Source organism: Rhodococcus sp. BE178 (assembly GCF_050433545.1).
Lineage (GTDB): Bacteria > Actinomycetota > Actinomycetes > Mycobacteriales > Mycobacteriaceae > Prescottella.
Genome location: NZ_JBNPXA010000009.1, coordinates 172290 through 224914, shown reverse-complemented (window position 1 = coordinate 224914; position 52625 = coordinate 172290). Strand labels below are relative to the sequence as shown.

General features: G+C 69.2%; 51 protein-coding genes and 1 tRNA gene (1 of these 52 only partly in view). 17 read left to right on the top strand and 35 right to left on the bottom strand.

The annotated features are described in order from the left end of the window. Window positions 1-172: 172 nt before the first annotated feature. From J2X34_RS17600 to J2X34_RS17575, 6 genes are all read right to left on the bottom strand, one after another. Window positions 173-370: a hypothetical protein gene (locus J2X34_RS17600; RefSeq protein WP_031939866.1), complete on the bottom strand. Its 198-nt coding sequence runs from the start codon at window positions 368-370 to the stop codon at window positions 173-175. 342 nt (window positions 371-712) lie between these two features. After that, window positions 713-785 (bottom strand) — tRNA-Thr (locus J2X34_RS17595). A 60-nt stretch (window positions 786-845) separates the two neighbouring features. Then, entirely contained in the window at window positions 846-2033 is a 1188-nt protein-coding gene (locus J2X34_RS17590) for a DNA polymerase III subunit delta' (protein WP_114721027.1), read from the bottom strand. Window positions 2034-2068: 35 nt separating this feature from the next. After that, a complete protein-coding gene (gene topA / locus J2X34_RS17585) occupies window positions 2069-4975 on the bottom strand; it encodes a type I DNA topoisomerase (protein ID WP_174907901.1) in 2907 nt (968 codons plus the stop codon). Window positions 4976-5119: 144 nt separating this feature from the next. Further along, window positions 5120-5704, bottom strand: a complete 585-nt coding sequence (locus J2X34_RS17580) for a hypothetical protein (protein ID WP_114721033.1) — start codon at window positions 5702-5704, stop codon at window positions 5120-5122. Window positions 5705-5881: 177 nt separating this feature from the next. Next, a complete protein-coding gene (locus J2X34_RS17575) occupies window positions 5882-6085 on the bottom strand; it encodes a cold-shock protein (protein WP_005515803.1) in 204 nt (67 codons plus the stop codon). A gap of 376 nt (window positions 6086-6461) precedes the next feature. On the opposite strand from J2X34_RS17575, the gene J2X34_RS17570 reads away from it, so the two are divergent. After that, window positions 6462-8828, top strand: a complete 2367-nt coding sequence (locus tag J2X34_RS17570) for a DEAD/DEAH box helicase (RefSeq protein WP_114721036.1) — start codon at window positions 6462-6464, stop codon at window positions 8826-8828. Window positions 8829-8833: 5 nt separating this feature from the next. On the opposite strand, the gene J2X34_RS17565 is transcribed toward J2X34_RS17570, so the two are convergent. From J2X34_RS17565 to ssd, 7 genes are read right to left on the bottom strand one after another with little or no spacing between them, the layout of a single operon-like run. Then, window positions 8834-9190, bottom strand: a complete 357-nt coding sequence (locus tag J2X34_RS17565) for an Rv3654c family TadE-like protein (RefSeq protein WP_174907899.1) — start codon at window positions 9188-9190, stop codon at window positions 8834-8836. Further along, window positions 9187-9546, bottom strand: a complete 360-nt coding sequence (locus J2X34_RS17560) for a TadE family type IV pilus minor pilin (protein WP_258557807.1) — start codon at window positions 9544-9546, stop codon at window positions 9187-9189. The genes J2X34_RS17565 and J2X34_RS17560 overlap by 4 nt, the downstream gene beginning before the upstream one ends. Then, window positions 9543-9746: a DUF4244 domain-containing protein gene (locus J2X34_RS17555; protein ID WP_114721041.1), complete on the bottom strand. Its 204-nt coding sequence runs from the start codon at window positions 9744-9746 to the stop codon at window positions 9543-9545. Before J2X34_RS17555 ends, J2X34_RS17560 begins: the two co-directional genes overlap by 4 nt. A gap of 60 nt (window positions 9747-9806) precedes the next feature. Continuing rightward, window positions 9807-10418, bottom strand: a complete 612-nt coding sequence (locus J2X34_RS17550; protein ID WP_114721044.1) for a type II secretion system F family protein — start codon at window positions 10416-10418, stop codon at window positions 9807-9809. Beyond that, window positions 10418-11224 carry a type II secretion system F family protein gene (locus J2X34_RS17545; RefSeq protein WP_114721047.1) on the bottom strand — a complete coding sequence of 269 codons (807 nt, stop codon included), beginning with the start codon at window positions 11222-11224 and terminating at the stop codon, window positions 10418-10420. The genes J2X34_RS17550 and J2X34_RS17545 overlap by 1 nt, the downstream gene beginning before the upstream one ends. Beyond that, window positions 11221-12408: a TadA family conjugal transfer-associated ATPase gene (locus tag J2X34_RS17540; protein ID WP_397484641.1), complete on the bottom strand. Its 1188-nt coding sequence runs from the start codon at window positions 12406-12408 to the stop codon at window positions 11221-11223. The genes J2X34_RS17545 and J2X34_RS17540 overlap by 4 nt, the downstream gene beginning before the upstream one ends. Before the next feature lie 5 nt (window positions 12409-12413). After that, on the bottom strand, window positions 12414-13571 hold the full coding sequence (gene ssd / locus J2X34_RS17535) for a septum site-determining protein Ssd (RefSeq protein ID WP_114721049.1): 1158 nt from the start codon (window positions 13569-13571) through the stop codon (window positions 12414-12416). Between the two features lie 556 nt (window positions 13572-14127). On the opposite strand from ssd, the gene J2X34_RS17530 reads away from it, so the two are divergent. Next, window positions 14128-14946 (top strand): HAD-IB family hydrolase, encoded by an 819-nt coding sequence (locus J2X34_RS17530; RefSeq protein ID WP_114721374.1) that lies wholly within the window; start codon window positions 14128-14130, stop codon window positions 14944-14946. A gap of 405 nt (window positions 14947-15351) precedes the next feature. Here the strand turns inward: J2X34_RS17530 and J2X34_RS17525 are convergent, their stop codons facing one another. The 5 genes from J2X34_RS17525 to J2X34_RS17505 are packed head-to-tail and all read right to left on the bottom strand — an operon-like array spanning window position 15352 to window position 21191. Beyond that, complete coding sequence (locus J2X34_RS17525; RefSeq protein ID WP_114721054.1) at window positions 15352-16101, bottom strand: oxidoreductase; 750 nt, start codon at window positions 16099-16101, stop codon at window positions 15352-15354. A 23-nt stretch (window positions 16102-16124) separates the two neighbouring features. Continuing rightward, the gene (locus tag J2X34_RS17520; RefSeq protein WP_429518639.1) at window positions 16125-17783 is read right to left on the bottom strand and encodes a dipeptide ABC transporter ATP-binding protein; all 1659 of its coding nucleotides are present in this window, start codon (window positions 17781-17783) and stop codon (window positions 16125-16127) included. Beyond that, a complete protein-coding gene (locus tag J2X34_RS17515; protein WP_397484594.1) occupies window positions 17780-18649 on the bottom strand; it encodes an ABC transporter permease in 870 nt (289 codons plus the stop codon). Before J2X34_RS17515 ends, J2X34_RS17520 begins: the two co-directional genes overlap by 4 nt. Continuing rightward, entirely contained in the window at window positions 18642-19568 is a 927-nt protein-coding gene (locus J2X34_RS17510) for an ABC transporter permease (RefSeq protein WP_114721060.1), read from the bottom strand. The genes J2X34_RS17515 and J2X34_RS17510 overlap by 8 nt, the downstream gene beginning before the upstream one ends. A gap of 3 nt (window positions 19569-19571) precedes the next feature. Further along, window positions 19572-21191, bottom strand: coding sequence for a peptide ABC transporter substrate-binding protein (locus J2X34_RS17505; protein WP_429518634.1), 1620 nt, complete (start codon window positions 21189-21191; stop codon window positions 19572-19574). 346 nt (window positions 21192-21537) lie between these two features. Between J2X34_RS17505 and acs the strand changes: the two genes are divergently transcribed. The 3 genes from acs to J2X34_RS17490 all read left to right on the top strand — a co-directional run bounded on the left by acs (window position 21538) and on the right by J2X34_RS17490 (window position 26669). Beyond that, window positions 21538-23466, top strand: coding sequence for an acetate--CoA ligase (acs, locus tag J2X34_RS17500; RefSeq protein WP_429518632.1), 1929 nt, complete (start codon window positions 21538-21540; stop codon window positions 23464-23466). Window positions 23467-23843: 377 nt separating this feature from the next. After that, window positions 23844-26174 carry an ATP-binding protein gene (locus J2X34_RS17495; protein WP_429518630.1) on the top strand — a complete coding sequence of 777 codons (2331 nt, stop codon included), beginning with the start codon at window positions 23844-23846 and terminating at the stop codon, window positions 26172-26174. Window positions 26175-26303: 129 nt separating this feature from the next. Then, window positions 26304-26669, top strand: a complete 366-nt coding sequence (locus J2X34_RS17490) for a Zn-ribbon domain-containing OB-fold protein (RefSeq protein ID WP_174907879.1) — start codon at window positions 26304-26306, stop codon at window positions 26667-26669. Window positions 26670-26766: 97 nt separating this feature from the next. Here the strand turns inward: J2X34_RS17490 and J2X34_RS17485 are convergent, their stop codons facing one another. Continuing rightward, complete coding sequence (locus J2X34_RS17485; protein ID WP_429518660.1) at window positions 26767-28098, bottom strand: MFS transporter; 1332 nt, start codon at window positions 28096-28098, stop codon at window positions 26767-26769. A 321-nt stretch (window positions 28099-28419) separates the two neighbouring features. On the opposite strand from J2X34_RS17485, the gene nhaA reads away from it, so the two are divergent. The 3 genes from nhaA to J2X34_RS17470 are packed head-to-tail and all read left to right on the top strand — an operon-like array spanning window position 28420 to window position 31166. Then, window positions 28420-29628 (top strand): Na+/H+ antiporter NhaA, encoded by a 1209-nt coding sequence (gene nhaA / locus J2X34_RS17480; RefSeq protein ID WP_114721073.1) that lies wholly within the window; start codon window positions 28420-28422, stop codon window positions 29626-29628. Between the two features lie 58 nt (window positions 29629-29686). Beyond that, window positions 29687-30211: a phage holin family protein gene (locus tag J2X34_RS17475; protein WP_114721075.1), complete on the top strand. Its 525-nt coding sequence runs from the start codon at window positions 29687-29689 to the stop codon at window positions 30209-30211. A gap of 19 nt (window positions 30212-30230) precedes the next feature. Then, a complete protein-coding gene (locus tag J2X34_RS17470) occupies window positions 30231-31166 on the top strand; it encodes an alpha/beta fold hydrolase (RefSeq protein ID WP_114721077.1) in 936 nt (311 codons plus the stop codon). A gap of 26 nt (window positions 31167-31192) precedes the next feature. Here the strand turns inward: J2X34_RS17470 and marP are convergent, their stop codons facing one another. From marP to nth, 4 genes are read right to left on the bottom strand one after another with little or no spacing between them, the layout of a single operon-like run. Next, window positions 31193-32383 (bottom strand): acid resistance serine protease MarP, encoded by a 1191-nt coding sequence (marP, locus tag J2X34_RS17465; RefSeq protein WP_114721079.1) that lies wholly within the window; start codon window positions 32381-32383, stop codon window positions 31193-31195. Next, complete coding sequence (locus tag J2X34_RS17460; RefSeq protein ID WP_114721081.1) at window positions 32380-33147, bottom strand: NUDIX hydrolase; 768 nt, start codon at window positions 33145-33147, stop codon at window positions 32380-32382. The genes marP and J2X34_RS17460 overlap by 4 nt, the downstream gene beginning before the upstream one ends. Further along, the gene (locus J2X34_RS17455) at window positions 33144-33812 is read right to left on the bottom strand and encodes a TlpA family protein disulfide reductase (protein WP_114721083.1); all 669 of its coding nucleotides are present in this window, start codon (window positions 33810-33812) and stop codon (window positions 33144-33146) included. Before J2X34_RS17455 ends, J2X34_RS17460 begins: the two co-directional genes overlap by 4 nt. Window positions 33813-33817: 5 nt before the next feature. Beyond that, window positions 33818-34498, bottom strand: a complete 681-nt coding sequence (gene nth, locus J2X34_RS17450; RefSeq protein WP_114721380.1) for an endonuclease III — start codon at window positions 34496-34498, stop codon at window positions 33818-33820. Between the two features lie 175 nt (window positions 34499-34673). Between nth and J2X34_RS17445 the strand changes: the two genes are divergently transcribed. The 4 genes from J2X34_RS17445 (at window position 34674) to J2X34_RS17430 (ending at window position 37908) form a co-directional block, all read left to right on the top strand. Beyond that, window positions 34674-34955: a hypothetical protein gene (locus J2X34_RS17445; protein ID WP_114721085.1), complete on the top strand. Its 282-nt coding sequence runs from the start codon at window positions 34674-34676 to the stop codon at window positions 34953-34955. A 213-nt stretch (window positions 34956-35168) separates the two neighbouring features. Further along, complete coding sequence (locus J2X34_RS17440; RefSeq protein WP_005515884.1) at window positions 35169-35843, top strand: Crp/Fnr family transcriptional regulator; 675 nt, start codon at window positions 35169-35171, stop codon at window positions 35841-35843. 161 nt (window positions 35844-36004) lie between these two features. Then, window positions 36005-36862 (top strand): alpha/beta hydrolase, encoded by an 858-nt coding sequence (locus J2X34_RS17435; protein ID WP_114721087.1) that lies wholly within the window; start codon window positions 36005-36007, stop codon window positions 36860-36862. Window positions 36863-36975: 113 nt separating this feature from the next. Continuing rightward, on the top strand, window positions 36976-37908 hold the full coding sequence (locus J2X34_RS17430) for a LysR substrate-binding domain-containing protein (RefSeq protein ID WP_114721089.1): 933 nt from the start codon (window positions 36976-36978) through the stop codon (window positions 37906-37908). 59 nt (window positions 37909-37967) lie between these two features. On the opposite strand, the gene J2X34_RS17425 is transcribed toward J2X34_RS17430, so the two are convergent. From J2X34_RS17425 to J2X34_RS17395, 7 genes are all read right to left on the bottom strand, one after another. Continuing rightward, entirely contained in the window at window positions 37968-39311 is a 1344-nt protein-coding gene (locus tag J2X34_RS17425; protein WP_429518623.1) for an MFS transporter, read from the bottom strand. A 165-nt stretch (window positions 39312-39476) separates the two neighbouring features. Then, window positions 39477-40481, bottom strand: a complete 1005-nt coding sequence (locus J2X34_RS17420) for an amidohydrolase family protein (RefSeq protein WP_114721093.1) — start codon at window positions 40479-40481, stop codon at window positions 39477-39479. Between the two features lie 3 nt (window positions 40482-40484). Further along, window positions 40485-41006 (bottom strand): 3-hydroxyanthranilate 3,4-dioxygenase, encoded by a 522-nt coding sequence (locus J2X34_RS17415; RefSeq protein WP_174907864.1) that lies wholly within the window; start codon window positions 41004-41006, stop codon window positions 40485-40487. Continuing rightward, on the bottom strand, window positions 41003-41470 hold the full coding sequence (locus J2X34_RS17410; protein ID WP_114721097.1) for a RidA family protein: 468 nt from the start codon (window positions 41468-41470) through the stop codon (window positions 41003-41005). Before J2X34_RS17410 ends, J2X34_RS17415 begins: the two co-directional genes overlap by 4 nt. Then, entirely contained in the window at window positions 41467-42246 is a 780-nt protein-coding gene (locus tag J2X34_RS17405; protein ID WP_429518620.1) for a 2-keto-4-pentenoate hydratase, read from the bottom strand. The genes J2X34_RS17410 and J2X34_RS17405 overlap by 4 nt, the downstream gene beginning before the upstream one ends. 47 nt (window positions 42247-42293) lie before the next feature. After that, entirely contained in the window at window positions 42294-43769 is a 1476-nt protein-coding gene (locus tag J2X34_RS17400; RefSeq protein WP_114721101.1) for a 2-hydroxymuconic semialdehyde dehydrogenase, read from the bottom strand. Between the two features lie 127 nt (window positions 43770-43896). Further along, a complete protein-coding gene (locus J2X34_RS17395; protein ID WP_114721103.1) occupies window positions 43897-44715 on the bottom strand; it encodes a TetR/AcrR family transcriptional regulator C-terminal domain-containing protein in 819 nt (272 codons plus the stop codon). A 61-nt stretch (window positions 44716-44776) separates the two neighbouring features. Here J2X34_RS17395 and J2X34_RS17390 point away from each other — a divergent pair, with 61 nt between their 5' ends. Together J2X34_RS17390 and J2X34_RS17385 are read left to right on the top strand one after the other, a co-directional pair. Continuing rightward, complete coding sequence (locus J2X34_RS17390; RefSeq protein WP_429518617.1) at window positions 44777-46540, top strand: DEAD/DEAH box helicase; 1764 nt, start codon at window positions 44777-44779, stop codon at window positions 46538-46540. Next, complete coding sequence (locus J2X34_RS17385) at window positions 46540-47097, top strand: SWIM zinc finger family protein (protein WP_429518615.1); 558 nt, start codon at window positions 46540-46542, stop codon at window positions 47095-47097. Before J2X34_RS17390 ends, J2X34_RS17385 begins: the two co-directional genes overlap by 1 nt. 13 nt (window positions 47098-47110) lie before the next feature. Here J2X34_RS17385 and J2X34_RS17380 read toward each other — a convergent pair whose 3' ends face one another. Together J2X34_RS17380 and J2X34_RS17375 are read right to left on the bottom strand one after the other, a co-directional pair. Next, complete coding sequence (locus tag J2X34_RS17380) at window positions 47111-47896, bottom strand: MBL fold metallo-hydrolase (protein WP_429518613.1); 786 nt, start codon at window positions 47894-47896, stop codon at window positions 47111-47113. A 113-nt stretch (window positions 47897-48009) separates the two neighbouring features. Then, window positions 48010-48774 (bottom strand): SDR family NAD(P)-dependent oxidoreductase, encoded by a 765-nt coding sequence (locus tag J2X34_RS17375; protein ID WP_114721111.1) that lies wholly within the window; start codon window positions 48772-48774, stop codon window positions 48010-48012. Window positions 48775-48907: 133 nt separating this feature from the next. On the opposite strand from J2X34_RS17375, the gene J2X34_RS17370 reads away from it, so the two are divergent. Then, window positions 48908-49531 (top strand): TetR family transcriptional regulator, encoded by a 624-nt coding sequence (locus J2X34_RS17370; protein WP_114721113.1) that lies wholly within the window; start codon window positions 48908-48910, stop codon window positions 49529-49531. A 54-nt stretch (window positions 49532-49585) separates the two neighbouring features. On the opposite strand, the gene J2X34_RS17365 is transcribed toward J2X34_RS17370, so the two are convergent. The 3 genes from J2X34_RS17365 to J2X34_RS17355 form a co-directional block, all read right to left on the bottom strand. Continuing rightward, on the bottom strand, window positions 49586-50416 hold the full coding sequence (locus J2X34_RS17365; RefSeq protein WP_429518610.1) for an enoyl-CoA hydratase-related protein: 831 nt from the start codon (window positions 50414-50416) through the stop codon (window positions 49586-49588). Window positions 50417-50536: 120 nt separating this feature from the next. Continuing rightward, window positions 50537-51007 (bottom strand): RidA family protein, encoded by a 471-nt coding sequence (locus J2X34_RS17360; RefSeq protein ID WP_114721117.1) that lies wholly within the window; start codon window positions 51005-51007, stop codon window positions 50537-50539. Window positions 51008-51012: 5 nt separating this feature from the next. Beyond that, window positions 51013-51177, bottom strand: a complete 165-nt coding sequence (locus tag J2X34_RS17355) for a DUF4177 domain-containing protein (protein WP_005515911.1) — start codon at window positions 51175-51177, stop codon at window positions 51013-51015. Between the two features lie 54 nt (window positions 51178-51231). On the opposite strand from J2X34_RS17355, the gene J2X34_RS17350 reads away from it, so the two are divergent. Together J2X34_RS17350 and J2X34_RS17345 are read left to right on the top strand one after the other, a co-directional pair. Continuing rightward, a complete protein-coding gene (locus tag J2X34_RS17350) occupies window positions 51232-52272 on the top strand; it encodes an ArsA-related P-loop ATPase (protein WP_114721119.1) in 1041 nt (346 codons plus the stop codon). Beyond that, a protein-coding gene (locus J2X34_RS17345) for an ArsA family ATPase (RefSeq protein ID WP_114721121.1) crosses the window boundary here: on the top strand, window positions 52269-52625 show its 5' portion. 783 nt of this gene lie beyond the right edge of the window; 357 of the gene's 1140 nt are visible here — the first part of the coding sequence; its start codon is at window positions 52269-52271; its stop codon lies off the right edge, out of view. The genes J2X34_RS17350 and J2X34_RS17345 overlap by 4 nt, the downstream gene beginning before the upstream one ends.

The following is a 52625-nucleotide window of genomic DNA, read 5'->3' as shown; positions in this document are numbered from 1 at the left end:
AGATTCGCCAGGCGCTCTCCGTACAACCTCGTTTTCCCAGTCCCTCAGGTCCGGGTCGGTGTCCGTGTCGCTCTGACCTGGAATAAGTTACGCGAAGCTGTCACCGAATGCCAAACCGCCTGGTCAGAGGCCCCGAACGGCCCGAAAGGCCCGCGAATCGCGTACTGAGGGACTACGGGACCCAGTACTTGGCGGCCAACTCTTCGACGAGAGGGTCGTCCTCCGCAACTTCGTCGAGTGCGGCCAGGTCGCCGTCGATCGCGACGAGTCGCGGATCGTCTCCCTCGAACTCCTCGACCGGGTGTCCGCCGTTCTCCGCCAGCTGCCGCAACAGCTTCTCCCGGACGCGGACCTTCAGTGATTCGCTCACCTTCCGAGCATGGCGGGTCTCGACCCCCCTTGTCGAGCGGTTCAGACAGGTCAGTCGTCATCGTTTCGTCGGAACGCCCGTTTCGCGGTCGGGATCAGCATCACGAGCGCACCGATCAACAAGATCAACCAGAAGATCTCCATCAGCACTGCCAACCCTTCTGTCGGGAATGGACCCTCCCGTGCACTCCATTGTCCGCCGACAGAGGACCGCATCGGTGGTGATGGCGTCCGCGGCGGGCACGGCCGGCTCCGCTCCCTCCACCGGAGCCCGGATCGGCATGCGCGCTCACCGACGAAAAAGGGCCCCTCACCTGGTTTCCCAGGTGAGGGGCCCTTTCGGAGCTGCCTGCGAGAATCGAACTCGCGACCTTTTCATTACGAGTGAAATGCTCTACCGACTGAGCTAAGGCAGCGTGCCTCTCGGCGCGTGCGAGTCTAGCGTGTACCCCCGCCCCGAAAGCAAATCGGGGTCTCTACGCGAACTCTGCACCCAGTCGCGCCACGAGCGCGTCGACCGCGAACTTGGGCTTGACGTTCATGTCAAGCGCCTCCCGACAGTCGAGGATCGCCTCGATACAGCGCAGCAATCCCTCCCGCGACGCCCGGGACGCGAGGTCTGCGGCCTGCTCGGACATGTCCGGATGGTTGGGCGTTGCGCCCGACCCGAACGAGTAGGCCAGTGCGTCGCGGTACAAACCCGCAAGATCCATCAGCGCGCGGTCGAGCGAATCCCGGCCGGTTCGCGTGGCCCGCGACTTCTGGCGTCGTTCCAGATCCTTGAGTACACCGGCCGAACCGCGCAGCGCACCGGCCGCACCCTTGCCGGTGCCGCCGGCACCCAGCGCCGTCCGCAGTTCCTCGGTCTCCCGCTCGTCCCGTTCGGCGGTGAGCTCCTTGGCTTCGAGGTCGGCGGCTTGGACGAGTTCCTCGGCCGCGGCATAAGCAGTGCCCGGCCGCATCGCCGCCTTCGCCAGTGACAGCGCCCGCTTGCGGCGGGACCGCGCGTCCTCGTCACTCGCGAGGCGTCGGGCACGCCCGACATGGCCACCACAGATGGACGCCGCCCAGTCTGCGGTTTCGGGGTCGAGCTGATCGCGTTCGCGCAGAACCTGGGCGATCGCGTCGACCGACGGCGTCACCAGCGGAACGTGCCGACAACGCGACCGAAGAGTGACGGAAATGTCCTGCGGGTCGACCGACGGCGCGCACAGTAGGAACACGGTACGGTCCGGCGGCTCCTCGACAACCTTGAGCAGCGCGTTGGCGGCGCCCTCGGTGAGCCGGTCGGCATCCTCGATCACGACGACCTGCCACCGCCCGGTGCTGGGCCGGCGCGACGCCGTCTGCACGATGCCGCGCATCTCGCTGACGCTGATGCTCAGTCCCTCGGGCACCACCCGCCGGACGTCACCGTGGGTGCCGGCCATCGTCGTGGTGCAGGCCTGGCAGTGGCCGCAGCCCGGTGCGCCGTCGGAGGTGCACTGCAGTGCCGCCGCAAAGCAGAGCGCCGCGACCGAGCGGCCGGAGCCGGGCGGGCCGGTGAACAGCCACGAGTGCGTCATCCGCGAGCCGGCGTCGCCCCCGCGCGCGGCGGTGGCGGCAGCCGTCAGCTCGGCCTCGACATGCTCCTGGCCGACCAGTCGATCGAATACACCCGCCACGCGCCGAGCCTAACGATCCGTGCCGACGAGTCGGGTCACGGCTTCTCGGCCGTGGTCTTCTTCGCCGCAGCTTTCTTCGCGGGCGCCTTCTTGGCCGCCGTCTTCTTCGCGGCAGCCTTCTTGGCCGGCGCCTTCTTCGCCGCGGCCTTCTTCTTCACCGGACCACGAGCCCGACGGTCGGCCAGCAGTTCGGACGCGCGCTCGTCGGTGATCGACTCGACCTCGTCGCCCTTGCGCAGGCTGGCGTTGGTCTCGCCGTCGGTGACGTACGGGCCGAAGCGGCCGTCCTTGATCACCATCGGCTTGCCGGTCGCGGAATCGTTGCCGAGTTCGCGCAGCGGGGCCGCCGCCGAAGCCTGGCGTCCGCGCCGCTTGGGCTCGGCATAGATCTTGAGCGCATCCTCGAGGGTCACCGTGAACATCTGTTCCTCGTTCTCCAGCGAACGAGAATCGGTGCCCTTCTTCAGGTACGGCCCGTAGCGGCCGTTCTGCGCGGTGATCTCTTCCTTCGATTCGGGATCGACACCGACGACGCGCGGCAGCGACAGCAGGCGCAGCGCATCCTCGAGCGTGACGGTCTCCAGATCCATCGACTTGAGCAGCGAGCCGGTGCGCGGCTTGGGGCCGGCAGCCTTCTTCGCGGCTTTCTTTGCCGGTGCCTTCTTCGCGGCGGCCTTGGTCTTGACGGTGCCGTCGGCTGAGGTCTCGACCGGGACGATGTCCGGCTCCGGCTCCCGGGCGGGCTCGGGCAGGATCTCGGTCACGTACGGGCCGAAACGGCCCTCCTTCGCGACAATCTCGTGCCCGGTGAGCGGATCGACGCCCAGCTTGCGTCCCTCCTGCGGGGTCGAGAACAGCTTCTCCGCGTACTCCGGGGTGAGCTCATCCGGCGGCAGGTCGTCGGGCAGGTTGGCGCGCTGCGAGATCGGATCGCCGTCCGGGTCGTCCGGGTTCTGCACCATGCGTTCGAGGTACGGACCGAAACGGCCGACCCGCACGTGGACCTCGCGGCCCTCGGCGTCGTCGAACAGCCGGATCGAGTTGATCTCGCGTGCGTCGATGTCCTCGAGGTTCTCACCGACCATCTTCTTCAGGCCGCCGGCGCGCGCGATCGAGTCGTCGGCCGCCGCCGTGTCGCCGAAGTAGAACCCCGACAACCAGTTGCCGCGCTGTTCGCGGCCGCCGGCGATCTCGTCGAGGTCGTCCTCCATCGCAGCCGTGAAGTCGAAGTCCACGAGCCGACCGAAATGCGACTCGAGCAGGCCGATCACCGCGAACGCGACCCACGACGGAACGAGCGCGCTGCCGCGCTTGTAGACGTAGCCGCGGTCGAGGATGGTCTTGATGATCGACGAGTACGTCGACGGTCGGCCGATCCCGAGTTCTTCGAGGGACTTGATGAGACTGGCCTCGGTGTAGCGGGCCGGCGGGTTGGTGGTGTGGCCGTCCGGGTCGAGCTTGGTGGCGGTCACCCCCTGGCCCTGCGTCAGCGCGGGCAGGCGCGACTCGGCGTCGTCGGACTGGCCACCGGCCTCCTCGTCGACGCTCTCCACGTACGCCTTGAGGAAGCCCGGGAACGTGATGGTGCGACCCGACGACGAGAAGGTGCACTCCTCGCCGGTGCCGGCGGTGCCGGTGATCCGCAGCGTCAGAGTGGTGCCGCGAGCGTCGGCCATCTGCGACGCGACCGTGCGCTGCCAGATCAGCTCGTACAGGCGGAACTCGTCGTTGTCGAGACGCGAATGCAGCTGGCCGGGGGTCTGGAACACGTCGCCGGCGGGGCGGATCGCCTCGTGTGCCTCCTGCGCGTTCTTCACCTTGCGGGTGTACTGACGCGGGCTCGAGTGCACGTACTCGGCGCCGTACAGCTCGGTGGCCTGCGCGCGGGCCGCGGAGATCGCCGACTGCGACAACGTGGTCGAGTCGGTTCGCATGTAGGTGATGTAGCCGTTCTCGTACAGACGCTGCGCGATCCGCATCGTCCGCTCCGAGGTGAAGCGCAGCTTGCGCGCGGCCTCCTGCTGCAGCGTCGACGTCATGAACGGCGCGTACGGCTTACGGGTGTACGGCTTGTCCTCTGCGGACGAAACGACCAGGTCGACGCCCTCGAGCGCCTCCGCGAGCCGGCGCGCGTAGGCCTCGTCGAGCACGGTGACGCCGCTGGACTTGAGCTTGCCGTCGGGTCCGAAATCACGACCGGCCGCGACACGAGCGCCGTCGACCGCCACCAGACGCGCACCGAAGTTGCGGGGGCTGGTTTCGGCGCCCGCGTCGAGCGTGGCCGAGATGTCCCAGTACGACGCCGACCGGAACGCCATCCGTTCACGTTCGCGCTGCACGATGACGCGCGTCGCAACAGACTGGACACGGCCCGCCGAGAGCCGCGGCATGACCTTCTTCCACAGCACCGGGCTGACCTCGTAGCCGTACAAACGGTCGAGGATGCGGCGAGTCTCCTGCGCATCGACCAGATCGTTGTCGAGATCGCGGGTGTCCTCGGCGGCCGCGCGAATCGCGGGCTCGGTGATCTCGTGGAACACCATCCGACGGACCGGGATCTTGGGCTTGAGCGTCTCGAGGAGATGCCAGGCGATGGCCTCGCCCTCGCGGTCGGGGTCGGTTGCGAGGTAGAGCTCGTCGGCGTCCTTCAGCAGACTCTTGAGCTCGGTGACCTTCGACTTCTTCTCAGGGCTGACCACATACAGCGGCTCGAAGTCGTGGTCGACGTTCACACCGAGCCGGGCCCACGGCTCACCCTTGTACTTCGCGGGTACGTCGGCGGCGCCACGCGGCAGGTCGCGGATGTGCCCGACCGAGGCCTCCACGACGTAATTCTTGCCGAGGTAGGGCGCGATCTTCTTGGCCTTCGTCGGTGACTCGACGATGACGAGGCGGCGCGTGGCGGACGCTCCGTCCGCCGTGCTCTTCTCCCGTGATGCCACCAGCTGTCCGCACCTTTCATGCTCGATCAGTGCCGCTGCGCACCTGATGCGAATCTCGTCTCCGCCCCCGTTATACCGGGTCCGGTCAGTTACAGGGTGTCACACCAGGAAGATGAACGCGCATATCCGTCCCGCTCCGTTCGCTCAAATGTGCGGCCAGTTACGTCGGGCATCGACATCGTCGGGCGGCAGACCGATGTTCTCCGCGAGATGCATGAGCCGTCTTCGACCCGAAATGCGCAATCCCGGGGAGGCCCCCCGAATTCCGACGATCGTCGGCGCCACCCCCGCCCGCATCAGCGATTGGGCGAGCACCACGTGCGTGTCGGGGGCGTGCGGGTCGAGGCCGAGCACGTAACGCTGGCCGTCCGCCTCGACCCGTCCCGATGCCAGTACCCACGCTCGTTGCTCCCGGGATCCCGGAATCCAACCGTCCGGTACCGCTTTGACGGCGCCGCGTGTCCACTGCGTCGCCAGATCCGCCAGCTGCGGAACCGGGGCCGTGCGCACCAGCGGGCGCCCCTCCTCGGATGTACTGATCTCGGCGTCCAGGCCTGCGTCCCGCATCAGTTGGGCGATCGCCTCGGCCCGCCACCTGCTGTCGACAACGACGGATACCCGGGCCCCCTCCTTCGAGGTGACCACCTGCCCCTGCGCCGCGAGCAGGCCACCGAGGTCGGCGACCGCAGGCGGCACCGACTCGGCGGAGAAGAACGACAGCTGAGCCACAAGGTGGACAGTAGGCCAAGATCCCGCATCATTCCCGCGGATCGCGCATCTGCCACGCGGGACGGGGAATCACCCCACAACGAACTCGTCCCCCACCACCGTTGCCGGTGACAGGGGACGAGTCAGGCAGCGGTCAGTAGGACCGGCCTTGAATCAATCGTTCAGTTGGTGAACAGATCAGATCGCGCGAACGCCGGTGGCCTGCGGACCCTTGGTGCCCTGGCCGACCTCGAACTCGACGCGCTGGTTCTCCTCGAGGGTGCGGAAGCCGCTGCCCTGGATCTCCGAGTAGTGGACGAAGACGTCAGCGGAGCCGTCCTCGGGTGCGATGAAGCCGAAGCCCTTTTCCGCGTTGAACCACTTCACAGTGCCCTGTGCCATGCTTTTCCTTCTCTTTCTTACACCGGATTCGATGGACAGCACTTCCGGTCCATCGGGCCGGTTCCGACCGCTGTACTTTCTCGATTCCCCCTCAGGAACGCATAAGCACCGCGCTCGCAACATCGATCCTGCGGGCGTTTAAACGAACACAGAAGCTGCGACCAGGTCATAGTCAACCACGTCCGACGCGCCCGCAACAGTCGAAAGACGAACAAAAACTGCAAATAGTTGATCTTGCACCAAGTGCCACTCCAACTACTGTCGGGTACACCCCTCCCGAACACCCAGCCCCGGCCGCGGATAGGATCAAAACCGCAGGTCCAGCGCGCGCAACGCGCCCAGGACGCCGACCGACGACAATTCCGGAAGAGGCCCCGTGAACCCCTCGCCCCACTCCCGCGACACGGGAGAAAACGGCGACAACTCGTTCGGGCGGACACTTCTCGAGCGTGTACTGGCAGGTACACCGGCGGGCGAACAACCTCTGACGTTCACCGCCGAACTTCCGCCGCGGGTTTCCCGATTCGCCGAATGGCCCGAGTGGGCTGCCGATGCCGCAGTACGCGCGTTGCGGGCCGCCGGTATTCCACAACCGTGGAGCCATCAGGCCGAGGCGGCCTCGATCGCAGCGGCCGGCGAACACGTCGTCGTCGCGACGGGTACCGCGTCCGGTAAGTCGCTGGCATATCAACTCCCGGTCCTCACCGCCCTGGCGGGCGATTCCCGCGGGACCGCGCTGTATCTGTCCCCGACCAAGGCACTCGGCGCCGATCAGTTGCGCGCCGCGATCGCGCTCACCGAGTCCGAACCCGAACTCGGGTCGATCCACCCGAGCGGCTTCGACGGCGATACCCCGACCGAGGTCCGCCAGTGGGCGCGGGCGAACTCCCGCTGGATCTTCACGAACCCGGACATGCTGCACATCGGGATCCTGCGTTCACACCAACGCTGGTCGCACCTGTTCCGCAATCTGCGGTACGTCGTGGTCGACGAGTGTCACTCCTATCGCGGCGTGTTCGGATCCAACGTCGCCCTGGTGCTGCGTCGGTTGCGTCGCATTGCGGCACGCTACGGAGCGAACCCGGTGTTCGTCCTCGCCAGCGCGACCACCGCCGATCCCGGCGCGGCCGCGTCTCGGCTCATCGGCGCCCCGTGCGCCGAGGTCACCGAGGACGGCTCACCGCACGGGCCCCGCACCATCGCGCTGTGGGAGCCGCCGCTGCTCACCTCGGTCACCGGGGAGAACGGCGCACCGGTCCGACGGGCCGCGGGATCGGAGGCGTCGCGCATCATGGCGGATCTGCTCGTCGAAGGCGCCCGCACGCTGACCTTCGTCCGGTCGCGCCGCGGCGCGGAACTCACCGCAATGGGCACCCGTCGAGCGCTGACCGAGATCGACCCGGACCTGGCCGGGCGCGTGGCCGCCTACCGCGCCGGATACCTCGCCGAGGACCGCCGTGAGCTCGAGACCGCGCTGGCCGACGGCAGGCTACTCGGCGTCGCCACGACGAACGCTCTCGAACTCGGGGTGGACATCGCCGGACTCGACGCCGTCGTCGTCGCCGGCTTCCCCGGCACCGTCGCCTCGTTCTGGCAGCAGGCCGGGCGTTCCGGCAGGCGCGGCGAGGGATCGCTCGTGGTGCTCGTCGCGCGCGACGACCCACTCGACACCTATCTGGTGCACCACCCGTCGGCGCTGCTGAATCGTCCGGTCGAGGCGACCGTGACCGACCCGACCAACCCGTACGTCCTCGGCCCACAGTTGTTGTGTGCGGCGCTGGAGCTGCCGTTGTCCGATGCCGAGGTCACCGACTTCGGCGGGACGGAAGTGCTGACCGAGTTGGCCGCGCAGGGCCTGATCCGGCGTCGGGCGCACGGCTGGTTCGTCACCGCCGAGTCCGATCCGCACAGCAACCTCGACATTCGCGGCGGCATCGGCGGCCAGGTCGCCATCGTCGACGGCGAATCCGGGCGACTGTTGGGCACCGTCGACACCGGCCGCGCCCCGGCGACCGCGCACCCGGGGGCCGTCCATATCCACCAGGGTGAGTCGTTTGTCGTGGACCATCTGGATCTCGACGAGGGCATTGCCCTGGTGCATTCCGAGGATCCGGACTGGACCACATCGGCCCGCGAGATCACGGACATCGCGATCAGCGACGTCGCCGAACACAAGCCGTACGGCGACGTGGGCGTCGCGCTGGTGCAGGTCGAGGTGACGCACCAGGTGGTCGGCTACCTGCGCCGGCTGTCGTCCGGCGAGGTGCTGGACTCGGTGGAACTCGACATGCCCGCCCAGACCCTGCAGACCCGGGCCGTGATGTACACGATCACACCGGAACTGCTGGAGGAGTCGGGCATCGGTGCCGATCGCGTCCCCGGCGCGCTGCACGCCGCCGAGCACGCCGCGATCGGGCTGCTCCCACTGGTCGCAACGTGCGACCGCGGCGACATCGGCGGCGTCTCGACGGCGCTGCACCCGGACACCGGCCTGCCGACGGTGTTCGTCTACGACGGCCACCCCGGCGGGGCCGGGTTCGCCGACCGCGGCCACGCCGAACTGGTCCGCTGGCTCAGCGCGACCCGGGACGCGATCGACTCGTGCGAGTGCGCCGCCGGCTGCCCCTCGTGTGTGCACTCCCCCAAGTGCGGCAACGGCAACCATCCGCTCGACAAGGACGGCGCGGTCCGGGTTCTCGCCGCGGTGCTGGCGGCGGTGGACCCGGACCGCACGGTGGCCTGACGCGCTCACTCGGCCGGTCCGGCCCGCGCAATTGCGCGAGCGGGGCCGACGACGAACGACACCGATCCCACCCGCACCTCCGCCCCGACCACCACGTCCCAGCCGCTCACCGTGCACTTCGGCACCGTGGCGCCCATCCGGACTGCGATCGACACGGCTGCCTCGCAGGGCGATTCGTCGCCGTCGGACAGCGCGGAGGCCGCCGCGAGCGCCGCCAGATCCGCGGCCGCCTGCGCCCGATGACGAGCGGCGACCGCCCCGCCGACGTGTACGAGTCCGGCCGTGACTGCGACGAGCGCCGCCAGCGCGAAGCACGCGAACACCGTCGCACCGCCGGACTCGTCCTCCCGAAGACGCGTCACCCGTCCGCCACCCTCGGTTCGCGGACCGCGACCGCCTCGGCCGACAACTCGACCAGCGGCAGCAGCGATGCGCGCGCCCGCACGGTGGCCACGACGAACTCCCCGTCGTCGTCGAGCGTGATCTCCGCACCGGATGGCGCGACCCGGCCGGCCACGGACACTGCGTTGGCGCGGTCGTCGCGGGCGGCCAGTCTCGCCGCTTCCCGGGCCGCGTCGATGCATCGCACCTGCGCCGACACCGCGACGATCGCCCCGACACAGAGCACCACCACGGTCACGATGGAGGCGATCGCGATCGCCGCCTCCACCGTGACCGCACCGTGCTCCCGCCGCAGGACGGACCTGGCCGCCGTCACACCGACGTGGCCAACGCCTTGTCGATGATGCCGGTGAGCGCGGAGACGATCGAGTCTCCGGTCACGACGGTGTAGAGAATGGCGCCGAACGCAGCGGCGGCAATGGTGCCGATCGCGTACTCCGCGGTCGACATGCCGTCGTCCGCAGTCGCCGCGAGGACGAGTCGCGCCTGCATCTCCTGAAACTTCTTCCCCCACATCGGACTTCCCTTTCGATCGATTCCGGCACGGCCCTTCCGCGCCGGACACCCCTCCCCCGGTCACAGGAGCCCACCCTGGAGCACCTGACCGGCCAACCCGATCACCACCGGGACGATTCCCAGGCAGATGAACGCGGGCAGGAAGCACAGTCCCAACGGACCACTGATGAGGACGCCGGCCCGCTCTGCCGCGGCCACCGCGGCGTCCTCGGCATCGCCGCGCTGCTGCGCGGCCAGTTCCCCGATCGCCGCCGACAGTGCGGCACCCGATCGCGCCGACCGCCGCGCCATCCGGGCGAGCGCCTCCGTCGCGGGTTCCGCCGCCACGACATCCCACGCTGTCGCCGGATCGGCACCGAGCGCCAACAGATCCGCCGTACGCCGCAAGGAATCCGCGAGCGGGCTCGGTGCGGACCGCGCGGTGGCGGCGGCCGCCGTCGACACCGGCAGCCCCGCCTTGAGGCATGCCGCCAACAAGTCGAACGCGCCCGCGACCGCCATCGGGTCCGCCGGACCACCGGCCGCGCCCGCGTTCGGGATGTGGACGTCCGCCGTTCCGGTGTTCGATGTTCCGATGTTCGGCACCCCGGACGCCCGCAACCGCCGTCGTGCCCGACCCGATCCGGGTACGACGAGGACCGCCGCCGCCACCAGGATCAACGCCGGCCACATCAGCTCACCACCCGGCCGACGATGCGGTCTGTCCACAGCAACCCGACCGCGACCAGCACGGTGCCGGTCACGAGCAGCGCGCCGCCGAGGCCCCCACCGAGGAGGACCCGCACCGGGGACGCACCCATGAGTTGACCGAGCCCGATTCCGAGGGCCGGCAGCCCGGCCAGGACCGCCGCGGTGGCCCGCGCCCCCGCCAATCCCGCTTCGGCACGGGTACGGAATCGGCTGCGTCCCAAAAGGTCTGTCCGTGCGGCATGGAGAAGCTCGGCCAACGCGAGACCGTGGGCCTCGGCGACCGCCCACGCGTCCGCGATACGCCGCAGGTCATCGGCCACGATGCCCCCGTTCGCCACCAGGCCGCTCGCCGCGGAGCCACCGAGTCGGGCGCGCGCGGCCGCGCTCCGGAACGCCTCCGCGGCCGCCCCGTCGCATTCCTGCGCGGCGGATTCGCACGCCGCAGCGGGATGCGCCCCGACCCGCAGCTCACCGATCACGACATCCAGGCCCGCCAGCACGCTCCGTCGTTCCCGCTCCCGGTGCGCCGATGCGGAGCGCCGGCGGCGGCGTCCCCGCGCAGTGGCCGCCCCGACCGCCGCCGCGACTGCGGCGGTCGGCGTGCCCAGTACGGCCAGCGGAATGCACCCTGCGAGCGCGAGATCGAACGGCGAGAGCCTCAGCCGCGACATCCACGACGGAGTCGAGGGCTTGGGCATGACCGACGACATCGATCGCAGCCTCCGACGCGTGCTTCCGCTCGGGGCGGCCAGAATCGCCACCGCCAGGCACAGTATCGCCGCGATCACTGCGCACACCTGGCGTCCAGTAGCTCGCGCAACGCCCGGTACCCCGGTCCCACGCCGGATTCCCACGTCCACGCCGGGACGACGCGAACGACGCTCGACGAATCCCGTTCCAGGACCCCGATTTCCACGAGCCTGCGGCCTCCCGACGCATCCCGCCGGACATGCATCACCACCTGGACGGCTGCGGCCAGCTGACTGTGCAGGGCCTGCCGATCCAGCCCACCGAGCGCCGCGAGAGCTTCGAGCCTCGCCGGGACCTCCCCTGGAGAGTTGGCGTGCACCGTCCCGGCGCCGCCGTCGTGGCCGGTGTTGAGCGCGGTGAGCAGGTCGACGACTTCCGCACCACGGACCTCACCGACGACGATGCGATCGGGCCGCATACGCAGGGACTGCCGGACCAGGTCCCGCACCGTGACCTCGCCGACCCCCTCGACGTTCGGTGCGCGTGCGACCAGGCGGACCACGTGCGGGTGCGCGGGTGCGAGTTCGGCGGCGTCCTCGACGCACACGATCCGCTCCGCGGCACCGACCTGTCCGAGCATGGCCGCGAGCATGGTGGTCTTGCCGGCACCGGTTCCGCCGGTGACGAGGAACGCGAGCCGCGCCCGCACGATCGCGTCGAGCAGCGCGCGTGCCGCAGGGTCCACCGCACCGCCTGCGGTGAGTTCGTCGAGCCCTTGGGTCGCGGGCCGAAGCACCCGCAGCGAGACGCAGGTGCCGCCCTGCGCGACCGGCGCGAGCACGGCATGGAGGCGAACCCCGAAGTCGCCGTGGCCGATCGACGGAAGGCGTCCGTCGACCCAGGGCTGCGCGTCGTCCAGACGGCGCCCCGCGGACAGTGCCAGCCGCTGCGCGAGCCGCCGGACCGCGGCCTCGTCGGGAAAGGTCACCGCGGTCCGCTCGAGTCCGGTGCCGCGGTCGATCCACACCTCATCGGGCGCCGTCACCAGGACGTCCGCGACACCGGGCACCGCGAGCAGCGCCTCGAGCGGGCCCGCGCCGGTGAGTTCCGTCTGCAACATCCGCAGCGCGGCCAGCAGGTCGGTGTCCCCGAGGACCCCACCCGATTCGGCGCGGATGGCCGCCGCCACCGTCGCCGGCGTGAGCTCGCCCTCGGTGAGCGCGAGGCGGTCACGCACCCGCTCGAGCAGATCGGTGGACTCGAGCGTGTTGACCGCAGTCACCGCGTTCACGCGGACCACCGCACCGGCCGGGCGCCGAGCAGGTCGAGTACCGCGCGCGCCCCCGCGCCCAGCGGAGACCGGGAGCCGAGGTCGAGTCCGCCCCGTTCGAGCATCGCATCGAGGTGTGACTCCGGTCGCATCGCGGCGATCAACGGCACCCCGAGCGTCTCGGAGAGGTCGGCGCCGCGCAGTCCGCCCGGAGCAGGACCCCGAACAACGATGCCCTGATTGGGGTTTCGCTCGGCGATCCGTGCGAGGACCCGTTCGGCCGCCAGACCCGCCCGCACCGTGGCCGGCACCACGACCACGACGATGTCGGCGATGTCGAGCAGACTGTCGCTGGCCGCCGACGCCTGCCGAGGGATGTCGCACACCACCAGTTCGCCGGCCCGGCGGCCGGCTTCCGCAACTGCCGTCACCGCGGCCGGCGTGGGCCCAGCGACGTGGGCGCGGCCGCGGTCGCACGCGAGCACACCGACGCCGGGACGGGGCGACGGCAGCGCCGCGTGCAGGGCCTCGGCCGAGACCTGCCCGCCCTCGACGGTCAGGCCCGACCACCGCGGCCCCGGCGCGTTCTCGAGACCCAGGAGCAGGTCCACTCCCCCGCCCATCGGGTCGGCGTCCAGCAGGATCGTCGACGAGGTCGACGATGCGGTGGTCCTTCCGGGCCCGTGCCGCTGTGTCCGCCGGGGAGCCCGGGACCCGACCGATTCGACCGCGACGGCTGCCGCGAGCGTCGAGGCGCCGGCGCCACCGCAGCCGCCGATCACCGCGACGACGGTGCCGTCGCCCTGCCGTCCAGCACCCCGATCGCCGAACACCGTCACGAGCGCGGCCTCGTCTTCGGGGACGCCGAGGACACTCTCGGCACCGACCGCCGTGGCCGCCTGCCAGTCGGGCAGCGTGGGTGGACCGTCGCAGACGAGCAGCACCCGGTCGCGGCGCGGGAGTCGCGCCGCGCACTCCCGCGCCGCGGTCGTGTCCACCACCACCAGGTCCGCCTGCTCCCACGCTCGCCGTCCGGGCAGCCCCGACATCGAGTCAAACGTTTGATCGGTGGCGGCCGCGACCGAGCGCAGGGTCTGCACCACGGCGCGAGCACTCACCAACGCGAGCACTCCGGGCCGCCCGGAGGCAGACGGCGCGCGGGAATCGATGTCCATGACAGCAAGCCTGCGCACCACCGACCCGACAGAAAAGCAGGTTTCGGGGAATGTGCACAGAATCGGGGGCTGTGGATGAATTCTGGTACAGACGTACGATTTTTTGATCGGCACGGATGAGGCCGAATTACCGCGCCCGGCAGCGGATTGCCGCCCGCGGCCGCACGCCGGGAACCCGGGAATCCCGACGGAACGCTGCGAAAATGCCCCGGATAACGCCGGACGGAAACCTTGGTGAACCACAGGATCTGGAACCGCGGACGGACGGCGAGCGCGCGTCATCACCGCGAGTTCGAACCGGGAAAGGAGAAGTTAGGGGACGACCCCCGCCAGGGGGGGAGGAGGCGGGGGTCGTCAGAGTTCAGCCCCGGGGGGTCGGGCTGAACACGCCTGGATCGCGTCCAGGTAGAAGCAATAATACACCCAGATCCAGGTTTATTTGCAAGTTCATCAATTCGCAGGCCCGCCCGGAACGTCCGATTAGACCTCACCGCCCGCCCCGCCACATCCCGTGTCGTCGATCGCGGCGCGCAGCCCCTCGCCTATCCTCGGTCAGGTGAACGCCTCCCCGAGCGAACTCACCGAACGCGGCCGCGTGGCCGCGTTCTTCGATCTGGACAAGACCGTGATCGCCAAATCGAGCGCACTGGCGTTCAGCAAGCCGTTCTTCGCGCAGGGGCTCATCACCCGCCGCTCGGTGTTGCAGAGCAGCTACGCGCAGTTCCTCTTCCTCCTCTCCGGCGCCGACCACGACCAGATGGAGCGGATGCGTACGCATCTGACGAATATGACGGCCGGCTGGGACGTCGAGCAGATCCGCGGCATCGTCGCCGAGACGTTGCACGACATCGTCGATCCGTTGATCTACGCCGAGGCGGCCGATCTCATCGCGGACCACAAGCTCCGCGGCCACGACATCGTGATCGTGTCGGCGTCGGGCGAGGAGGTGGTGGCGCCCATCGCCGAGGCCCTGGGCGCCACGCACAGCACCGCGACCCGCATGGTGGTCGAGGACGGCCGGTACACCGGCGAGCTCGAGTTCTACTGCTACGGCGACGGCAAGGTCGAGGCGATGCACGCGCTCGCCGACCGGCACGGCTACGACCTGTCGCGGTGCTACGCGTACTCGGATTCGGTGACGGACATACCCATGCTGCAGGCCGTCGGCCACCCGACCGCGGTCAATCCGGACCGGGCTCTGCGAAAAGCAGCCGCCGAAAGCGCTTGGCCCGTATTGTCTTTCTCCAATCCGGTTTCGCTGCGCGCCCGGCTCCAGTCGCCGTCACGCACCACCGTAGCGGCGGCCGCGGCGGTGCTCTCGAGCGCCGCCGTCGCGGGCGTGTTCACCTACAGCATGCGACGCCGGAAGCGATGAACGCGCATCTGCCACAAAGGAAAATTGCCACTTGAAGTGGGTCGGAGCACGGGGTACAAAGGAGTTACGGAAGGCCGACAGGCCAGGACCGATCCGGAAGAGAAGGATCGATCCCCCAAACGGACTTCCCAGCACGGACACCAGGCACCCACGCGAAGCAGCAAGCCACTATAAGGGCAGAAGCGTTGTGGGCCTGCGTGACTCGGATGACTGACGGTGAGGACTCCGCACTGGTTGCGGGGACGACCCGGCACCGCCCGAGCCCACGCCGAGGCCGTTGACACACAACCCACATTTGCACGCTTGGTAACCCGGCAGTCCGTGCTAGCGGGTGGCGGCACCGATCATCGTCGGTGACACCACCCGCTTCGCATGTGCGGGCACGATCCCGCGCCCGATCACACCTCAGCCGGCGGCGGCCTCCGCGATCGACATCGCCTCCCGCGCTCCGGCCTCGAGCGCGCCGCAGCACAGGATCACCCAGCTGCCCACGCCCTCCGGCGTGCCCGACGCGAATCCGGTGATGCCGTCCCGGTACGCCGGAGCCCGCCGCATCCAACTCACCTCCGGCACACCCAGATTGTGCGGGTCCAGTCCGGTTGAGATGGCCACCAGTCGAGAGGCAGCGCGGGCGACGATGCCGTCAGCGACCCCGAACGGTCGGAGTGCGGCCAACTCGCCGTGGACGACGGCCGCGAGCACCGGCGCCGGAACCCGGGTGCCCCCGGTGATCAGCTGGGCCAGCATGTCCAGCCGCTCCCCCACTCCCGGATCGCTGCGCGGGCGTCCCAGCGCTTCCGGATCGTCGACGAGGTCCGCGGCCGCGAGCAGGTGCAGGCGGGCCAGGGCCTGTAGCGGGGCGCGCTGCCAGGTGGGGAGGATGACCGTCAGCGAATCCCCGTCCAGGGCCTGCGCGACGCGCAACGCACCGGACAGCACGGGATCGCCGACGGTCCCGGGGAGGGGCAGCTCGGTCGACCCGCCGTCGATCGACGCGGACGCGCGGGCGGCGCGGACGGACGCCTCGGTGGCGGTCTGCGGCCAACCTCGGCGGTTCGTCTTGTGCCGATGCACCTCGCCGAGCGCGTCGCGCGCGCGGTCCGCTGCCTCGCGCACACCGGGCAGGTCCAACAGCGGCTGCAGGGGATCAGTCACGGGATCACTCACGGTTGCAGACGCTACCCCGCCGCCCCGCCCGCCCCTCCGCGGTCCGGTCGCGGCCGCCGGCCGCTGGGGATCGCGTCGAGCAGCCGCCGGGTGTACTCGTGGCCGGGGCGCTCGAACACCTCCTCGGTCGGCGCGGACTCGACCACCCGACCCTCGTGCATCACCACCACCCGGTCGGCGATCCGGCGCACGACGGCCAGATCGTGACTGATGAACACGTACGTCAGACCCAGCTCGCGCTGCAGCTCGTCGAGCAGCCGCAGGATCTGGTCCTGGACCACGACGTCGAGCGCCGACACCGCCTCGTCACACACCACCAGATCCGGCCCGAGCGCCAGCGCCCGCGCGATCGCGACCCGCTGGCGTTGACCGCCGGACAGCTCGGCGGGGAAGCGTCGCATCATCTCCGCCGGCAACGCGACCCGATCCAGGAGTTCACGCACTCGGTCGACTCGGTCGCCGCGCCCAGCGATCCGGTGCACCCGCAACGGCTCCTCGACGATGCGAAACACCGAGTACGTGGGATCCAGGCTGCCGTACGGATCCTGGAACACCGGCTGGACCCGGCGTCGGAAGCCCTTCTCCCGGTGCTCCGGTGCCGCGATGTCCGTGCCGTCGAACACGACCGAACCGGCGTCGGGTGTCAGGAGTCCGAGGACCATGCGCGCGACCGTCGACTTACCGGATCCGGACTCGCCGACGATCGCGGTCGTGGTGCCCCGCTCGACGGCGAACGAGACGTCGTCGACGGCGGTGACGACGCCGCCGTCCATGTGACGGCCGCGTCGCGCGCCGCGATGCCGGAACACCTTGCGGAGGCCGGCGACGACGAGCAGCGGTGCGGCACTCAGCGCCGGCGGACGAGGCCGCACCGACCCCGCCGACAACGACGGCGCCGCGGCCACGAGCCGGCGCGTGTACGGATGCTCCGGGTCCTGCAGAATCCGTTCGGCCGGACCGGATTCGACGACCGACCCCGCGCGCATCACCACCACGTGCTCGGCACGCTCGGCGGCGACGCCCAGGTCGTGCGTGATGAGCAGCACCGCCGTGCCGAGTTCGCCCGTCAACTCCGCGAGGTGGTCGAGGACGCGCTGCTGCACCGTCACGTCCAACGCCGAGGTCGGCTCGTCGGCGATCAGCAGGCGCGGACGCGCCGCGAGGCCGATCGCGATCAACACCCGCTGACGCATACCGCCCGAGAACTCGTGCGGATACTGCCCGGCCCGCGCCTCGGCGTCGTCGAGGCCCGCCTCCCCGAGCAGTTCGGCCGCCCGCCGGCGCCCGCTTCGCCCCTTTGCAATCCCGTTGGCGGCCAGCGTCTCCCGTACCTGGAATCCGATGGTCCACACCGGATCGAGGTTGGTGGCCGGGTCCTGCGGCACGAATCCGATCCCGTTCCCGCGCACGCGCACGAACTCGCGCTTCGACGCCCGGGCCAGATCCACGCCGTCGAACAGGATCCGGCCCCCGGTCACCCGCCCCGAGCCGGGCAGCAGATCGATGATCGAGTGCGCGAGCGTGGACTTGCCGGAACCGGATTCGCCGACGACAGCCACCGTCTGGCCCGGATGCACCGTCAGGTCGACGCCACGCACCGCGTGCACCGCGCCCGCACCCGACCCGAAGGTCACCGCGAGGCCCTCGACCGCGAGCACCGGATCGGTCATCGTCGCCTCGCCGTGGTCGGGTCCAGGGCGTCCCGCAGCGCGTCCCCCAGCAGCACGAACCCCAGCACGGTGACGGCCAGGGCTCCGGCCGGATAGAACAGGATGGGCGAGCCCCGCCGCAGCGTCACCTGCGCGGTACTGATGTCGCCGCCCCACGACACGGTGCTGGGCGGCAACCCGATCCCGAGGAACGACAGCGTCGCCTCCGCAACGATGAACGTGCCCAGCGACATCGTGGCCACGACGATGATCGGGGCGAGCGCGTTGGGCAGCACGTGGCGCAGCAGGATCCCCGGACGAGTCATTCCCACCGCCCGCGCCGCGAGGACGTAGTCGTGCGATTTCGCCGAAATGACCGCTCCACGAGCAATTCTCGCCATCTGCGGCCACCCGAAGAGCGCCAGCACCGCAACCACCGTCCAGATGGTGCGGTCGGCGAACAACTGCATCAGCACGATCGCCGCGAGGATCAGCGGGATCCCGAAGAAGATGTCGGCGACGCGCGACAGCAGCGAATCGGCCCAGCCGCCGTAGTAGCCGGCCAACGCACCGAACAGCACACCGGTCACCGTCACCGCGACCGTGACGCACACGCCCACCGTCACCGACGGCCGCGCGCCGTACACCGTCCGCGCGTACACGTCACAACCCTGACGATCGAACCCGAACCAGTGCCCGGCGCGCGGCGGTGCGAGGCTGTCCGCGATCGTGCAGTAGTGCGGATCGACGTCCGTGAACACCGACGGGAACAGCGCCACCGCCGCCACGACGAACAGGATCAGGCACGCGACGAAGAACATCGGCCGCCGCCGCAGTCGCTGCCAGGCCGATGCCCACATGCCGCCGCCCCCGGACGGATCAGACATAGCGAATCCTGGGATCCAGCACCGCGTACAACAGATCGACGAGCAGGTTCGCCACCAGGTACACGACCACCAGCACGCTCACGAACGACACGACCGTCGGCGCCTCACCGCGGATGACGGCCTGGTAGATCGTGCCGCCGACGCCGTTGATGTTGAAGATGCCCTCCGTGACGACGGCACCGCCGATCAGCGCCGCGAGGTCCACGCCGAGGAACGTGACCACCGGGATCAGCGAGTTGCGCAGCACGTGGACCCACACGACCCGCGGCCGGGACAGCCCCTTCGCGGTCGCGGTCCGCACGTAGTCGGCCGTGAGGGTGACGGCGACCGATGTGCGCGTGAGCCGCAGGACGTACGCGAACGACACCGACGCGAGCACACACGCGGGCAGCAACAGTCGCGCGACGCTGGTGTCGGCGCCCACCGTGGGCGGGGCCAGGCCCCAACGGATTCCGATGAAGAACTGGGCGAGGAACCCGATCACGAACACGGGGACCGCGATGAGTACCAGACTCAGGATCAGCACCGTGCTGTCGAACAGGCCGCCCTGGCGCAGGCCCGCGAGCAGTCCGGCCCCCACCCCGAGCACCGTCTCGATCGCCACCGCCATCACCGCAAGCTTCAGGGTGATCGGAAATGCCTGTGCCAGAACTTCACTGACCGGACGCCCGGAGTACGACGTCCCGAAGTCCAGGGTGAGGATGCCCTTCAGGTATTCCAGGTACTGCACCAGGAACGGCTGGTCCAGGTGGTACCGCGCGCGCAGCTGCTCGGTGACCGCCGGCGTGAGCGCCCGGTCACCCGCCAGCGCGGCGACCGGATCCCCGGGCAGCAGGAACACCAGCGCATAGATGAGGAACGTGGCCCCGAGGAACACCGGGATCATCTGCAGGACACGGCGGCCGGTGTATCGCAGCATGGGTCACTTCTTCTCGACCAGGTAGTAGAGCGGCACACCGTCCCATCCGATCCGGACGTTGGTCACGTACTCGGACCACCCGCCGGACGCGTTGCGGTTCCAGTTGGGCACGGCAGGCAGGTCCCGCAGCAGGATCTCCTGGGCGCGGTCGATCAACTGCTGCGCCTCGACCGGATCGGTCGCGCCCGCCGACGCGCGCAGCAGGGCGTCGAACTCCGGGTCGGAGTACTCGCCGTCGTTGGAACTGCCTCCCGTCTGATAGTTCTGCGCCAGGAACCCGTACTGCTGCGGGTAGTCGGCCTGCCAACCGGACCGGAACGCCGTCCGGATCGTGTGCTCGGTGGCCTCGGTCCGCAGCTGCGCGAACGTCGGATACGGCGCACCCCGGGCGTCGATGCCGAGGGTGTTGCGAATGCTGTTGCAGACGGCGTCCACCCAGTCCTGGTGTCCGCCGTCGGAGTTGTAGGCGATCGCGAACGTCCCACTCCACGGTGCGATCGCGTCGGCCTGCGCCCACAGTTGTCGGGCGTGGTCGGGCGCGAAGTCGAGGTTGCCGACTCCCACCAGGTCGGGGGTCCAGCCGGGCACGGCGGGGCTGGTGAAGTCCCGTGCCGGTGTCCGGGTGCCAGCGAACAGCCGGTCGGTGATCTGTTGTCGGTCGATCGCCTGCGAGATGGCCTGCCGGCGCAGCCTGCCCTCCTCGCCGCCGAAGTGCGGCAGGCGTTCCGGGATCGTGAAGGTCTCGATCGTCGCGGACGGCTGGTTGACGGTGCGCCCCGGCAGATCGTCCTGGAACGTGTCGAGTGCGCTCGACGGCACCCCGTCCAGGACGTCCAGGTTGTTCGACAGCAGATCGGTGTACGCGGTGTCGAGATTGCTGTAGAGCACGAAGCTCACGCCCTCGTTGCGGGCGGAACGATTGCCGCGATAGTCCGGGTTGGACAGCAGATCGATGCGCACATTGTGCTGCCACGCATCGTCGTTGGCGAGCCGATACGGGCCGTTGCCGATCGGATGTTGCCCGAACGCGGCCATGTCGGCGTACGCGGCCCGCGGCAGGGGGTAGTACGCCGCGAACCCGAGCCGCATCGGGAACGCCGCCTCCGGCTGCTTCAGCGTGATCGTGAACGTGCGGTCGTCGACCACCCGAAGCCCGGACATCGTCGTCGCCGTGGGATTCGCGACCGCGACGTCGTCGTAGCCCTGGATCGGGTCGAAGAACGACGACTGCAACTGTGCGTCGGTCGACAGGGCGCCATAGTTCCACGCGTCGACGAACGACCGCGCCGTGACGGCGGTGCCGTCGGTGAAAGTCCACCCGTCCTCGATCGTCACGGTGTAGTTCTGCCCGTCCGCCGTCTCGATCGACTGCGCCACCTCGTTCTCGACCCCGCCGTCGGCGGTGTACGAGACCAGGCCCGCGAACAGCGCGTCGAGGACCCGACCACCGGTGTTCTCACTCGTGTCCGTCGGGATCAGCGGGTTCTGCGGTTCGCCGCTCCACGCGTAGACGATGCCCGTGCCCGAACCCACCCCGCCGGTGCACGCCGCGAGCAGCGACGCGGCCAGTGCCACCACCAGCGCCGACACCGCGGCGCGTGCGATCCGTCGTCGAACAGCCACTGCCCACCTCCCGAAGTGCTCGGTTGGTGGTTGCGACGATAGACAGCCTTCGATCGCGGCCGCCGGGGTCCGGTGGCCCCCGGTCGGATCGGCACCGTTTCGAAGCCCGATCGCAACGTCGTACCGAGCCGCGTCGCCGAATCCGCGGCGAGATGTCCGGGTGCAAACCGTGCGCGCGAACCATCCGTCGCAGAGAATCGACCGGTAGTCGCAGGCAGCGACCGCTCCGCGGGAGGCGACCCTGCGACGCCGGTCACGTGTGACTACCCTCACACGTGCGAGAACCGTCGCAGTGACATTTCCCGAGGCTCCGCCCGAGGACTCGACCGAAAGAAGGCAAGCCGAGATGACGAGCAGTGCTACCGACGCCCACGAGGTCTACCCGCCCAGCGCAGAGTTCACGGCCGCCGCGAATGCCGGCCCCGAACTGCAGGCCGCGGCCGATCGGGATCGGCTCGCCTTCTGGGACACCCAGGCACGCCGGCTGGACTGGGCGACACCGTGGACCGAGGTCCTGGACTGGTCCGACGCCCCCGTCGCCAAGTGGTTCGTCGGCGGCGAGCTGAACGTCGCCTACAACTGTGTCGATCGGCACGTCTTCGCCGGCAACGGCGACCGCGTCGCGATCCACTTCGAGGGTGAGCCCGGCGACAGCCGCGACATCACCTACAACGACCTGCTCGCCGAAGTCAGCCGCGCAGCAAACGCTTTCACCGAGCTGGGTCTCGTCGCGGGTGACCGGGTTGCGATCTACATGCCGATGATCCCCGAGGCGATCGTGACGATGCTCGCGTGCGCCCGCCTGGGCCTGACCCACTCGGTGGTGTTCGCCGGATTCTCGGCAACCGCGCTGCGTTCACGCATCGACGACGCCGCCGCCAAGCTCGTCGTCACCGTGGACGGACAGTGGCGTCGCGGCCAGGCCGCCCCGCTCAAGCCGGCCGTCGACGAGGCCGTCGCGGGCGCCGAGTCCGTGCAGAACGTGTTGGTGGTCAAGCGAACCGGTGCCGACGTCGACATCACCGACGGCCGGGACCTGTGGTGGCACGACACCGTCGAGAAGGCATCCGACAAGCACGAGGCGCAGGCCTTCGACGCCGAGCACCCACTGTTCATCCTCTACACGTCCGGCACCACGGGTAAGCCCAAGGGCATCATCCACACCTCCGGCGGCTACCTGACGCAGGCGTCGTACACGCACCACAACGTGTTCGACCACAAGGCCGGTGACGACGTCTACTGGTGCACCGCCGACATCGGCTGGGTCACCGGACACAGCTACATCGTCTACGGGCCGCTGAGCAACGGCGTCACACAGGTGGTCTACGAGGGCACCCCCAACTCCCCCGACGAGCACCGCCACTTCCAGATCATCGAGAAGTACGGCGTCTCCATCTACTACACCGCGCCGACGCTGGTGCGCACGTTCATGAAGTGGGGCCGCGAGATCCCCGACGCGCACGACCTGTCGTCGATCCGGCTGCTCGGTTCGGTGGGCGAGCCCATCAACCCGGAGGCATGGCGCTGGTTCCGCGACGTCATCGGCGGCGGCACCGCCCCGATCGTCGACACGTGGTGGCAGACCGAGACCGGCGCGATCATGATCTCGCCGCTGCCCGGCATCACCGCCACCAAGCCCGGTTCCGCGATGGCCCCGCTGCCCGGTATCTCCGCGAAGATCGTCGACGACGAAGCCCGTGAACTCGGCGCCGGCGGCAGCGGCTACCTGGTCCTCGACGAGCCGTGGCCGTCGATGCTGCGCGGCATCTGGGGCGACATGGACCGCTACCGCGACACCTACTGGTCCCGCTACGCCGAGGAAGGCTGGTACTTCGCCGGCGACGGCGCCAAGTACGACGAGGACGGCGCCCTGTGGGTGCTCGGCCGCGTCGACGACGTCATGAACGTCTCCGGCCACCGCATCTCCACCTCCGAGGTCGAATCCGCACTCGTCGGACACCACGCCATCGCCGAGGCCGCCGTCGTCGGCGCCGCCGACGAGACCACCGGCCAGGGCATCGTCGCGTACGTCATCCTCCGCGAAGGCATGGAAAATACTGGCGAACAACTCATTTCGGAACTACGCGCGCAGGTCTCCACCGAGATCAGCCCCATCGCCAAGCCGCGGCAGATCACCGTCGTCCCCGAACTGCCCAAGACCCGCTCCGGCAAGATCATGCGCCGCCTCCTGCGCGACATCGCAGAAGGACGCGACCTCGGCGACACCTCCACCCTCGTCGACCCCAAGGTGTTCGACGCGATCCGCGGCCAGTAGTCCGGCGTCCTGCCGGGCGTCCTCTCCGGTCCCGACCGGACCGGAGTGGACGCCGCTCGAGGATGTCAGATCGAGTCGAGTTCGGGGGCCGCCCCGGATGACGTCGACCCTGGTGGCGGTCAGGTCTCCGACTGGGGATCCACTGGCTCACCGACCTGATCGCGGGCGCACTACTCGCCGCCATCTTCGTGACGATCGGTTCCGCTGCGCTGCAGAGATCGACGACGTCTCCCATCGCGGCGGGCGGATCGACGCCGGCCACGCAGCCAAACCTCACCAGTACGACAGATCACCAGGTCACAGCACCGGTGCAGCGCACAGGCGTAGCGTGACCGGCAGGGAACCGGGAACGCAGGGTCCCGGAGACGAGGGTCACGATGGCGCCCGCGATGCGGGGCAGGATCGGAAACCTGCCCCTCGATCTGACCAGTTTCGTCGGACGTCGCCACGAGGTGACCGAGGCGAGACGACTCCTCTCTGCCTCCCGTCTCGTGACGCTCACGGGCATCGGCGGAGTGGGCAAGACACGACTCGCGCTCCGGGTCGCCGCCGACTCCAGGCGCGCCTTCGACGACGGTGTGTGGCTGGTCGAATTCGGTGAGCGGCGCGACCCGCAGCTGGCAGCCGAGGCAGTGGCGGCGACGCTCGGCCTGCGGGAGCAGTCGGCGGTCCCCACCACGCAGATCCTCACCGATTACCTGGCCTCCCGGAACAAGCTGCTCGTACTCGACAACTGCGAGCACCTGATCGATGCCGTCGCGAAACTCGCCGAGGCCCTGCTGCGGGCGTGTCCCGAACTGCGCATCCTGGCGACGAGCCGGGAGCCGCTCGCGATCAGCGGGGAAACCGTGTTCCGCGTCCCCCCGATGAGCTTCCCCGTCCCGGACGGATCGACGCCGACGCGGGCGTTGGCACAGTACGAGGCGGTGAACCTGTTCGTGGAGCGGGCCGCCGCGGCGGTTCCAGGATTCGAACTCACCGAGGACAACCGCGACACGATCCTCGCGATCTGCTCCGAGCTCGACGGGCTTCCCCTGCCCATCGAACTCGCGGCGGCCCGACTGCGGGCCATGTCGGTCAACCAGGTCCTCGAGCGGCTGACCGATCGGTTCCGCCTGCTCACCGGAGGCAGCCGAGCCGCGCCCGACCGTCAGCAGACCCTGCGCATGAGCATCGACTGGAGCCACGACTTGTGCACCCCCACCGAACAGGGGCTGTGGCGGCGGCTGTCGATCTTCCCGCGCGGATTCGAACTCGATGCGGCCGAGGCGATCGCGGCCGGCGACCTCACCGCGCACGATCTGCTCGACATCGTCGCCTCCCTCGTCGACAAGTCCATCCTGATCCGCGAGGAATACGACACCGTCGTGCGATACCGGTTGCTCGAGACGCTGCGCGACTACGGCCTCGAGCGCCTGCACGCGGCCGGCGAGCACGACGCGCTGCGCCGCCGGCACCGGGACTGGTACCAGGCGTTGACGCGACAGTGCGAGGACGAGTGGATCGGCCCGAACCAGCCCGCGTGGGTCGCACGACTCCAGCGCGAACGGTCCAACCTGCGCGATGCGCTCGAGTACTGCATGACCGAGCCCGGCGAGGCCGAGAACGGCCTCCGCATCGCGAACGTGCTCTACATCTTCTGGATCTCCCGCGGCCTCCTCAACGAGGGCCGTCTCTGGCTCGGCCGGGCCCTGGCGGCGCAGGCCGGCGATCCGACGCCCGAACGGGAGAAGGCGTTGGCCGCGGCAGCGCTCCTCGCCGCGAACCAGGGCGACGTCGCAGCGGGGGAAGCCCTGGTCGCCGAGGCATCCGACGTCGCCGCCCGGATCGGGGATCGCGAGACCGACGTCGACGTCATCCATGCTGCCGGACACCTGCAGATCTACGCCGGCGACCCGTCCGAAGCGATCCGGCTGCTCCGCAGCATCCTCGACACCGTCCGCGCCGGCCGGAATCGGCTCCGGCACGTCACCACCGTGCTCGGCCTGGCAACGGCGACCGCGGTACTCCGCGAGCGCGAGGAGACCGCCCGGTACACCGCCGAGGTCCTCGACATCACCAGCGCCCACGGAGAATCGATCTATCGCTCGTACGCCCTGAGCATGCAGGGACTCGCGCTGTGGCACGACGCTCCGGAGGAGGCGCGTCCCCTGTTCGAGCAGGCGGTGAAGCTGAGTGGCGATGTCGACGACCTGCTGGGGACCGCGGTCTGTGTGGAAGCGCTCGCCTGGACGGCCACGGCGACGCACGACTTCCCGCGGGGCGCGACCCTGCTCGGTGCCGCCGACACCCTGTGGTCCGCGGCCGGAAACCCGGGTGTCGTCATCCCGGCGCTGCGGTACAGCCGCGAGGAGGCCCGTGGCCTGTGTCAGCGCGCTCTCGGTGACCGCGCATTCGACGCGGCCGTCCGCCAGGGATCAGGGTTCACGCGGGACGAGATCGTCGTATTCGCGGCCGAGGGAGAGCTCCCCCGTCAGGGCTCCGCCGAGCGCGCCGCCACCGATCTGACGCCACGCGAACAGGAGGTTGCCGAACTGGTGGCGCAGGGCCTGACCAACAGGGCCATCGCCGAGCAGTTGGTGATCTCGCAGCGCACCGTCCACGGCCACGTCGAGCACGTGCTCGCGAAGCTCGGGTTCAATTCGCGCACCCAGATCGCCGCCTGGGTCGTCGAACAGGGGAAACAGGTCGAAGACGACGCCGTGTGACACGGGCCCGGGCACCTACCCGATCGGGAAATAGGTATGCCCCCCGGCAGTTCTACCGTCGTGCTCTTGCGTCGCAGTTGGAACTGTGGGAGTCGGACATCCCAAGCTTCACGAAGTCGAGGTATCCCGATGCAGAACCAACCTCCCCGCACCACCACCGTGGACCGTTTCACGATCGGCCGCTGCGACGACTGCGGCTCACTCCTGGCCCCGGAGGCGTCGACGTGCTCGTCGTGCCGCGGCACCGAGATCAGCCGGACGCCGTCGGAGGGCACCGGGTCGATCGTCGCCTGGACCGTCCTCGAGGTCTCCCCCAGCCGGACGTACACCGATGTCATCCCGTACACGATCGCGATCGTCGCACTCGACGAAGGACCGTGGACCTACGCCTGGATCGAGGGTGCTCCGATGGAGGGCGCCGAGCGTCCCCGCGTCCGCTACTCCCGCATGATGTCCGGCGAGCCCTACCCGCTGTTCGTCCAGCAGACGTGCTGATCTGCCTCGGCCGAGCCGGCAGAGGCAGGAACCTCGACAAAGAACGAAGGAGGGTGTGACCGCGACGGTCACACCCTCCTTCGTATCCCGGCCGGGATCAGATCTCGTCGAGCGACTCGTCCTTGGTCTCGCGCATCACCAGCAGCGCGACGAACGTGAGCACCGACGCGATCAGCAGGTAGATACCCACCCAGCCGACGCCGTAGCTCGTGGCCAGCCAGGTCGCGATGAACGGGGCCACCGCGGCGCCCAGGATGCTCGCGGTGTTGTACGCGATGCCGGAGCCCGTGTACCGGACATTGGTCGGGAACAACTCCGGCAGCACCGCACTCATCGGGCCGAACGTCAGGCCCATCAACACCATGCCGATGATCAGGAAGACCAGCATCCGGGCATCGGTCATGCCCTCGGTCCCGAGGAGGAGACCGAACGTCAGACCGAAGACCATCATGGCGGCGGTGATGACCAGCAGCGTGATGCGGCGCCCGTAGCGGTCGGCGAGCCAACCGGCGAGCGGGATGGTGGCCGCGAAGAACAGCACCGCCACCAACTGCAGAACCAGGAAGTCGCGGTACTGGAATCCGGCACCGTACCCGCCGTCAGCGGCGGTCTTGCCGGTCCCGTAGCTGAGCACCCACGTGGTCATGATGTAGAAGAGCGTGTACGTCGCGAGCATCACGAACGTGCCGATGATCAGCTGACGCCAGCTGGTCTTGAAGACCTCCTTGAGCGGGGTCTTGACCTTCTCGCCGTTGGCGACGGCCCGGGCGAACACCGGCGTCTCCTCGAGCTTGAGGCGCACGTACAGACCGATCATCACCATCAGCGCGCTCAACAGGAACGGAATTCGCCAGCCCCACGACAGGAATGCGCTGTCGAGGTCGGGATCGGAGCTGCTGGTGTAGCCGAGAGTGAGCGTGATCAGCAGGAACAGGCCGTTGGCGAAGAAGAACCCGATCGGTGCGCCCAACTGCGGCCACATCGCGGCCCACGCCCGCTTGCCGCTCTTCGCGGTCTCCGTCGCCAGCAGTGCCGCGCCGGACCACTCACCGCCGAGGCCGAGACCCTGGCAGAAACGCATCAGGGCCAGCAGCGCCGGCGCCCAAAGCCCCACCGCGTGATAGGTGGGCAGCAGGCCGATCAGGAACGTCGCGATGCCCATCGTGAGCAGCGATCCGACGAGCGTGGCCTTGCGACCGATGCGGTCACCGAAGTGACCGAACAGGATGGAACCGAGCGGCCGGGCGACGAACGCCAGACCGAACGTCGCGAACGACGCCAGCAGCGCGGTGGTGTCGTTGCCCTTGGGGAAGAACAGGTGCGGGAAGACCGATACCGCGGCCGTCGCATAGATGTAGAAGTCGTAGAACTCGATCGAGGTTCCGACCATGCTCGCGACGACGATGCGGCTGCGCGGGACGCCGCCCACCGTCGACGCGTCCGCCGGGGCGCCGGCCGTCGATAACTCGTCCTGTCCGCGCTCGGCGGACTCGACATCCTTGCTCACGTGACAATCTCCTGCACAAACATCTCGATGGCTCCCCCGCCCGTGAGCTGGTTCCCAAAGTTCCACTGAATGGAAATCCATCCCAAACCTTAGGAATTGAACACGGCGCGCACACGAAGTCGCAACCGACGGTTACCGACTGAACGGTTGCAAAGAACCCGTTAAGATCTAGGAGGAGTGCCGGGAAGTCTGGTCGGCGACAGCTTTGCCGTACCCGACGTAACCCCAGGTGAGAGGCTTTCCTTGATTTCTGCCGCACGCTCCGAACTCGCCCGCTACCTCCGCACCGAAACGGTGGGCGGGTCCATCCTGCTGATCGCCGCCGCTCTGGCCGTGCTGTGGGCAAACTCTCCCTTCGCCGACGCTTACACGTCACTGCGGGACTGGCAGATCGGCCCCGCCGCCATCCACCTGAACCTCAGCCTCGGCACCTGGGCACAGGACGGTCTGCTCGCGATCTTCTTCTTCGTCGCTGGTCTCGAGCTCAAACGCGAGCTCGTGGTCGGCGAACTGGCCGACCGGAAGAAGGCGCTGCTGCCGATCATCGCCGCGTGCGGCGGCGTCGTGGTGCCGGCGATCATCGCGGCCGTCGTCGGCGCCGGCGCCCCCGGCATGGACCGCGGCTGGGCGATCCCGGTCGCCACCGACATCGCCTTCGCGCTCGGTGTGCTCGCGCTGACCGGCTCGCGGATCCCGGCGAGCGCCCGCGTGTTCCTGCTCAGCCTCGCGGTGGTCGACGACCTGCTCGCGATCGTGCTGATCGCGGTGCTGTTCACCAGTTCCATCGCGATGCTGTGGATCCTGACGGCGATCGTGTGCCTCGTCGTCTACTGGTACGCGCAGAAGCGCCGCATCACGACACCCCTGCTGTACGTCCCGCTGGCCCTGCTGACCTGGTACAGCGTCCACGAGGCGGGGATCCACGCAACACTGGCCGGCGTCGCGCTGGGCCTGCTCACCCGGGTCCGGACCGATCCGGGCGAGCAGTACGCCCCCGCGACCCGGCTCGAACACCGGCTGCAGCCGTACTCCGCGGCGATCTGCGTGCCCCTGTTCGCCCTGTTCGCATCCGGCGTCCCGATCAACGGCCAGGTCCTCGGGCAGCTGTTCACCGATCGCATCGGCCTGGCAATCATCCTCGGACTCCTGGTCGGCAAGACCGTCGGAATCTTCGGTATCTCGTGGCTCGCGATCCGTCTGGGCATCGCGACCAAGCCCCGACTCCTGGGCATGCGCGATATGTTCGCCCTGTCGGTGCTCGGCGCGATCGGGTTCACCGTTAGCCTTCTGGTGGCCGATCTTGCTCTGGCGGGTATCGGCGACGGCAGCGAAGCGGACATCGCGAAGGCCGCGGTGCTCGTGACGTCGTTGGCTGCGTCACTGCTCGGATCGGCGCTACTGTTGCGACGCGGACGGGTCCATCAGGCCCGCGCCGCTACCGAGGGCTCGTGAGTGACCGCTCGCGGGTCGCAGTAACCAGCGCGTCAGAACAACCTGGAGGGGTCGAGAAGTGAGCGTCACCAACGGCAACGGAGTCACGGGAGACGGCGGCCGGTTCACCGGCGACGGCGTCCCGACCACGGTTTCCTCGATTCCCCTCACCGACCTCCACAACCCGGAGACCGCGTCGATCGGCACCCTGGTGCGCGACGCGACCGCCCAGGTGTCGACGCTGTTCCGCGCCGAGGTCGAGCTGGCGAAGTCCGAGGTCACCAGCGAGGTCAAGAAGGGGCTGCAGGGCAGCCTGTTCTTCATCCTGGCGCTGGCCGTGCTGGTGTTCAGCGCGTTCTTCTTCTTTTTCTTCCTCGCGGAGCTGCTCAGCGTGTGGCTCGATCGCTGGGCGTCGTTCCTGATCGTCTTCGTGCTGATGCTGGTCGTCACCGGCATACTCGCGCTGCTCGGCTACATGCGGGTCCGCAAGGTGCGCGCGCCGAACAAGACGATCGACTCCCTCAAGCAGGCCGCGACGGTGCTGCCGGGCCAGCGCCCGGAGACCGCGTCCCCGCTGGGTACCGGAACGGGCACCGCCGGCTGATCCGGCGGTGGTCGAATCAGTGACACAGCCCGACCCGTCCACGGTCCGTTTCGACGGACCGTGGACGCATCGTGACATCCATGCGAACGGCATCCGCATGCACACCGCGGAGACCGGCCCCGCACGCCCCGACGCGCCGCTCGTCGTCCTCCTGCACGGCTTCGCAGACTTCTGGTGGACGTGGCGCCACCAGCTGCCCGCACTCGCGGACGCCGGTTTCCGCACCGTCGCGGTCGACCTGCGCGGCTACGGCGACACCGACACCCCGCCCCGCGGCTACGACGGCTGGACGCTCGCCGGTGACATCGCGGGACTGATCCGGGCGATGGGCCACACCGACGCCACCCTCATCGGCCACGCCGACGGCGGACTTGTCTGCTGGGCGACCACACTGCTGCACCCGCGGCTCGTGCGGTCGATCGGTCTGATCAGCTCGCCGCACCCGATCGCGCTCAAGCAGTCCGTTCTGAAGGACCGCCGACAGCGGTCCGCGCTGCTGCCGACGTTCCTCGATTACCAGGTGCCGTGGCGGCCGGAGCGACGACTGGTCTGCGACGACGGCGCCGAGGTAGAACGCCTCCTGCGCGCCCGATCCGGTCCGGCGTGGCCGCAGTCGGAGCAGTTCGCCGACGTGGCGAACCGGCTCCGGTCGGCGATCCAGATTCCCCGGGTCGCGCACTCGGCGCTGGAGTACCAGCGGTGGGCGTTCCGCAGCCAGTTCCGCCCGGACGGCCACCGCTTCATGACGGCGATGGACAAGCAGGTTCAGATCCCGGTCCTGCAGATCCACGGCACGCTGGACCGCTACGTCCTTGCGAGGACCGTCGAGCAGTCCACCGCGCACGCGCCGGGACAGCAACTGCACCGGATCGCGGGCGCCGGCCACTTCGCACACCAGGAGTCCCCCGACGAGGTCACCGCGGAACTGACGCGGTTCGCGCTCGCCTCACGCTGAGCCCGGGCGGCACAGGCCACCCGGACTCAGACGATGCACACCCCGGTCCCGACCGTTTCCGTGGACTGGCCGGCCAGGTCGAGCTGGCGGGAGACCTCATCGGCGGTGAGCACGAACCCGGTGTCGCTGTCGTCGACGGCGGCACCGAACACCACACCCAGGACCTGCCCCTTCTCGTCGACCAGCGGGCCACCCGAGTTGCCCTGACGGATCGACCCGCGCACGGTGTAGACCTCACGCTCGACCGTGCCGGACCGGTAGATGTCCGGGCCGCGCAGGTCCAGAACCTCACGGATGCGTGCAGCGCTGGCGGTGTAGGGCCCACCGCCCGGGTAGCCGAGGACGATGGCACTGTCACCGGTCCGCGCCTGCTCGGGGGCGAAGGTGAGTGGCGTGGCCCGCAGCCCCGGCACGTCGAGCACGGCGACGTCCACGGCCGGATCGAACACCACGACGCGGGCGTCGAGCGGCCCGTCGGCGGTGTCGACGGTGACCGCCGACGTCCCGGCGACGACGTGGGCGTTGGTCATGACGCGCTCAGGTCCCACCACGAATCCGGAGCCTTCGAGCGCCTTCTGGCAACTCGGTGCGACGCCGCGAATCCGCAGGACACTCGACTGCAGCCGCTGCGCCACCGGGCTCGCGAGCACGCTCGGGTCCGGCGGTTCGACGTTCGTGATCGGCGTGCGGCCGAACGGACCGATGACGTCCGGAAGTCCGGAGGTGTCGAGCAGTGCCGAGAACTCGCTGGGCACCTGGCGTAGCCAGTCGGGGGCGACGTCGTCGACGGCGGTGAGCACCTTGGATCCGCGGACCGCGCCGGCCACATTGGCCTGGGTCGACGAGGTGAGCGGGATCGCGAGCAGCCAGGCGGCAACCAGCACCGCGGTCAACTGCAGTCCTGCGCCGACGAAACTGTCCACTGACCGAGCCACCGGGCTGTGCATGCCGCTGCGGGCCGCCCGCCCCAGCACCATGCCCGCGACCTCGCCGATCACGACCAGCGCGACGATCAGCGCGATGCCGGCGAGGACCCGCATCCGGCCCTCGTCCACGTGGACCAGGACGTGCGGTGCGATCAGGATGCCGGCGACGGCACCGAGCACGACCCCGAGGAACGCGAGCGCCGACGCGACCGCACCCTGCCGCCACCCCGACGACGCCGCGAGCAGCGCCACCAGGATCACGGCCAGATCGATCCAACCCGATCCGCTCAACGCTCCCCCATTCCTCGACCCGGACGCAGGTGTCCGGGTTCGGTGTTCTCCAGTCCGCTGTCCACCTGGGTGAGCGTGGCATCGAGGTCTCGGATGTCGCGGTGGTCCCATTCGAGTTCCCAGCCGGACACGGCCAGGAGCCCGGCGAGCACGCCCGCGGTGAATCCCCACACGAGCATTCCGTCCACCTCGAACGCGGGGCCCTGGTAGCCGGCGCGGTGCCGGACCTGGAACCGGTTGTCCGGGTCGATCAGCTCCCGCAGCGGGACCCGCACCACCCGCTCGGCCTCGGCGGGGTCCACGACGCCGACCGGGCTGGGGTCGCGCCAGTACGCGAGCACGGGAGTGACGTCGAACCCGGACGGCGGGATGAAGATCTCGGGCAGCGTCGCGAGCGGTTGGACGCCGCTGCGCACCAGGCCGGTCTCTTCCTCCGCCTCCCGGAGCGCGGTGTCGACGGGACCGTCGTCCTCCGGGTCGGCTGCACCGCCGGGGAATGCGACCTGCCCGCTGTGCTGCCGCATCGTCGATGCGCGCTGGGTGAGCAGGACGTCGGCGTCGGCGGGCAGCCCGCCGATGGCGAGCGGATCGGACTCGTGCGAGCCGCCGAACAGCACCAGTACCGCGGCGGGCCGCACCCTGGCGCCCGTCGGGGACCGTCGGTTCAGCACCGGGTTGACGCGGTTGGGGTCGGCGGGGAGGGTGCTCGTCACCGCGCGCAGCCATTCGGGTGCCCCGCCGGGCTGCGGGTAGTAGAGGCTCATGCGGCGACGCCGAGATACTGCTGGACGACGTCGGCGATCTCGTCGACGCTCCGGAACGGCTGCGGCAGGATCTTCGCGACGGTGCCGTCCGGACGGATCAGCACGGACACCGGCAGCACGGCGGGCGACCCGACGGCCGCCTGCACCCGCACCGCACCGTCCTGGACGCCGGGCAGGTGCACGTCGTACTCGGCGAGTCGGGCGAGCGCGTTGGCCTCGTTGGAATCGGTGTGCACCGTCAGAACGGTAACCGCGGCGCCCGCACGGTCCGCATATTGCTGGAGATACGGCAGTTCCTCCCGGCACGGCCCGCACCAGTAGGCCCAGATGTTCAGCAACACCGGCTTGCCCGCGAGCGCGCCACCGAGGTCGACTCGGGTGCCGTCGCCGAGGCACTCGAGCGTGATGCCCGTCAACACGGAACCGTCGGGTGCGGGGCCGGTGGCCACGGGGCACGGTGCGAGTGCGGCCTCAGCCCGCAGCGGGGCCAGGGCCTCGGGCGAGTCCGAAGCCCGACGCTCCTGCTGCGACGTCGAGCGGCCCGCACCGGGGTAGTCCCCGACCTCCTGTTCGTCGCTGCCGCCGCGCGGCCAGATCGCCACGACGAGCGCCGCCACCACCACGAGCGCGGCCAGGCTCCACCGCGCGGCATTCGAGATCCGCATACCGCTCACATGCCTGCCAGTTCGAGAAGGTGCTCGGTCTCCGGGCCCTTCACGAGCGCGGCCGCCGCAACCGGATCCGTGGGCCCGGCACCGAAGGACGGGCAGTCCTTCGCGAGCACGCACACACCGCACGCGGGCTTGCGCGAATGACAGACCCGGCGACCGTGGAAGATCACCCGGTGCGACAGGTCGGTCCACTCCTTGCGTTCGATGAGTGCCCCGACCGCGTGCTCGACCTTGACCGGGTCGGTCTCCTCGGTCCACTTCCAGCGCCGGACGAGCCGCCCGAAGTGCGTATCGACTGTGATTCCGGGCACGCCGAACGCGTTCCCGAGGACGACGTTCGCCGTCTTGCGACCGATCCCGGGCAGCGCCACGAGGTCCTTCAACTTGCCGGGCACCTCGCCGTCGTAGCGCTCGAGCAGAGCCTGCCCGAGGCCGATGATCGAGTTCGCCTTGTTGCGATAGAAACCGGTCGACCGGATGTACTCCTCGAGCTCGGTCCGGTCGGCCTCCGCGTAGGCGCGGGCGTCCGGGTAGCGCGCGAACAATGCCGGAGTGACCTGGTTGACGCGCACATCGGTGCACTGGGCCGACAGGATCGTCGCGACCGTGAGCTCGAGCGGCGTCGTGAAGTCGAGCTCGCAGTAGACGTGCGGAAACGCCACCTTCAGGCGGCGGTTCATCCGCCGTGCCCGGCGCACGAGCGCGAGCCGGGACTCGCCTGTCGCGGCGGCACCCGCACCCTGGTTCGGGTCGTCTCCTGAGGTCGCATGCACCTCGACAACTCTACGGACCCGGCGTCCGATCGGATTCCGGACTGTGTCGATTCTGAGACCTTCGCAGTGTTTACTTCCCGGTATGCAAGGTCTGGCTGTGGTGCTGTTCCCGGTGCTGCTCATGTTGTTCGCGCTGGCGATGGAGCGTGTCGAGTTCCGACTTCGGCGTCTCACCGTCCGCGAGCAGGAGGTCGAGGAGTTCCTCGACCAGGCCAGCCAGGACGAGGTGGCGACCCTGGCCAACGAGGGATTCCCCCACGCGCTGGCCCGTTTCCACCGTCGCCGGAAGAAGGGCGGTCAGACCGAGATCGCCGACGACACGGACGACCTGGAAAACCCCGAGAGCACCCGCCGCGCCAGCTGATCCCGCGCGCCGGCCGGCCGATTCGATCGGCCTCGAGTGTCTTCCTCGAACAGTCCGGGGAGGGATTTTCGCAAAGTTGTAGAACTCTACGTGGTGTCCGTGACTCGTCCCACAGCGATGCCAAGTAGACTTTCTTCTCGTACTCGTTGCATGAGACCTCAGTCGACGTGCAGCAACTTGCATTGATGAACAGATTTTTCCAAAGGAGCGCACGTGGACGAGGTCCTGGCCAGAGCCGGCATCTTCCAAGGAGTCGAGCCCTCGGCGGTGGCTGCGCTGGTCAAGCAGCTTCAGCCCGTCGATTTCCCGCGCGGGCACGTCATCTTCAACGAGGGTGAGCCCGGCGATCGTCTGTACATCATCGTCTCCGGCAAGGTGAAGCTCGGCCGCCGTTCGCCGGACGGCCGCGAGAACCTGCTGACGATCATGGGTCCGTCGGACATGTTCGGCGAGCTGTCGATCTTCGACCCGGGTCCGCGTACGTCGACCGCGACCACGGTCACCGAGGTTCGCGCCGTGAGCATGGACCGCGACGCTCTGAAGTCGTGGATCGACCAGCGCCCGGAGATCGCGGAGCAGCTGCTGCGTGTTCTCGCACGGCGCCTGCGCCGGACCAACAACAACCTCGCGGACCTGATCTTCACCGACGTCCCGGGTCGTGTCGCCAAGGCACTGCTGCAGCTCGCGCAGCGCTTCGGCACCCAGGAGGCCGGCTCGCTCCGCGTGACGCACGACCTCACGCAGGAAGAGATCGCCCAGCTCGTCGGCGCCTCCCGCGAAACCGTGAACAAGGCCCTGGCCGACTTCGCGCACCGCGGCTGGCTGCGGCTCGAGGGCAAGAGCGTCCTGATCTCCGACTCGGAGCGTCTGGCGCGCCGCGCTCGCTGATCGCACGAGCGACCGGCACCGAACGACCCGAAGCCGCCCGTCCCCATCCGGGGCCGGGCGGCTTCGTCGTTTCTGTGGTCGAGTAGCCATAGCTGCACGGTCATACCTCTGCCCGGATTTCGCATTCGACAGGCATTCGCTTCGCCCCAGAGGATGGGACGATGACCGACCCGCAGATCGATGCGGACTACAACGTCCGCAACACCGTCTCCGCCGAACTGTTCGATGCCACGATCGAGGAGTATCGGCAGCGCTCGCGCGAGGCCGTCGACGGGCTCGACGGGTGCCAGGATCTGCGCTACGACCCCGACAGCCTCGAGCGCCTCGATGTCTGGGGAACCGGGACCGGGCTGCGACCGGTGTTCGTGGCGATCCACGGCGGGTACTGGCGGGCGCTGTCGCGGCACCACACCGCGTTCATGGCGCGCATGCTCGACGCCGCCGGCATCGCCACCGTCGCGGTCGACTACGGCCTCGCCCCCGACACCCCGCTCGAGGAGATCGTCCGGCAGGTGCGAGCGGCGGTCGCGTGGGTGTACCACCACGGCGCGGAGCACGGACTGGACCCGAACCGCATCGTGGTGGGCGGCAGCTCCGCGGGCGGCCACCTGACCGCCACCACGATGGTCCCCGGCTGGCAGGATCCGCTCGGTCTGCCGGACGACGTGGTCCGCGCGGCGATGCCGATCAGCGGACTGTTCGACATCCGGCCACTCGTGAACTCGTTCGCGAACGAGTGGTTGAGCCTCGACACCCCACGAGCGAGTGCGCTGAGCCCGATGTTGCAGACCGACCGGGTCGGTCCGCGGGCGGTGGTCGCCGTGGCCGAGCACGACGGCGTCGGGTTCCTCGCCCAGAGTCGGAGGTTCCACAGCGCGTGGGCCCGTCGATCCGAGAGCGAACTCCTGGTGATCCCGGACCGCAATCATTACGACGTGTTCCTCGATCTCGCCGATCCCGCGTCGGCTCTGAGTACCGCACTGCTCGGGCTGTTCGCGGGCCTCGAGCACACGTCCTGAGGGCGCTGCACCACCGAGACCTCGAAATCCGCCTCGCCGCAGTACAGTTGCGCATCGCAACCGCCAAACCGCTGACGGTATACGTCGGATGCGGTCGTCGCTAGGATTCCACCATGGACATGCCCAAACTGCTGGACGGGCGCCTCAAGCTCCGCCACCTGCTCCTCGTCGACGCGCTGACCAGTCAGGGCAGCGTCGTCGCCGCGGCCGCGGCACTCCACGTCACGCAACCCGTCGCGACGCGCAGCCTGCACGATCTCGAGTCGATTCTCGGTGTGTCCCTGTACGACCGCGGCCCACGGGGAATCACCCCGACCATCTTCGGCGAGGCGTTCACGGCGCACGCCCGAGCGGTCATCGCGCAACTGACCCAGGCCGGCCGGCACGTCGTCGAGCTTGCGGACGCCGACCGCGGAACCGTTGTCGTCGGAACACATCTCGCGGGTTCGAACGTGCTGCTGCCCGGTGCGATCGCCAGACTGAAGAACGAGCGACCGCTGCTGACGGTGATCGTGCGCGAGGGCACGCCGGAGATGCTGCTGACCGAACTGCAGTCCGGGCGTATCGATCTCATCGTCGGCAGGCTCACCTCCCCCACCGACGAGATGGCGGTGCGGCGCACGTTGTACGCCGAGTCGGTGGAACTCGTGACGCGCGTGGGACATCCACTCGCGGGTCGCGATGACATCCGACTGAGCGATCTCACGCAGTACCCGTGGATCCTGCCCGGGGTGGAAACCGCGCTGCGTCGGGAGCTCGAGGAGTTCTTCGCCCGGAACAGCCTCTCCCTCCCGGAGAACCGGGTGGAGGCCACGTCGTTCCTGACGGTGCGCCAGCTGCTGCTCGAGACCGATATGGTGGCGGTGCTCCCGAGCCTGATCCCCCGGGACGACACCCGGCTGACCACGCTGCCGATCACGCTGGATCCGATCGGCCACAGCGTCGGGGTCACGCTCTCGGCCGGTCGCACGCTGAGCCCGTCCGCGGCCGCGCTGGTGGACTTCCTCGCCGAGTTCGCGGCCGAGATCGCGCCCCAGCGAGGCTGATCCGGAACGGGCGGAGCCGCCCACCGGAAAGGTGGACGGCTCCGAATCCCCCGACAGGATCAGACGTGGACCACGGACGGCGCCTCGTCGTGCTGCAGGCCGCGGGACGAGTCCGGCACCACCCGGAACAGGGCGATGGCACCGAACAGGCTGACGGCGCAGATGATCGCGAGGTACCACGTGACGCCGGTGGACGATCCGGTGGCGTCGAGCAGCGCGGTGGCGATCATCGGCGCCAGGCCACCGCCCAGGATCGCTCCGCTCTGCAGGATCAGCGACGATCCCGAGTACCGGACCTTCGTGGGGAACGTGTCAGCGATGATGCTGCCCTGCACGCAGTGCGTGACGGGCACGATCAGGCCCATGCCGAGGAACGCGATCACGGCGACGACGGAGTTCTCGGTGTTGAGCAGCGGGAAGAACACGATGCACCACACCAGGATCGCGGCGGAGCCGGCGATGAACATGGTGCGCCGGCCGTGCTTGTCGGCGACCCTCGTCCACACCGGAATAGACGCGAACCACAGGACCGCGGCCGCCGTCACGCTCAGGATCAGGAACTGCTTGTCGTAGCCGAGGTGCTGCGTGCCGTACGACAGCGAGAACACCATGAAGGCATACGCGACAGCGGAGTTCGCGAGGACCGCGAGCAGGGTCAGCGACAGCCGCGGGAAGCCGACCTTCAGCGCCTCGCGGAGCGGGAACTTGGCCACCTCGTTGTTCTCGACGATCCCGGTGAACGACGGCGACTCGGTGACCCGCAGCCGGATGACCAGACCGATGGCGACGAGGACGAAGCTGAGCAGGAACGGGATCCGCCAACCCCAGGAGGCGAACGCACTGTCCGACATCACCGAACTGGTGGTGAGGAAGATGCCGTTCGCGAGCACCAGACCCGCCGGGGTGCCCATCTGCGGGAACCCGGCGTAGAGGTTCTTCTTGCCGGCCGGGGCGTGTTCCATCGACATCAGCGTCGCGCCGGCGCCCTCACCGCCCAGTCCGATGCCCTGCACGACGCGCATGGCGACGAGCAGGATCGGGGCCCAGACGCCGATCGCGTCGTAGTTCGGGATGAGGCCGATCAGGGTCGATCCGATGCCCATCATCACGAGTGAGACCACGAGGGTCGCCTTGCGGCCGATCCGGTCCCCGAAGTGACCGAACACCAGACCGCCGAGCGGGCGGGCGATGAATCCGACCGCGAACGTGCTGAACGCGGCGAGGGTTCCGGCGGTGGGGCTCAGGCTGGGGAAGAACTGCTTGTTGAAGATCAGTGCGGCGGCGGTGCCGTAGAGGAAGAAGTCGTACCACTCGAGGGTGGTGCCGGCCAGGGTCGCCATGGCGACGCGGCTGCGCGCGGCCGTGACGGGGGCGGTGCCCCGGCCTGGTGTGCTGTCGGTCATCGCAGATACCTATCGGGTGTCGGGGGAGGCGATCGGATCTCCGAGATCCGTTCTTCGCCAGGAGAATCCGGCGGCCAATTCGGCCTTGTACGGAAGATTCTGCATACGTGAGACATGACTCACAAATGCCGAATCGGCCGCCGGGTATCTCAATTTGGCTATGCCTCAGGCGATGTCGGAGAGCCCGAGGAACCGCTCGGCGTTGCCGCGCTGGATCAGATTGCGTGCGGTCTCGTCGAGGAACTCACTCTTGCGCACGACCTCCCCGACCGGCCGCTCCCCCAGCGGGTACGGGTAGTCGCTGCCCACCATCACCCGGTCGACACCGACGGTGTCGACCAGCAGGCGCAGTGCGCGGTCGTCGAACACGACGGAGTCCACGTAGAAGCGACCGAGGTAGTGTGACGGCGGCATCTCCGACGTACCGATGATGTCGTTGCGCCGATGCCACGCGTTCTCCATCCGTCCGAGCCAGAACGCGAAAGATCCACCGCCGTGCGCGAATCCGATCTTCAGTCGCTCGTCGATGCGGTCGAAGACGCCGCCGAGGACCAGGGCGAGAATCGACAGGTGGGTCTCGGCCGGCATCGCGGTGAGCCACTGCGCCATCCACCGGTTCAGACGCGGGGACGAGTCCATGTCCCACGGGTGCACGAACACCGGGACGTCCAGCGACGCGCAGTGCTGCAGGAACGTCACCACGCCCTCGCTGTCGAGGTCGCGGTCACCGACGTGGTTGCCGATCTCCACGCCGCGGTGCCCGTTGGCGACGCTGCGCTCCACCTCACGGCAGGCGGCGTCCGCGTCCTGCAGCGGGACCTGACAGAACGGGATCAGCCGGTCCGGGGCGGGTGCGACGATCTCGAGCGCGAGATCGTTGAAGATCCGCGAGATGCGGGCGGCCTGCTCGCCGGTGCGTCCGTAGTTGAAGAACGCCGGCGTCGGCGAGACCACCTGGGTTCGGACACCGTCGGCGTCCATGTCCCGCAGCCGGGTCTCCGCGTCCCACGCGTCGGCCTGGATCCGACGGAACTCCTTGGAGCCCATCATGATGACGGCCTCGGACTCGCTCTCGACCCGCAGCCACGGCGCCTCCGGCCCGGCGTCCGCGGTGAGGTCGGGCCACCCCTTGGGGACGTAGTGCGTGTGGATGTCGATGATGCCGGACACTCGTCAGCCCTTTCCGGGGTGCAGGGCGCCGCACTTGTCGCACGTGCGCGCCTGCTCGTCCTCGTAGAACTGCACGAACACGGGCGGCAGGTCGGCGACGATGTCGCGCACCTGCAGTTCGATCTCGTGGATGAGGTGGTTGCATTCGAGGCAGTACCACTGGAACTTCTCGAGGGTGCCCTCGCGGCGCACCCGCTCGATGACCAGGCCGATCGAACCCGCGGTGGGCCGCTGCGGCGAGTGCGGCAGGTTGCCGGGGAGCAACCAGGTCTCGCCCTCGCGGATGTGGACCCGCTCGGGTCCGTCCTCGGTCATGACGTCGACGTGGATGTCGCCCTCGAGCTGGTAGAACCACTCCTCGTACGGGTCGAGGTGGTAATCGGTGCGCTGGTTGGGTCCACCGACGACCTGCACGATGAAGTCGTCACCGAGCGCCATCGTCTGGTTGTTGACCGGCGGCGCGAGCAGGTGGCGGTTCTCGGCGATCCACTTCTGGAAGTCGATGACGGGCGGGATACGGGTCACGAGTGGTCCTCCGAGTCTGCGGCGGTGGTGATGTTCTTGCGACGGTCGGCGGGCAGGTACGCCACGCCCTGGATCTCGATCAGCAGATGCGGGTGCGGAAGCTGGTGCACCGCAACCGTGGTGCGGGTGGGTCCGGTCTCGTCGAACATCTCGGCGTACACCTCGTTGTACCCACCGAAGTCGTTCATCGAGACCAGGTACGACGTGACCTGGACGAGATCGCTCAGTTCGGCACCGACCTCGGCGAGGATCGCCTCGATGTTCTCGATCACGGCGCGAGTCTGGGCCCGGATGTCGAGCTTGGTGGTGCCCATCTCGTCCACCTCGACGCCGACGAACGTGTTGTCCGGCCGACGCGAACTGGTGCCCGAGACGTACACGAAGTCGCCGGCCACCTTCACGTGCGGGAACCGTCCGCGCGGGGTGGCGAGGCGTTCGATCACTTTGGCTGCGTTGTCGCTCATGCGATTCCCTTCACCGTGACACTGCCCAGACCCTCGACGTCGCACCGTGCGGTGCCCGCGGCGAACGGGATCGCCGCCGTCGCCGCACCGGCGAGGACGACGTCCCCGGCCCGTAGCGGAATCTGCCGGCGTCGACTCATGTCGAGCAGCGCGTGCAGCGCGTTGACGGGATCGTCGAGGATCGCCGCCGTCGAGCCGGTGACGGACTCGCCGCCTGCCTCGAGCCGCACCGCGAGGTCGCCGACCCCCCGCATCGGCTGCCACGGGCCGATCACGTACGCGGCCGCAGAGGTGTTGTCGGCGACGACATCGGTGTAGGTGAAGCGGAAGTCCCGGTAGCGGGAGTCGATGATCTCCATCGCGGGAGCGACGGCGTCGACGCAGGATTCGATGTCGACGGTCGGATCGTCGACGTCCACGTCGCGCGCGAGACGGTACGCGATCTCGGGCTCGATCTTGGGGTGGATGAAGCGGTGCAGGTCGACGTCGCCGCCGTCCTCGACGCACATCGCATCGGTGAGCCGGCCGACGATCACATCGGAGACACCCATCTGGGCCATCTTCGCCTTGCTCGTGAAGCCGAGCTTCACACCTAGGAGCGTCTCGCCGCGCCCGCAGCGGAAGCCGATGAGCGACTCCTGGATGCGGTACGCGTCGTCGATGTCCACGGCGACGTCGTCGGCGAGGCTGAGGGTGTCGTGCACGCCGACCTGAGCGTCGTCCAGGCGCCGGGCCAGCGCTTGGATCTCGTTGCTGTCCAGTGGTTTCGTTTCCATCAGTCCTCGTTTCCCAGAAGTCCCATAAGTCCCATAAGTCCCAGAAGTCACAGCGCCACGCACACGTTCGTCGGCTCGGTGTAGAAGTGCAGCGAGGACTCGCCGCCCTCCCGCCCGATGCCGGACAGCCCGACGCCGCCGAACGGTGACCGCAGCTCACGGGTGAACCACGTGTTGACCCAGGAGATTCCGACGTTCATCTTCTGTGCGACACGGTGTCCGCGACGCAGGTCGTTGGTCCACACCGAGGCGGCCAGACCGTACTTGGTGTCGTTGGCCAGCGCGATCGCCTCCTCCTCGGTGTCGAAGGGCACCAGCGCGGCGACCGGCCCGAAGATCTCCTCACGGAGCACAGGATCCTCGTTGGTCAGCCCGGTCCACAGGGTGGGCTCCACCCACGATCCGAACGCGAACTTCGAGCCCAGGTCGGGGATTCCGCCACCGGTGAGCACCTTCGCTCCGGACTGCTCGGCCATCTTGAAGAAGCTCATGACCTTGTCGCGGTGTGCCTGCGAGATCAGCGGGCCGGTGGTGGTGTTCTCGTCGGTGGGATCGCCGAGCCGCAGTTGCTGCGCCCGCTCGACGAGGCCCGTCGCGATGTCGTCGAAGATCGCCCGGTGCACGTACACCCGTTCGGTGCACAGACACACCTGGCCGGTGTTGGTGAACACCGACTTGGTCAGCCCGGTCAGCGCCTCGTCGAGGTCGACGTCGTCGAACACGACGGCCGCGTTCTTGCCACCGAGCTCGAACGACACCGGGCGCACCCGCGGGGCAACGGTCTTCATCACGTGCGAGCCGGTCGCGGACGAGCCGGTGAACGTGACGCCGTCGATGCCGGGGTGCGTCGTGAGGTACTCGCCGGCGGAGTTGCCGCCGAAGCCGTGCACCACGTTGTACACGCCGGCGGGCAGACCGACCTCGGCGAGCACCTCGGCGAGCAGCGTCGCCGTCGCGGGCGTCTCCTCGCTGGGCTTGACGACCACCGCGTTGCCGCACGCCAGCGCGGGCGCCACCTTCCAGGTGAGCAGCAGCAGCGGCAGGTTCCACGGCACGATCACCGCCACCACGCCGAGCGGCTTGCGCACGGCGTAGTTGAGCGCCTGACGACCCCCGGCGAGGTCGGTCATGAACGATTCCTGACCGGCGGCCGCCGCGACGTCGGCGAAGGTCCGGAAGTTGGTGAGCGCGCGGGCGACGTCCAGTTCGCGGGCCTGCGTGATCGGCTTGCCGGTGTCCGCCATCTCGGCGGCCACGAACTCCTCGAACCGCTCCTCGATGCGGTCCGCCGCCCGACGCAGCAGCGCCGTGCGCTCGCGGACCGGGGTGTCGGCCCAGCCGTTGTCCAGCGCGCGGCGCGCGCCGGTCACGGCACGGTCGACCAGCACCTGGTCGGCCTCGTGCACCTGGGCGAGGACCCGCCCGGTCGCCGGGTCGATCTGGTCGAAGCCGCGCTGCGGGTCGGGATCGACGAATGCGCCGTCGACGAAGTTACGGATCCAGCCGTCGAGGGTTGAAGTCATGGATCAATGGTCGAGCCCCGATCCATGCCGAACAAATGCCAAATCGGGTTCTACCTATGCCCTTATGCGCATACGTCCCGCGCAGAGCCCGCGGAGAACCGGCGCAGGGTTGCGGAGAGGAGATGTGTCAGTCTGCCGAAACCTCACGCTCGATCCCGTCCAGCAGCTTGGCGAGCCCGTACTCGAACGCGCCGTCCGGGTCTGCGGGCGCCTGGTACAGCTCACCGACCGTCGAACCCACCCGCGACGACAGCGGGAACAGACTCGGCGGCATGGCCGCAGCGAACAACGGGCCGTGCACCTCCCACCACTGGGCGTCACTCAGTTGCCGCGTCGCATCGATCGCCGCGACCGCCACTCGGGCGTTGCCCGTGGCGAACTCCGACAGCACCGCGATCACCCGGTCCATCGCAACATCCGACAGGCCGATGCCCTCGATCGCGGCGAGCTGCTGTTCGTAGCGGCGCATGCGCCCCGGCCCGAGCACGAGCCGCCAGGGCGGCACTTCCAGGAGCCAGGGATGCGCGATCAGTTCGGCGCGGACCCGACGGGCAATGGAGGCCATCCGTTCGCGCGGTGCGAGGTCCCCCGAAATCGAGGTGGCGTCCTCGTCGGCGACCGCGTCGACCATGAGGATCGTGAGTGCGTCCTTGCTGGGGACGTAGGTGTACAGGCTCATCGGCCGCAGGCCCAGCTCGGTGGCGACCGAGCGGATGGAGACGCTGGCGTAGCCCTCCCGGTCGGCGAGCGCGATCGCCGCGGCGACCACCGCGTCGACACTGACCGTCTGCTTCGGGCCGCGCCTGGCAGGCTGCGGCGGAAGCTCGTGCCGCCACAGCAGGTTCACCACCTGTTTCGCCTGCTCGGCGCTGATCTCCTCGCTCACGGAGCCCCTTCGGAACAAATCCAGTACGGTGTACGTTGTCAGGGATACTCCGTACACCATACGCTACTTTCGGGGGTCTACTCTGCCCAGCACAAACGCCACCTACCTGCCGGATCGGCACATGTTCGCGCTCTGGACGTGGACGGGCCGCGGCACCGGCCCCGCCCCGAGCGTCCACGGCGACCGCGAGACCCTGGCGCTCGCGCTCCCGGTCGGCGCGGACGGCGCGATCGAGGTTGCCGACGTGGACACCACGCTCGTGGACACCACGACCCTCGCCGGACTGACGCTCGAACCGGCGGGAGAGTCGGTGACGCTGTGGCAGGATGCAGTGCACGCCACCGACGGCGGCCCGCTCACCCCGCCGGCCACCGACAGGCCGTCCCTGCCCGTCGCGGCGCACGCGGTGCCGAACGCCTCCGGCACCGCGATCGTGTCGGCGGAACACGCCGTTCGCGTCCTGCGCGAATCCGAGGCCGTGGCGGCCGAACTACGTTCGACGCTGGAGGCGCAACTCCGGCCCTACCAGGCACGTGGCGTCGGCTGGCTGCGGGAGACCGTCGACGCTCACGGCGGCGCGGTGCTCGCCGACGAGATGGGACTCGGCAAGACCGTACAGACCATCGGCTTCCTCCTCGGTCGCGCGGAGGCGGAGCCGCAGCTCGTGGTCTGTCCGACCTCGCTGGTCGGCAACTGGGCACACGAGATCGGGCGATTCGCGCCGGGACTACATGCGACGGCGTGGCGCGGCGGGCAGATCCCCGCCGAACCGGGAACCGTCGTCATCGTGGGATACCCGACCTTGCGCATACACGGCGAACTGCTGGCCGGACAGCACTGGAGCACGGTGGTCTTCGACGAGGCGCAGGCGCTGAAGAACCCGCGCACCCAGATCTCGAAGGCTGCGCGGGCGTTGGACAGTGCGGCGAAGATCGCGCTGACCGGCACACCGGTGGAGAACCACCTCGACGAGCTGTGGGCGCTGGTGAACCTGGTCGCGCCCCGGATGCTCGGGCACCGGGCGCAGTTCCGGCGGCGGTTCGTCCAACCGATCCAGGAGGGCTCGGTCGCCGCCGCGACCCGGTTGCGCGACACCATCGAGCCGATCGTGCTGGCGCGCAAGAAGGTCCAGGTGGCCGCGACGCTACCGCCGAAGATCCACAACGACGTGCTGTGCGATCTCACCGCCGAGCAGGAGGAGATCTACGACCTCCTCCTCGCGGAAGCCATCGATGACGGGTTCGGTTCCGGTATCGAACGCCACGGCCGTGTCCTCGCGGTGCTGACCTCACTGAAGCAGGTCTGCAACCATCCCGGGCTGGTCACCGGCGAACTGGAGTCACTCGCCGGCCGGTCCGGGAAGCTCGACCTGTGCACCGACATCCTGGCCACCAATCTGGAAACCGCCAGCCCGACACTGGTCTTCACCCAGTATCGCCGGACCGGTGAACTACTCGTGCGCCATCTCGCCGATCAGTTCGCCGTCACGGCGCCGTTCCTGCACGGCGGGCTGGCCCCGGCCGAACGCGCCGAGATCGTGTCCCGGTTCCAGACCGAGGACGGACCGCCGGTACTGGTCCTGAGCCTGCGCGCCGCCGGCACCGGTCTGACACTCACCCGCGCCGCCGACGTCATCCACTTCGACCGCTGGTGGAATCCCGCGGTCGAGGCGCAGGCCTCCGACCGGGCACACCGGATCGGTCAGACGCGCACGGTCACCGTCACCACACTCACCTCGACCACCACCGTCGAGGAGCACATCGCGGGCATGCACGACCGAAAGGCTGCACTCACCGATCTGAGTGACACGGCGGGCATCGCCGCGCTCGCGGGACTCGACGACGACCAGCTGATCGAGATCCTTCGCCGCAAGAGGGAGAACTGATGGTGGACAACGAATTCGGATACACCGCATGGGGCATGGACTGGGTGCGGCTGGCCCAGCCGCTGCGCCAGGGCGGACCGGCGCGCCTACTCCTGCCTCGTGCTCGCAGCCTCGCACGCAACAACCTCGTGAAGGCGACGGTCGAGGGACGGATAGTGCGCGCTTCGATCCACCGCGGGGGTCAGGCATCGGTGACCCAACTGGAGGTGGCGCCGCTGACCAGAGCGTCGATCACCGGCATCGCGGCGATAGTTCCGGACACCGCCGTGCTGACCGACGACATCCACCAGGACATCGTCTCCGCCGGGATCGCGCTCGCACCCGTTCTCGCGGACACCGACTGTTCGTGTTCGGCGCGCTCCGCTCCCTGTCTGCACCTGCTCGCCGTCCTCTACGAAATCGCGCACCGAGTCGACGAGAACCCACAGCTCGCGCTGGACATCCAGGGCTATACCACTGCGATGCTGCATGATTCGGCGGTACCGGCGTCGACCGCGCGCTGGACACCCGTCAGCGCGCTCGATCCCGCGGCATTCTTCGAGAGGGCGTCGGGCTGAGCCCTGCCGGGACTCAGCTCCGCAGGTACTCCAACTGCACCCGCACCGACTGCTCGGCAGCCGGCCACAGCGTCTCGTCGACGTCGGTGTAGACGTGCTCGACCACCGCGCGGACGTCGGCGTCGGCGCCCAGGACGTCGAGTGCGCCGCGCACCTGCGCGAGTCGCTCCTCGCGGTGCGCGAGGTAGTAGCGGGCCACGGTCTCGAGGTCGGGCAGTTCGGGTCCGTGCCCGGGCAGGACCGTCCGGCCGGGGCCGAGGTCGATGAGGAGCCGCATCGACGCCAGGTAGTCGCGCAGATTTCCGTCGGAGGCGTCGAGGACCGTGGTGCCGCGGCCGAGGATGGTGTCGGCGGTGAGCACCGACCCGTCGTCCTCGATCACGAACGACACCGAGTCGGCGGTGTGGCCGGGGGTGCGCAGCACGTGCAGGGTGAGTCCGGCCGCCTCGATCGACTCGCCGTGCCCGAGTCCGCCGCCACCGCCGCGACGGAACTCCTCGCGGACCGCACGCACCGGCGCCCCGGTCAGTTCGTGGAACCGATCGAGGCCGCCGGTGTGGTCGTGGTGTCGGTGCGAGACCAGCGTCAGCACCACCGTGCCGACGCCCGCGACCCGTGCGAGGTGCTCGGGGTCGTCGTCGCCCGGGTCGACCACGATGCACTCGTCGCGACCCGGGCTCCGCAGGATCCAGGTGTTGGTGCCGTCGAGCGAGTACATGCTCGGGTTGTTCTCGAGCATCACCGCCGCGATCGGCGTGACCTGGCGCAGCTGGGCGTACGCGGGGTGCTGAAGCGTCATGGACGCCCCTTTCGTGACGGGCCGACAGCGTCTTCGGCGAAACCGAGCATCACTGTACGACTCCTGCCACGCCGCGGCCGCCCCGGACGACACCTACTGCGCGGCAAGCGCACTCACATGTGGGTGCCGCCGTCGATCCGGATCTCGGTGCCGGTGACGAACGCGCCGTCGTCGGACGCGAGCATCGCGACGACGCCGGCGACGGTCTCGGGGCCCGCGAAGCCCTCGCCGATCCAGGGGTACAGCTTGCCGATCAGGCTCGCGTCGACATCCTCCGGGAAGCCCGGGTTGCTGGTCATGCCCGACGCGATGCTGCCCGGTGCGACCGCGACCGCGCGCAGGCCCTGCCTGGCGTACTCGAGCGCGATCGCGTGCGTGAACGACTGGATGCCACCCTTCGACGCCGCGTACGCCGCCATGTAGGGGTGCGCGAACTGCGCCGACGTGGAGCTGAAGTTCACCACGACGCCCTTGCCGGTCTCGAGCAGCGCGGGCAGCGACTGGCGGGTCACCAGGAACGTCCCGGTGAGGTTGGTGCCGATCACCTTGTTCCAGAAGTCGAGTTCGGTCTCGTGGGTGTGCGACGAGCGCAGGATGCCGGCCGCGTTGACCAGGACGTCCAGGCCGCCGAGCTGTTCGATCGCGCCGCCGATGTTCTCGCGGACCGAGTTCTCATCGGAGATGTCGGCGGTGACGGTGCGCAACCGGTCGGCGACTCCGGCCTGCTCGGCGCGCTCACGCGTCACTGCCAGGCCGTTCTCGACCACGTCGACGCCGGTGACGATGCCACCCTCGTCGAGGATGCGGGCCACCACGGCCTGACCGATGCCGGATCCGGCTCCGGTGACGAGTACTCGGCGTCCTTCGAATCGCTTCATGATTTCTCCTGTTCGCATAGAGTTGATTCACAGCTCTACTGGCACGGTAGGCCGAGATGGCACGTTGTGTCACGCATTTTCCGGAAACAAGACCGGTAGTCTGCGATCCGACACCACCCGAGGAGCCCAGAACATGCCCGGCGCACAGCCCGCCACCTCGCTGACCGAGCGACGGAAAGCGGAGACACAACTCGAGATCTCCCGACGCGCCGCAGAACTGTTCTCCGCACGCGGCGCGTCCGCGGTGACAGCCGAGGAGATCGCCGCGGCGGCCGGCATCGGCCTGCGCACGTTCTACCGCTACTTCCGCACCAAGGAGGAGGCAGTCGCACCCCTGCTCGCCGGCGGGGTCACCGGCTGGATCGCACACCTCACCGGCGACGGGGACGCCCCCTCGGACGAATCCGTGCAGGCCGCCCTCGAGCGGGCGACGCGCCAGGCACTGACGCCGTCCGACGACATCGCCGAGGAGATGCTGCAGTGGACCCGCGGACTGCTGCGGACGGTGCACGACGAACCCGGTCTACGAGCCGTGTGGCTGCGCGTACAGGCCGACTCGGAGGACGGACTGGTCGCGGCGCTCACGACGCTGATGGGGCCGACTGCCGACCCGCTGACCGTCCGGCTCACCGCGGCCTCCGCGAACGCCGCGATGCGGATCGCGGTCGAGACGTGGGCGGCGACCGACGCCCCGAGCACCGGCCCCGGCGGACCGGCGGATCTCGCGGCGCGCTGCATCCGCACCCTCGTCGGCTGAACCCCGAAGACAACTGAGCCGCACGCACCTCCCCACGGTGAGCACCCGGGCGGACTAGCCGAAAAGGTCGGGAAGGCCCTCCGAGATCCGATCCGGGAACACCGGTTCGCGTTTGGCCAGGAAGGCTCCCACGCCCTCGCGCACATCACCCGACGCACCACGCACGTAGATCGCCTGCGAGTCGGCACGGTGGGCCACCTCGGGACTCTCGGCTCCCAGCATTCGCCACATCAACTGCCGGGTGAGGGCGACGGACACCGGCGCGGTCCCGGCAACCAGTTCCCGCGCGACCTCGACCGCGCGAGCGAGTACCCGGTCGGCGGGGACGACCTCGCGCACGAGGCCGCGTTCGAGAGCTTCCGTCGCGGGCACCATCTTTCCGCCGAGGGTCCACTCCAGAGCGGTGGAGACGCCGACGACCCGGGGCAGGAACCAACTGGAGCAAGCCTCGGGGACGAGACCCCGCCTGGTGAAGACGAACCCGAATCGAGCTGTGTCGGAGGCGATCCTGATGTCCGCGGGCAGCATCATCGTGACACCGACGCCGGCCGCGGGGCCGTTGACGGCCGCAATGATCGGTTTCGTCGAGGCATAGAGGCGCAACGCCACCAGGCCGCCCTGGTCGGCGGGTGCACCGCCGGTCTGCGGATCGGTACCGAGCACGAAGGTCTCCCCGCCGGCAGCGAGGTCGGCTCCGGCGCAGAAAGCCCGGCCGGACCCGGTCAGCACCACCGCACGAATGTCGTCGTCCGCGTCGCACTCGTCCAGCGCCGCGACGATGCGCTCGCACATGTCGTAGGTGAAGGCGTTCAACCGATCCGGACGGTTGAGCCGCACGATCGCGATCTCACCGGACCGCTCCAACAGCACGACGTCGTCGTTCACGAATCCTCTTTCCCGCGACGATGTCGGATCAGCGTCGCCCGAGCCACGATAAGCCCGAAACGGCCTGAGCCGCATCCCCGTTCGGGAATGCGGCTCAGGTCGGACAAATTCGCGGACTGCTCAGCGCACCTCGGCGATGAGCTCGACCTCGACGGGCGCACCCAGCGGCAGTTCGGCCACGCCGACCGCGGAGCGGGCATGGATGCCGGCGTCGCCGAAGACCTCACCGAGGAACTCCGACGCCCCGTTGATCACGCCCGGCTGACCGGTGAATCCCTCGGCCGAGGCCACGAAGCCGACGACCTTGACGATCCGCGCGATCGAGTCGAGACCGACCAGCGCGTCGATCGCGGCGAGCGCGTTGAGGGCGCACGTGCGGGCGGCGGCCTTCGCGTCCGCGTCGGACACGTCCGCGCCGAGCTTGCCGGTGAGCGGCAGCTTGCCGTCCACGAACGGCAACTGCCCCGAGGTGTAGACGTGGTCACCGGTGCGGACGGCCGGCACGTACGCCGCGACGGGGGCGGCGACCGGCGGCAGCTCGATGCCCAGCTCGGCCAGGCGCGCGGTCCAGGACTGTGCGGTGTCTGCCACGAGCCTCAGCCCTTCGGACGCTTGAGGTACGCGACGTGCTGTTCACCCGTCGGACCGGGGAGAACCGTCACCAGCTCCCAGCCGTCCCCACCCCACTGGTCGAGGATCGCCTTGGTCGCGTGTGTGAGCAGCGGCACGGTCGCGTACTCCCAGGTAGTCAATTCACTCATGCCGGTGAGCCTATCCCCCGCACGTGTGGGCTCCTCGATATATAGGCTCGTGCCGTGGCAGCACCGACAGACACAGCCGCGCAGGAGCGGTCGCACCCCGCCGAGCCGGGATGGCCTCCCAACGCCGAGACGGCGCGACTGCACTTCGTCTCCGGCAAGGGCGGCACCGGCAAGTCCACCGTGGCGGCAGCGTTGGCGCTCTCGCTCGCGGCCGGCGGTCGGCGCGTGCTGCTGATCGAGGTCGAGGGCCGGCAGGGCATCGCGCAGTTGTTCGACGTGCCGCCGCTGCCGCCGCAGGAGACCAAGATCGCGACCGCGGACGGCGGCGGCGAGGTGGTGGCGCTCGCGATCGACCTGGAGACGGCGTTCCTCGAGTACCTCGACATGTTCTACAACCTCGGGTTCGCGGGGCGCGCGATGAAGAAGATCGGGGCGGTCGAGTTCGCGACCACCCTGGCTCCGGGCCTGCGCGACGTCCTGCTCACCGGCAAGATCAAGGAGTGCGTGGTCCGCACCGACAAGGCCGGCCGGCGCATGTACGACGCGGTCGTGGTCGACGCCCCACCCACCGGACGGATCGGGAAGTTCCTCGACGTCACGCGCGCGATGTCGGACCTGGCGAAGGGTGGTCCCATCCACTCGCAGAGCCAGGGTGTGGTGCGACTGCTGCACTCGGAGGAGACCGTCGTGCACCTGGTGACCCTGCTCGAGGCGCTGCCGGTGCAGGAGACGGCCGACGCCGTGGCCGAACTCGAGGCCGCGGACCTGCATCTGGGGACCGTGATCGTCAATCGCACAAACACCCCGTTCCTTCCGGAGGACGCTCTCGCCGACGCCGCGAAGGGCCGGATCGACGCGGACGCGATCCACACCGGCTTGGCGAAGGCGGGCATCACGCTGTCCGACGACGACTTCGCCGGTCTGCTGACCGAGACCATCGAGCACGCGGCCACCCTGGCCGCGCAGGACGAGAGCGCGGCCCAACTCGACGAGGTGAAGGTGACCCGGATGTATCTGCCCGCGCTGGTGGACGGCGTCGACCTCGGCGGGCTGTACGAGCTCTCCGAGAGCCTCACCGAGCAGGGTGTGCGATGAACCCGCCGCGGACCGCCCCGGCCCTCGACCTGGCCGGCGTCCTGACCGACCCGAAGACCCGGATCGTGGTGTGTTGCGGCGCCGGCGGCGTCGGCAAGACCACCACCGCCGCGTCGATGGCGCTGCGCGCCGCCGAACAGGGCCGGCGCGTGGCCGTCCTGACGATCGACCCTGCGCGACGCCTCGCCCAGGCCCTCGGCGTGCAGGACCTCGACAACGAGCCTCAGCTGGTGGAGCTCGCGCCCGGCTCGACGGGCGAGTTGCACGCGATGATGCTGAACATGCGCCGCACGTTCGACGAGATGGTGCTCGAGCATTCCGCACCGGACAAGGCGCAGCAGATCCTGGCCAAC

Coding starts and splice junctions, on each gene's coding strand:
- J2X34_RS17575 (WP_005515803.1), bottom strand. CDS start 6,085: ATGGCACAGGGCACTGTGAAGTGGTTCAACGCGGAAAAGGGCTTCGGC.
- J2X34_RS17555 (WP_114721041.1), bottom strand. CDS start 9,746: ATGTGGGGGAAGAAGTTTCAGGAGATGCAGGCGCGACTCGTCCTCGCG.
- J2X34_RS17550 (WP_114721044.1), bottom strand. CDS start 10,418: ATGTGGCCGGCGTTGATCCTGGTGGCGGCGGCGGTCCTCGTCGTACCC.
- ssd (WP_114721049.1), bottom strand. CDS start 13,571: ATGGACATCGATTCCCGCGCGCCGTCTGCCTCCGGGCGGCCCGGAGTG.
- J2X34_RS17520 (WP_429518639.1), bottom strand. CDS start 17,783: ATGACCGATCCGGTGCTCGCGGTCGAGGGCCTCGCGGTGACCTTCGGG.
- J2X34_RS17515 (WP_397484594.1), bottom strand. CDS start 18,649: ATGTCTGATCCGTCCGGGGGCGGCGGCATGTGGGCATCGGCCTGGCAG.
- J2X34_RS17510 (WP_114721060.1), bottom strand. CDS start 19,568: ATGCTGCGATACACCGGCCGCCGTGTCCTGCAGATGATCCCGGTGTTC.
- acs (WP_429518632.1), top strand. CDS start 21,538: ATGACGAGCAGTGCTACCGACGCCCACGAGGTCTACCCGCCCAGCGCA.
- J2X34_RS17495 (WP_429518630.1), top strand. CDS start 23,844: ATGGCGCCCGCGATGCGGGGCAGGATCGGAAACCTGCCCCTCGATCTG.
- J2X34_RS17490 (WP_174907879.1), top strand. CDS start 26,304: ATGCAGAACCAACCTCCCCGCACCACCACCGTGGACCGTTTCACGATC.
- J2X34_RS17460 (WP_114721081.1), bottom strand. CDS start 33,147: ATGAGCCTCTACTACCCGCAGCCCGGCGGGGCACCCGAATGGCTGCGC.
- J2X34_RS17455 (WP_114721083.1), bottom strand. CDS start 33,812: ATGCGGATCTCGAATGCCGCGCGGTGGAGCCTGGCCGCGCTCGTGGTG.
- nth (WP_114721380.1), bottom strand. CDS start 34,498: ATGAACCGCCGCCTGAAGGTGGCGTTTCCGCACGTCTACTGCGAGCTC.
- J2X34_RS17445 (WP_114721085.1), top strand. CDS start 34,674: ATGCAAGGTCTGGCTGTGGTGCTGTTCCCGGTGCTGCTCATGTTGTTC.
- J2X34_RS17435 (WP_114721087.1), top strand. CDS start 36,005: ATGACCGACCCGCAGATCGATGCGGACTACAACGTCCGCAACACCGTC.
- J2X34_RS17430 (WP_114721089.1), top strand. CDS start 36,976: ATGGACATGCCCAAACTGCTGGACGGGCGCCTCAAGCTCCGCCACCTG.
- J2X34_RS17425 (WP_429518623.1), bottom strand. CDS start 39,311: ATGACCGACAGCACACCAGGCCGGGGCACCGCCCCCGTCACGGCCGCG.
- J2X34_RS17410 (WP_114721097.1), bottom strand. CDS start 41,470: ATGAGCGACAACGCAGCCAAAGTGATCGAACGCCTCGCCACCCCGCGC.
- J2X34_RS17405 (WP_429518620.1), bottom strand. CDS start 42,246: ATGGAAACGAAACCACTGGACAGCAACGAGATCCAAGCGCTGGCCCGG.
- J2X34_RS17400 (WP_114721101.1), bottom strand. CDS start 43,769: ATGACTTCAACCCTCGACGGCTGGATCCGTAACTTCGTCGACGGCGCA.
- J2X34_RS17395 (WP_114721103.1), bottom strand. CDS start 44,715: ATGGTGTACGGAGTATCCCTGACAACGTACACCGTACTGGATTTGTTC.
- J2X34_RS17390 (WP_429518617.1), top strand. CDS start 44,777: ATGTTCGCGCTCTGGACGTGGACGGGCCGCGGCACCGGCCCCGCCCCG.
- J2X34_RS17385 (WP_429518615.1), top strand. CDS start 46,540: ATGGTGGACAACGAATTCGGATACACCGCATGGGGCATGGACTGGGTG.
- J2X34_RS17380 (WP_429518613.1), bottom strand. CDS start 47,896: ATGACGCTTCAGCACCCCGCGTACGCCCAGCTGCGCCAGGTCACGCCG.
- J2X34_RS17375 (WP_114721111.1), bottom strand. CDS start 48,774: ATGAAGCGATTCGAAGGACGCCGAGTACTCGTCACCGGAGCCGGATCC.
- J2X34_RS17370 (WP_114721113.1), top strand. CDS start 48,908: ATGCCCGGCGCACAGCCCGCCACCTCGCTGACCGAGCGACGGAAAGCG.
- J2X34_RS17355 (WP_005515911.1), bottom strand. CDS start 51,177: ATGAGTGAATTGACTACCTGGGAGTACGCGACCGTGCCGCTGCTCACA.